Below are 56,206 nucleotides of genomic sequence, written 5' to 3'. Positions count from 1 at the left end.
CACTGGATGTGATGGCAGTCACATTTTTCCCGGTGCAACGAACGGCTTTCACCGGGCGTCAGTGGGGGTACACGGGGAGATCAAGGGGGCAATGAACATGACACACCAACACCGGGGGCCGTGGTTCGGACGCGGCGGGCGCACCGGCGGGCTGCTGGCGCTCGTACTGGCGTTCCTGCTGGCGCTCACCGCATGCTCGGGTGAGGGCAGCGGAGGAGAAAGCCCTCAGCAACAAGGAGAAGCCGACGACCAGTCCGCTCCGGCCAAGGTCGTCGCGCAGCCCGCCGACGGTGCGCAGGGCGTCGGACCACGCGACCCTGTCAAGGTCTCGGTCACCGACGGCACCATCGAGACGGTGGCACTGAAGAACCCGGAGGGCAAAGAGGTCGCGGGCGAGCTCGCCGGCGACAAGCGGAGCTGGTCGGTCACCGAGCCGCTCGGGTACGACAAGACGTACACGTGGTCGGGCACCGCTGTGAACTCCGAGGGCGAGACGACGCCGATCGCCGGCTCGTTCACCACGGTGTCTCCCTCGGCGACCATGGGCGGGCGGCTGAACGTCGGCGACGGCAAGACGTACGGCATCGCCATGCCGATCACGCTGACCTTCGACAGCCCGGTCACCGACAAGGCCGCCGTCGAGCGGGCGCTGTCGGTGGAGACCACCCCGAAGACCGAGGGCTCGTGGGCCTGGCTGGAGAGCGACACGTCGGTGCACTGGCGGCCGAAGGAGTACTGGCAGCCGGGCACACAGGTCGCGGTCAAGGCGCTGATCTACGGGGTGTCGATGGGTGACGGCGCCTACGGGGAGGCCGACCTGACCTCCAACTTCACCATCGGCCGCTCTCAGGTCGTGAAGGCCAACACCCAGACCCACCGGATGCAGGTGTACCGGGACGGTCAGCTGGTCTCCGACTACCCGGCGAGCTTCGGGCTCGACTCCGATCCGGGTCGCGTCACGCACAGCGGCACGCACGTGGTGATGAGCAAGCACTCGACGTACTTCATGAACAACCCCGGCTACGGGTACGAGGACTTCGAGGTGAGCTGGGCCGTGCGGATCTCGAACAACGGCGAGTTCACGCACGCGGCGCCGTGGTCGGTCGGCGATCAGGGGTCCAACAACGTCTCCCACGGCTGCATCAACCTGTCCGACGCCAACGCCAAGGAGTATTTCGACAGCGCGCTCATCGGCGACCCGGTGGAGATCGAGGGCAGCACTCAGCAACTCGGCCCCGAGGACGGCGACTACCACGACTGGACCTACTCCTGGGAGGAGTGGACCTCCATGTCGGCGTTGAACGGGTGACGAGCGATCGAAGGGGCGCCGGGAGATCCATGTCTCCCGGCGCCTCGTCATCTTCCGGACAAAAGCCGTTGCCCAAGTGGCACCAAGGTTGAAATTTTCCGACACTGACTGAACAACGCAAGCCAGTGCCGGGAGGTCCCCAATGCCGGAGGACGCAGCACCCCGCCCACAGGGTGCGACCTATGAACCAGATCCGAAAGACGTCCGCAAGGCCGTCGCCGGTTCGGCGATGGGCAACTGCATCGAGTGGTACGACTTCGGCGTCTTCGGCTTCATGCCTGCCATCCTCGGCCAGGTCTTCTTCAACGCGAGCAGCACGACGGAGGGGGCCCTCGCGACCTTCGCGGTGCTCGCGGTGACGTTCGTCATCCGGCCGTTCGGCAGCTTCGTGCTCGGCCCGCTCGGCGACAAACTCGGCAGGCAGCGGGTGCTGGCGCTGACGGTCATCCTCATGTCGGGTTCCACGTTCGCGATCGGCCTGCTGCCGTCGTGGGAGCAGATCGGGCCGGCCGCGGCGGTGCTCGTGATCCTGCTGCGCGCCCTGCAGGGCTTCTCCGCCGGCGGCGAGTACGGCGGCGCGGCCACGTTCATCGCCGAGTACGCTCCAAACAAGAAGCGCGGCTTCCTCGGCAGCTGGCTGGAGTTCGGCACGCTCGTCGGCTTCTTCCTCGGCGCGGGCGTGGTGACGCTCTCGACGGTGCTCCTCGGCGAGGAGGCCATGCAGCAGTGGGGCTGGCGCATCCCGTTCCTGATCGCCGGCCCGCTCGGGCTCGTCGGTCTCTACCTGCGGAACAAGCTCGAGGACACCCCGGTGTTCCGCGAGATCGAGAACCAGAAGAAGGTCGCCAAGTCGCCGCTGAAGGAGCTGCTCACCCGGCACTGGAAGTCGATCCTGCACCTCATCGGCCTGGTGATCCTGCTCAACGTCGGTGACTGGATCATGCTCGCGTACGTCGAGACGTACCTCAAGGACGTGCTCGGCATGGAGGGCGACGCGCCGCTGCTGATCGTGATGGGCGTGATCCTCGCCATGCTCGTGGTGATCGTGCCGATCGGCAGCCTGTCGGACCGAATCGGCCGCAAGCCGATCCTCATCGCCTGCTGCGCGGGCTTCCTGGTGCTCCCGATTCCCGCGTTCACGCTCATGGAGAACAGCGTGGGCGAGAACGGCGGCGTCAACGCGGGCATGCTCGTCGGCGGCCTGGCGATGATCGGCGCCTGCCTGGTGCTGTTCCTCGCCGTCGTCGCGTCCACCCTGCCTGCGATGTTCCCCACACAGGTCCGTTACGGCGCCTTCTCCATCGGCTACAACGTGTCGACCGCGCTGTTCGCCGGCACCGCACCCTACGTCGTCGGCTCGCTCGTCGACGCCACCGGCAACACCCTGTGGCCGGCGTTCTACCTGATGGGAGCCGCCGCGATCGCCACCGTCCCGGTGCTGCTCCTGCCGGAGACCAAGGGCGTCTCGATGCGCGGGATCGTCAGTTCGCGCCAGTGCCAGAGCGGCACCACAACGCCGTCCGCACCGGCAACCGGCTAACTTGACCGGGTGAGCAACGCTGGACAGAGCTGGCCGCCGGTCGAGACCGAGCCGGCCGTTCCCCATCCCAAGGCCCCGCAGCCGGGCAGCAAGCTGGGGGTGCACTACTCGCACTGCTTCGGCTGCGGGGACGAGGTCGAGGTGGGCCTCCACCTCCAGTCGTCGGTCACCGACGGCGCCGAGGTGGTGTCGGAGTTCGCCGTCACCGAGGCCCACCAGGGCGCACCAGGGCTGGCGCACGGCGGGCTGCTGGCCTGCGCGTTCGACGAGGCCCTCGGCGCGGCGGTCGGCAACCTGCTGCGCAAGCCCGCGGTGACCGCCAAGCTGGAGACCGACTTCGTGCGGCCGGTGCCGGTCGGCTCCACGCTGTTCATCTCGGCGAAGCTGGACGGCGTCGCGGGCCGCAAGACCTACGCGAGCGCCGAGGGCAGGCTCGACGCCGCGGACGGCCCCGTCGCGGTTCGCGCGCGCGGCCTGTTCGTCACTGTGGGGGTCGAGCACTTCACGACACACGGCGACAAGGACGCGCTGGACAAGCTCGCCGCGTCGGCCCGCCGCAGACGCGAGGACTGGGACATCAACCCCTGATGTTCATCCTCGTGGCGAGCGCCCTGCTCGCTGTCGTACACGTCTATCTGTGGAAGCGTCTGGTGGCCGACACCACCCGACGCGGCACGCGCGCCCGCCGGGTCGGCACTGCGGCGCTCGTGGTGCTGATGCTGCTGATGGTCGCCGCGCTCACGCTGGGCACGAGCACCGACCCGGCGATCGCGCAGTGGTTCGCCTGGCCCGGCTACCTGTGGCTGGCGACGTTCTTCTACCTGTTGCTGGCACTGCTGGTGCTGGAGATCCCGCGGCTCTTCCTGCGTCGCTGGGTGCGTGGGAAGCCGGAGCCCGCGAGCGAGGACGCCGAGCAGAGGGGCGTCAGCAGGCGCGTGGTGCTGGCCAGGGGCAGCGCGGCGGTGGCGGGCGTGGTGGCCACGGGCTTCGTCGGCTACGGCGTCACAGTTGCCACGGGAGCGCCGACGGTGACGCGGGTACCGATCTCCCTGCGCAGGCTCGACCCGCGCGCGGCGGGCTGCCGCATCGCGCTGATCAGCGACGTGCATCTCGGGCCGATCGTCGGCCGCTCGTTCACCGAGCGGATCGTGGAGCTGATCAACGCCGAGCGGCCCGATGTCGTCGCCATCGCGGGTGACCTCGTGGACGGCGACGTCAAGCACCTCGCGGAGGCAGCCGCGCCGCTGGGCGACCTGCGCAGCACACACGGCACGTTCTACGTCACCGGCAACCACGAGTACTACTCGGACTATCGCCAGTGGCTCGACCACCTGCCGTCACTGGGCGTGCGGCCGTTGCGCAACGAGCACGTCGACATCGAGCACAACGGCGGGACGTTCCACCTGGCCGGCATCAACGACCACACCGGCTACCAGTGGCAGGACCCCGGCGACGTGGCCAGGGCCGTCGAGGGCAGGGACGCCGACCGCGCCGTGGTCATGCTCGCGCACCAGCCGCGCGACGTGCCCGGCGCCGTCGAACACGACGTGGACCTGATGCTCGCCGGGCACACGCACGGCGGGCAACTCTCGCCGTTCGAGCTCGCCGTGAGCCTCCAGCAGGGCGCCGTCGCCGGGTCCTACACGTTCGGCGACACGAAGATGTACGTCACGCGCGGCGCGGGGTTCTGGGGCCCGCCCGTGCGGGTCGGCGCCCCGCCCGACATCACGATCGTGGAGCTCACTAAGTGAGGGTGCGGGGGCGGATGGCGTTGGCCTTGTCGACCAGCTCGATCCGCTGCTCCGCGCTGCCCGCCAGCCTCGCCAGCGAGCGGTAGCAGCGCTCGAGGCCGAACCGCAGCTCCCGCTCGGAGAGGTCGCACCCGAGCACCTTCGCGCCCTGCACCCGCCCGTTGCCGGAGCCTCCGGAGGTGACCCAGTGGAAGGCGGCCTCCAGCACCTCGGCCGACAGCCGCGTGCGGCGCTCGGCGTCGAGCGCGAGGCGCTCCAGCCTGGCGCCCGCGTCAACGATGTCGCGCTCCCTCGTGTCCTCTGCCCCGCCGCCCGTGATCCTCGTCTTGATCTTGATGGCGGCGACCTGCGCGGCGACATGGTGCGTCGACGACGACGGCACCGACTCCAGCACCTCGATCGCGCTCGCGCGCGCACCCTGCGCGAGGTAGACCCTCGCGAGCCCGAACGCGGCGCTCACGTAGGAGCGGTCGGTACGCCACACCAGCTCGTACAGCCTGGAGGCGTTGAAGTAGTCGCCCACGCTCTCCGCGCTGAAGGCCATCGCGAGCTTCGGTGCGATCTCGCCGGGCAACTCGTCGTACACCGAGTCGAAGGCCACGTGCGCGACCCTCGGCCTGCCGCCCGCGAGCTCGATGAGCCCCCGGTACCAGTCGATGCGCCAGTCGTGCGGGTACCCGGCCTTGATCGCGAGATACTGCGCGGCCTGCAACTGCCGGTTCGCTTCGGCCAGCTCGCCGAGCTCGATGCGGGCACGCACGATGCGCAGCCGCACCTCGATCGACTCGCGCGGGGCGTTCGCGAGCGCCTCGATGGCCGTCCTCGGGTCGGCCGACGCCGTCGTGGCGAGCACACCCGCACCGGCGTCGTCGGTGTGCACCTGCGGGATCGGCAGCCCGGCGACCACCTCGGCGGGGTCGGGCAGCGGCACGCTCTGCCCCGGCTCCGGCACCACCATGTCGACGCCGAACGTGTTGGTCTCCGGACCGTACACATTGGACGGCGCTGGCCGCTGCTTCCTGGTGCCCAGCGACATGATCTCACGCAGCACGCCGGTGAGCTGGTCGGCCATGTCCTCGGCCGAGACGAACCGGCGGTCCGGGTCCGCGTGCGTCGCGCGGCGCAGGAACCGGTAGTACGAGCCGAAGAGCTTGAACAGCGGGACGTCGTCCTGGCTCGGCAGGGTCGTCTTGTACTTCGTGGTGTAGCCGGTGAACTCGAAGCTCAGCACCGCGAGTGTCCGGCCGACCGTGAACAGGTCGGAGGCCACGGAGGCGCCGCGCGTCGGCAGCTCGGGGGCGCTGTAGCCGGTGGTGAAGAACAGCGGGCTGGAGTAGTCGTCCATGCGGCGCACGGCGCCGAGGTCGATGAGCTTCAGCTGCTCGTGCGTCTGGATCACGTTGTCGGGCTTGAGATCGCAGTAGAGCAAACCCTGTGAGTGCAGGTAGCCCAGCGCGGGCAGGATCTCCAGCCCGTAGGCGATCACCTGGCCGATCGGCAGCGGCTCGGCGCGCCCGGTCTCCCTGTGGTGGGCGAGCGCGAGCTGCCGCAGCGACTGCCCGCCGACGTACTCCATCACGATGTAGCCGACGGACGTGCCCGTGTCGGGATCGGGGTGCTGCACGAAGTTGTAGATGCGGACGATGTTCGCGTGCTCGACCTCGGCGAGGAACCGCGTCTCGTTGACGGCGGCCGCCATCGCGGTGGCGTCGCCGGTGTCGATCAGTCCTTTGAGGACGACCCAGCGGTCGTTGACGTTGTGGTCCTGCGCGAGGTAGATCCAGCCGAGCCCACCGTAGGCCAGCGCGCCGAGCACCTCGTACTGGCCGCCGACCAGCTCGTGGGGCTGGAGCTTGGGCACGAACGAGAACCGCGTGCCGCACTTCTCGCACACTCCCTGCGGGTTGCCGGGCGCACCGTCGCGGCCGCGACCGACCTTGGCGCCGCAGTTGCCGCAGAACCGCTTCTCCTCGGAGACCATCGGGTTCGTCAGCACCGCCGACGCCGGGTCGCGGTAGGGCACCTGCGGCACCTCGACCAGGCCCGCGCCGAGCCTGCCGCGGCGCGATGTGCGCGAGCCCGTGCGGCGGGACGTGCCGGGGAACGCGCCGGAACCCGTGCCGGGCCCGGTGCCGGGACCCGTGCCCGCACCGGTTCCGGGCACGATGCCGCCGCTGGTGCTCGGCGGCAGGACGCTCTCGGTGCCGGGGTCTGGCAACGTGCCCGGTCCGGACGGCTCCGGCGGCGGCGCGGGTGGCGTGATGCTCTCCGTCGCGGGAGCGGGCGCCGCGAGCACACTGGTGGGCTGCGGCTCGTTGTTCCGCTGCCAGTGCGGGGTCATGACCTGGGTGTTCGGCGCCACCGGCGCGGGCGGCGGGGCCGCGGGCCGCGCGGGCGGCTCGGCCGGGGCCGGCTGTGAGCCGGTGAGGACCTCCGGTGGCTGCGTCCAGCCGCTGCCCTCCGGCTCGTCGTCCGGCGCGGCGTGCCGAGGACGGCGTGGCTCATCCGACACTGCTGCTACCTCCGGGAGGTGTCACTGGTAGTTGGGGGCAGGCGGGCTCGCGGGGCCGAGGCGATCCAGCAGCCACCTGTTGTAGCTCTGCTGCCACGCGCCACCGCGCACCCGCTCCAGCACCGCGTTGACGAAGCGGACCATGTCCTCGTTCTCCTTCGGCACGCCGATGCCGTAGAGCTCGTCGGTGAAGCGCTCGCCGACGATCTTGACCGTGGGATCCTGCTCGGCCATCCCGGCGAGGATGGTGTCGTCCGTGGACACCGCCTCGACCTGGCCCTGCTGCAGCATCACCAGGCAGTCGGACCAGTCGTCCACCGAAACCGGAACCGGCTTCGGGTCGGCGGCGGCGATGTTCTTCAGCGACGTGGACTCCTTGGCGGCGCACACGCGCTTGCCGCCGAGGTCCTGGATGCCCTTCACCGTGGAGTGCTTGTCGACGAGCACCTTCTGCCCCGCGACGTAGTACACGGTGGAGAAGGCGATGTCCTCGAGGCGCTCGCACGTGATCGAGAACGTGCGCACCACGATGTCGACGTCACCGTTCTGCAGCGCGGGAATGCGCTGCGCCGAGGTGATCGCCCGGAACTGCACGGCGTTGGGGTCGCCGAAGATCTCGCGTGCGACCTCCCTGGCGATGTCGATGTCGAAGCCCTCGAGCGCGCCTGTGGTGGGATTGCGGAAGCCGAACAGGAAGGTGTTCTGGTCGACGCCGACGCTGAGGTAGCCGCGCTTCTGGATCTCGTCCATCGTGGACCCGGACTGGATGGACCCGTTCGGCGAAAGGCTCGCCGTCGGGTCGCAGCTGGTGTCGATGGAACCGCCGCCCTCGACGTCGTTCTCCACGGCGGCGTTGGCGGGCTGGGGCCGCTCGACGGAGCCGACGGGAGCGGGGTCGACGGGCGCACCCGGCGACCCGCAGCCCGCGATCAGCAGGGCGAACGCCGACAGCGCGGCGCCAAGTCGTTTCGTAGGTGTCATCAGCGGTACTCCCGCAGCCTTTCCCGGATGCCCAGCGTGGTGCCCAGCGCGGCGATCACGGCAAGAACCGCGAAGCCCGGCGCGAGCAGCACCAGCGCGCGCGAGGCGTTGGTCGTGTCGTCGAGGAAGGACTGCCGCCCCGACTCGATCGCGGCGGCCAGTTCCCGGTCGAGCCGGTTGAACGCGGCGGCAGCGGTGCGGTCCTGTGAGCCGTCGATCGCCATCTGCACCGCACCGTCGTAGTTGCCCGAGCCGTCGAGTTCGCGCAGCTGGCCATGAGCCTCGCGCCACGCGGTCGCGTGGGTGACCGCCGAGTCGACGTGCCCGGCCGATGGCAGGCCAGCCGAGCGATCCGCCGCCTCGCCGAGCAGGCCGCCGTTGCCGTCCTCACCCACGAGCTGACCCATCAGCTGCGCGTACTCCTCCTGGTACGACTCGCCACCGCCCCGCGCGACGAGCGTGAGCGTCTCGTCCGCGCGGGCCTGCAGCGCGGCGATCCTGGCGCGCACGAGCAGGTCGGACTGCTCGGTGCCGTCGCTGCTCCCGCTGCTGACGAGCACGCTCTGCACGGTGAGCGCCGCGGCGCTCCACAGGATCGCGATGCCCACGGCGATCGTGGCCACCACGAGGCCGACGTTGAAGACGCGGTTGGTCTTGCGCTTGAGGTAGATCTGCGTGGCGATGAGCGCGCCGAGCAGGCCGAGCACGAGCAGCGCGGTGAGCCACGGGACACCGGTGGCGTCGTCCTGCTCCTCCACGAGCCGGTCCGTGTCGATCTCGTACAGCTCCTGCGCGGCAGGCAGGATCTTCGCCCGCATCAGCTCGGACGCCTCCCGCAGGTAGGCCGCGCCGGCGGGGAAGCCCTGCCGGTTGTTGGCCCGCGCGGTTTCGATCAGCCCGGTGTAGACCGGCAGCTGCTGGCTGAGGATCTCGACCTGCCTCGCCGCCTCGGCGACCCCGCCCGAGTCGGACGCCGCCCTCGCAAGCGCCGCGCCGGCCGTGGCGATGTCCAGCTCGTAGCGCTCCCGCAACTCGGGCGGCTCGGCGCCGGTGGAGAGGAACGCGCTCGCCGCCGTCGCGTCGGCATCGGACAGCGACCGGTAGACCTCCTGCGCGGAGGCCGCGAGCGGTTCCCTGTGGTCGATCAGGTCGTCGATCGTGTTCGCGCGGTTCTGCACGGAGACCGTACCGATCACGCCCGTGAGCAGGGCCAGCACGATGAGTCCGGTCGCGATGAGCGAGAGCCTGCCGGGACTGGTCGCGGCCGACCGGGCGATGCCGCGGACGGCGTTGCCCGGCAGTTCGAGCAGCCAGGCGAGCCCCGAACGCTGACCGCGCGGCTCCTCCGGGGGCACCGGCTGCCCAGGGGGTGCGGGCACACCCGGACCACGAGGGGTCACGGTGCTCGTCATCGCGTTCCTCCACCCAGTTCCAGCACCCGCATGACCGTAGCCGAGTCCCGGCAACGACAACCACGGACTCCACGAACGGACCAAGATCGTGGCGGGGCTGTGATGCGCCCAGGGTGCGTACTGGGAGGCGCACCTACGGGTTACGCAACGCCGGGGCCGTCGAGTGGGGCAGCACCAGCTCGGGAGCCTCCGGCCGTTCGAGCACCACCTCGAGATCGTCGGCGAACCGGTAGGGCCTGCGCGCGAGGATCGTGCCGAGCCGCCTGCGCAGCCGGGACATCTCGGCACGCACGGTGACCGTGCGTTCGGCGTCGCCGAAGAGGTCCAGCGCCAGTTCCGCGGCCGAGCGGCCATCGCGGTGGCACGCGAGGACGTACAGCATCTCCGCGTGGCGCGGGCTCAGCGGGTAGGACCAGGTGCCGCTCGGTCCGGCGACGGTGAGCGTGCAGTCCCTCGGCGAGCGAACGTCCAGCACGGCCCTGGTGGTCCCGCGCTCGGTGTCGTGCTCGGTGACCCGCACGAGCCAGCCACCGGGAACCGGCTCGACCAGGCAGGTTCCGAGCGAGGGCAGCCATGCCTCGCCCGGTGCGCAGCCGCGGGGCAGCGGCACGCGATCCAGTGGCGCGAGCCCGGACACGGCGGCGACCCAGCCGTGCTCGTCGGTGACCATCGCGCGGCCCGGCACCTTCGACAGCACGGGCAGGGCCGCGGCGCGCAGGCGTTCCAGCTCGGCGAGGTGGGCGTTGCGCAGCTGCGACTCGGCGAGCTTCGCCACCGCGTCGACCAGCGCGAGCGTGGTGGCGTGCACGGTCGCGGCCGGGCCGGAGAGGTCGACGACTCCGAGCAGCCTGCCGTCGCGGGGGTCGTGCAGCGGCGCCGCCGCGCACGTCCACGCGTGATGGGAGCGGACGTAGTGCTCGGCCGAGTAGACCTGCATGGGCCTGCGGGCGACGAGCGCGGTGCCGATGGCGTTGGTGCCGACGTGGTTCTCGTCCCACGACACGCCCTCGGTGAACCCGAGCCGGTCGGCGCGGTGCCGCACGGCGTTGCTGCCCTCGCGCCAGAGCACACACGCGTCGCCATCGACGACCACCATGATGTGCGCGGCCTCCTCGGCCACGCTGATCAGACCGCTGCGCAGGATCGGCAGTGCGTCGGCGAGCCCGCTGGCGCGGCGCCTGGCCTCGACGTCCTCGGTGGACAGCGGCCTGCCGTCCCGGCCGTGGTCGGGGTCCAGGCCGAGCCGCCGCATGCACTGCCAGGACGCGCCGATGACCGCGCGCGGCTCGGCGGGTGGGCTCGCGCCCGAGAGCGCGGCCTCGTGCACCCGCGCGAGCACGCGCGCGTACCGCCGGGGGTCCGCCCCGACGGGCACCGCTGCCTCGAGGTGCTCCTGGCGCACGGAGACGAGTGTCGCAAGCCGGACCCTCCGCACGGAACCCTTACCGACGGTTCGTCACCGCATTGACCGCCACGACCACGGCGTTCGGCTGCTCAAGGTGCACCATGTGCCCCGCGCGTTCCACGTACTCGACGTCGTCGAGGCCCTCGCCGTTGGTGGCGGGCAGCACCGCGTCCTGCCTGCCCCACACCACCGCCACCGGGACGTCCACTTCGGACAGCAGCGGGGCGACGTCGAGCGCGGGCTCGTCGCCGTCGAGCAGGGTGCCGAGCAGCGCGCCCAGTGCCTTGTCGACGCCGTCGAGCCGCTTGTACCTCATCAGGTCGTCGGCGAGCTGCCTGGTGACCTGACCGGGGTCCGCGAACAGCGCGGCGAGGTGCGGCTTGAGCTCCCGGCGCGACCTCGCCTCGGCGAATCCGCGCAGGTAGCCGGCGTTGATGCGGCTGCCGAACCCCGCGGGGGCGATGAGCGTCAGCGAGGCCACCCGCGCGGGTTCCCTGGCGGCCGCGGCCACCACCACGGCACCGCCGAGCGAGTGCCCGACGAGGTGCGCCCGCTCGATCCCGCGCTCGGCGAGCAGGCCGAGCACGGCACCCGCGAGCACGTCGAGTGAGCCGTCGCCGACATCCTTGGTGGACTCGCCGTGGCCAGGGAGGTCGAGCGCGTACACGGTGTGTGACTGCGACAGCGGCTCCTGCACGAAGAGCCAGGAGTTCTTGTCGCCGCCGTAGCCGTGCACGAGCACCACGGTTTCCTCGCCCTCGCCGAGCGCGGCGAAGCAGACCGTGCGCCCGTCCACCTCGACACTGCCCGTGACGGGGCCCGCGACCTCGGCCACCGCGCCCGAGTCCAGCTCCTCCCTGGCCAGCAGCGCCGCCTCGTCCAGCTCGGCGTCCGGCACGTCGGCGGGAGCGATCAGCGCGATCGTCGCGCCCACCGGCACGTCCTCGCCGACCTGGGCGATGATCCGGCGCAGCACACCTTCGTCGGCCGACTCCAGCGCGCCGGCGATCTTGTCGGTGTCGATCTCGGCGAGGTCGTCGCCGTCGGCGATCTCGTCACCCTCCGAGGCGATCCACTCGGTGACCTTGCCGCTGGTCATCGAAAGACCCCACTTCGGCATGACGACCTTGCGAATGGCGTCGTTCATCCTCACCGCTTCCATTCGACGACGGTCTTCACGGCGTTGGCCACGCGCTGGGCGTCCGGGATGTAGAGGTCCTCCAGCGCGTCGGAGAACGGCACCGGTGTGTGCGGAGCGGTCACCATCTCGATCGGGGCGCGCAGCGAGCCGAACGCCTCCTTGGCGACGAGCGCGGAGATGTCGGTGGCGAGGTTGCAGCGCGGGGTCGCCTCGTCCACCACCACGAGCCGTCCGGTGTTCTCGACGCTTTCCAGGATGGTCTCCGTGTCGAGCGGGCTCGTGGTGCGCGGGTCGATGATCTCGGCCTCGACCCCGGATTCGGCGAGCTGCTTCGCCGCCTCCTCCGCCACCGACACCATGCGCCCGATGGCCACGATCGTCACGTCGTCGCCATCGCGGACGACGCCCGCCTCGCCGAACGGGATCGTGTAGCTGTCCTCCGGCACGTCGCCGGTGACGTCGTACATCGCCTTGTGTTCGCAGAAGATCACCGGGTCGTCGTCGCGAATGGACTGGATCAGCAGGCCCTTCGCCTCGTACGGGCTCGAGGGCACCACGACCTTCAGCCCGGGGATGTGGGTGAAGATCGGGTACAGCGCCTGCGAGTGCTGCGCCGCCGCGCGCAGACCCGCGCCGTACATCGTGCGGATCACCACCGGCGTCTTCGCCTTGCCGCCGAACATGTACCGGAACTTGGCCGCCTGGTTGAAGATCTGGTCGAAGCAGACGCCCATGAAGTCGATGAACATCAGCTCGGCGACGGGGCGAAGGCCGCTCGTCGCCGCGCCGATCGCCGCGCCGACGAACGCCGACTCGGAGATCGGGGTGTCGAGCACCCGGCCGGGGAAGCGGTGGTAGAGCCCTTTGGTGACACCGAGAACGCCGCCCCACGCGTCGTCCTCGCCGGGGCTGCCTGCGCCGCCCGCGTTGTCCTCGCCGAGTACGATCACCGACTCGTCGCGCTCCATCTCCTGCGCGAGGGCCTCGCCAAGCGCCTCGCGGTAGCTGATCGTGCGTGCCATCTGGGGAACCCTCCTCAGTACTCGATGTAGACGTCGGTCTCCAGGTCGGCCGCAGTGGGCTTCGGCGCGGCCTTGGCCTCCTCGACGGCGGCGTCGATCAGGTCGGCCACCTGCGCGTCGACGGCGTCGAGCCGGGCGGCCTCGACCTGCCCGGTCTCGGTGACCCTCGCGCGGAACCGCTTGAGGCAGTCGAGGTTCTCGCGGGCGTAGGCGACCTCGCCTGCGCGGTAGGTCTGCTGGTCGCCCTCGAAGTGCCCGAAGTAGCGGGTGAACTTCACCTCGATGAGCGTGGGCCCTCCGCCCTCGCGGGCCCGCTGGATGGCCTCCGCCGCGGCCTCGTGAACGGCGAAGAAGTCGAACCCGTCCACGATCACACCGGGCATGCCGAACCCAGCCGCGCGGTCGGCGATGTTGTCGGCCGCGACCGACCACGTGCTGGAGGTGGCCTCGGCGTAGCCGTTGTTCTCCGCCACGAAGATGGCGGGCAGCTGCCAGACCGACGCGAGGTTCATCGCCTCGAGCGTGGTGCCCTGGTTGCTCGCGCCGTCGCCGAAGAACGCGACGCCGACGCCGCCGGTGCCCTTCTGCTTCGCGGCGAGCGCGGTGCCGCAGATCAGCGGCGGGCCGCCGCCGACGATGCCGTTCGCGCCGAGCATTCCCTTGGAGAGGTCGGCGATGTGCATCGAGCCGCCCTTGCCGTGGCACGAGCCGGTCCTGCGGCCGTAGATCTCGGCCATCATCGCCTTGACGTCCACGCCCTTGGCGATGCAGTGGCCGTGGCCGCGGTGGGTGCTGGCGATGGCGTCGCGGTCGTCGAGGTGCAGGCACACGCCGGTGGCCGAGGCCTCCTCGCCTGCGTAGAGGTGGACGAAGCCGGGGATCTCACCGGTGGCGAACTCGTCGTGCAGCCGCTCCTCGAAGGCGCGGATGGTGCGCATCGTGCGGTAGGCGTCGAGCAGGGCGTTGCCATCGAGCTCGTGCGATACCGCCGTGGACAGGGTATCCGTCATCGTTGACGCTCCTTTCGTTGTGCCACTTGGTTTTCCGTTCGCAGCAGTCCGTTCGCCGAGGCTTCGGCGAGCACGGCGGAGACATCGACGCAGCGCGGGCCCTCTGCACACAGGCGCACGGTCGCGGTCTCGGTGCCGGTGAGTTCCAGCTCCCGCTCGCCGTCGACGGCGATCACCCCGCCGCGCAGGCCGATCTCGACGGGCTCGCCGACCGGGAGCGGTCGCCAGGCGTCGACGCCTACGGGCACGACGAGCCCTGGGGCGATCGGCGCGTGCACGACCCAGCGGGCGTGTTCGGGCGGGGCGAGGGTGAGCGCGACGCCTTCCGGCTCGTCGCGCGGGCTCGGGCAGAGCTGACCGGCGACGCTGGAGAGGCCGATGCCGTCTGGCTCGGCGAAGGTGCAGAACAACTCGGTGATCGTCTCGGGGTGCCACAGTGCCCGGGAGCCGATGTGCCGGGAGCGGGACGCGCACACGTCCACGAGCGCCGTCTCGCCACGGTCGGCGACGCCGGCGTGCAGCACGGTGGCTCGGCGGGTGCCGGTCTCCGCGGCGACGGCTCCGGTCGCGACGAGCCCGCCGGCCAGCCCGGCGACGGTCGCCTCGCGCATCCGGGGGAAGGCGTTGTTGGTGCCGGTCGACAGCGCGAGCAGCGGCACGTCCCCGCACGCGGCGGCGGCCACGCGCGCGGTGCCGTCGCCGCCGAGGCACACGATCAGCCGGGCTCCGTCGGCCACCATGCGGCGCACGGCGTTGGTGGTGTCGCGGGCGGTCCCGGTGATCGCGTCGTCGTCGCAGAACACGACGTCGGGCCACCCGCCGTCGCGCCCCGGCCTGCGGCCGCGCAGGGCCCGCAGCACGGCGGCGGAGATACCGCCGAGGTCGGTGGACAGCAGCGCGCGGGTGACGCCCACCGAGGCGAACGCGGTGAGCAGCCGCTGCACCATGTTGGCCTTCTCGGCGGTCGGGAACACCGACGCCTGCGCCACGAGCCGCCGGATGTCCCGCCCCGACGCGGGGTTGGCCACCACTCCGACGGTCACTGTGTCCGACGTCACATGTCTATGTGACTACGGCGTGCCCCTGAGCGGAAGGGTTGCAGCAGGTTGCAAATCTCGGCACGGGTCGCCAAACGCAGTGAAGGCCACCTTCACTGCGTTGAACCAACACAGCGGCGCGTCAGCGTCTCCGTTTGGGTGGTGGCGGGAGACGGGTGGGCGCAGGGAAGGTGGCCTTCACTGCAGCTGGGTCAGGAGTTGGCGGCGGCGAGCCGGTCGAGGCGCGCGGTGGTCGGCCAGCGCACGTCGCGCGCCCAGCCGAACTTCTCGAACAGCCAGATCAGCCGGGCCGAGATGTCGATCTGGCCACGCAGCACGCCGTGCCGGGCGCACGTCGGGTCGGCGTGGTGCAGGTTGTGCCACGCCTCGCCGAAGGAGAAGATCGCCAGCGGCCAGAAGTTGGCCGCTTTGTCGCGACTGGTGAACGGACGCTCGCCGATCATGTGACAGATCGAGTTCACCGACCACGTCACGTGGTGCAGCACGCCGACCCGCACGAACCCGGCCCAGAAGAACGCCGTCACGCCGCCCCAGACCGACCACGTGATGAGGCCGCCGAGCACGCCGGGCAGCAGCAGGCTCAGGCCCACCCACAGCGGGAACAGCTTGTCGACGCGCTGGATGTCGCGGTCGGCGAGCAGGTCGGGCGCGAACCGCTCCGCGTTCGTGACGTCGCGCTCGAACAGCCAGCCCATGTGCGCGTGCCAGAAGCCCTTGGCCAGCGCCTTCGGCCCGGTGCCGAACAGCCACGGCGAGTGCGGGTCGCCTGCCCGGTCGGAGAACGCGTGGTGCCTGCGATGATCGGCGACCCACGTCGTGACCTGCCCCTGCGCCGAAAGGCTCCCGGCGATCGCGAGTGCGATCCGCAGTGGCCTGTTCGCCTTGAACGAGCCGTGGGTGAAAAGGCGGTGGTAGCCGACGGTGACCCCGAGCCCGCTGAGCACGAAGAAGAGCGCGCCCAGACCGATGTCGACCCAGCTCAGCCCCCATCCCCACGCGAAGGGAACGGCGAGGGCCAGCGCCACGATGGGCGCCAGCACGAAGATCTTGACGGTGATGTGCTCGGGCAGCGACGTACGCCCGGAGATGATCGGTTTGGGCCTTCGTTCCTTGGGTCGTGTGGGAGAACTGGTGGACGCGGTCATATACACCTCGTGATGGTCGGATCGGGGTCTCGGGAGTGCGGCAAAAGAAATAGCCGAAATTCATTGCAGCAAACGCCGAATTCACACTGACCCGAACGCTCGCGATGTCTGGCTCGAACGCTACCGTATACCCGGCTCCGGCGCCATGTAATCCAGTCGCCGACTAGATTGCCGGGGTGACTTATGCGCATTGGGAGCTCGTGCCGACCAGATGGCGGGACAACGACGTATATGGCCACGTCAACAACGTGGTCTACTACGAGTTCATGGACACGGTGATCAACCGCCGGCTCATCACGGAGGGTGGTCTCGACATTCAAAAAGGCCAGGTCATAGGGGTTTGTGTCGAATCACACTGCAATTACCACGCTTCCTCAGGATTTCCTGAGAAACTCGCGATCGGGTTGCGGGTGGGCCACCTCGGCACCTCGAGCGTGCGCTACGAGATCGGCATCCACCGCGAGGACCGGTCCGAACTGCTCGCCGAAGGCCACTTCGTGCACGTGTTCGTCGACCGGGACACGAGGCGTCCGGAACCGGTCACCGGAGCACTGCGGGAGGCGCTGCGGCGACTGACCGTGGAGTCCACAGAGGACTGACCGACCGCCGCGCACCGGCCACCCGCCCGACCCGTACGCTACGACTAGTAGTACTTGGCTTGCTGGAGGACCGGTGATCACTGGGTATGCGATCGCGGTGGCGCTGTGCTCGCTGGCCGTCGCGGCCTGGGCCTTCGTGCTCGCGGCGAGGAACAAGGCTCCCGCACGGCCCCTGCTGACCGGGCTGGCCGTGCTGGAGGTCCTGCTGCTGGTGCAGGTGGTGATCTCGGTCGTGCTGCTCATCGGCGGCGACCGGCCGGGCAGCATGGTCACCTTCATCGCCTACCTGGTGGGCTCGTTGCTGGTGCTGCCGGTCGGCGCGGTGTGGGCGCTGGCCGAGCGCACCAGGTCGAGCACGGTGATCCTCGGCGTCGCGTGTGTGACCGTGCCGGTGCTGATCCTGCGGATGTCGGAGGTCTGGGGTGGCGCGAGTGCCTGAGCAAGCTTCCGAACGCCCCGCCACGGCGAGCGGGCCGGGCCGCGTGCTGGTGGCGGTGTACGCGATCTTCGCGGTAGCCGCCACGTCGCGAGCGGCCGTGCAGATCGCGACCCGCTTCGACGAGGCGCCCGTGCCGTACGTGCTCTCGGCGTTCGCGGCCGTGGTGTACCTGCTCGCGACGTTCGCGCTCGCGCGCACCGGCATCCTGTGGTGGCGGATCGCGCTCGTGGCGTGCTCGGTGGAGCTGGCCGGCGTGCTCGTGGTGGGAACACTGAGTGTGTTCGACCAGGCGGCGTTCCCCGACGCCGCTGTCTGGTCGAACTACGGGATGGGTTACCTGTTCATTCCGCTCGTGCTGCCCGTCATCGGGCTCCTCTGGCTGCGGCGGACCGCGCCTACCAGAACACCGCGATGACCACGTTGGCCAGCGTGAAGCCGGCCAGCCCGTAGAACACGCCCTTGCCGGACTCGGGGCGGCGCCACAGGATGTGGGCCAGCACGAGCACGATCACGGCGATGCCGAGCTTGACGGCGACCTTGGTGTTGTCCGGTTCCGCGGCGACGAGGCCGGCCGAGGCGATACCGACGAGCGCGACACCGGTGAGGACCTGTGCGCCCGCGCTGTACATCGTGATCGCGGGAGCGGGTCCGGCCGGTGCGACGCTGCGCGCGACCACGCCACTGACGATGCCGGCCATCCCGAGCAGGTGCAGCACGACCAATGCGTCGTAGACGATTTCCATGCCGAGAACTTACTACATGCAGTAGTAGAGGCGCGCAGGGAAGGTGGCCTTCACTGCGGTTGGTCAGAGGGGGATGGCGAAAAGGGTCGACGACGTGGCGAGGGCCGTCAGCACCAGCAGGCAGGCCAGCGGCAGCGCGGGCGGAAAGCCGAACCGGTCCGGTTCGCGCAGCCGGCGGATCCGCGCCTGCACCGGGGTGTCGGCGACGGCCAGCGCACCCGCCGGGGTGCCCGCCGTTCCGTTGGCGTGGAAGCGCTCCAGCGCGCTCGCCAGCGGCTCCCTGCCGTGCTGGCGGGCCGCCTTGTCGTCGGCGCACATCTCCACGAGCAGCTCGATCGTCGCGCACACCCGCGTGAGCAGCGCGCTGCCCGGCAGCAGCCTGCGCAGCGCCTGGAACGGCGCCACCACGAGGTGGTGCCGCTCCCGCGCGTGCGCCCGCTCGTGGGCGAGAACGGCGTCCAGCTCCGCTTCGGTCAGCAGCCGCCGCGCACCGGCGCTGACGACGATCCGGGGGTTGCGGCCGGGCAGGCAGTAGGCGACGGCGATGGGATGGTCCACCACGAGCGCGCCGGTGTCCTGCCGCGCGACCAGCTGCAGCAACAGCCGGTGCCGCGCCCGCGCGCGAGCCGTACTGCGCAGGCACAGCAGCTGGTTGACGACCAGCCAGCCCGCGAGCGCGAGCCCGGCCACGACGGCCGCGGAGTGCCACAGATCCAACTCGTGGATCACCGGGGGGAGGTCGAACAGCGCGGGCACCAGGCCCCGCTGGTAGGGCGCGAGCCCGAAGCCGAGCAGCGCGCCGATCGTGGACACCACCAGCGTGAGGACCGTGATCTGCCAGAGGATCAGAGCCGCCCTGGGGTGGGCGTGCGTCCAGCGGCTGCGCAGCAGCCAGAGCGCCACGGCCACGGCCGCCGCGCCCGCCGCGAGCTGGTGCCCCACGAGGATCACGTCTTCTCTCCCCGTTCCAGCGCCTGCCGGAGCGCGTCGGCCTCGTCGCTGGTCACCGACTGCGCGAAGCGCACCAGCGCTGAGCCACGGTCGCCGGTCAGCTCAAGTGCCTCGAGCATCAGCTCGGCGACGTACTCCTCGCGCGTCGCCGCGGGCGCGTACAGCCAGGCGCGGCCTGCCCGTTCGCGGCGCACGACGTTCTTCGCCGCCAGCCGGGTCAACACGGTCATCACGGTCGTGTAGGCGAGCCCGCGGTCAGCGAGCGCCGCGTGTACCGCACGCACGCTGGCCGGCTCGGGTCGCGCCCAGAGCACATCCATCACCGCGCGCTCCAGTTCTCCGAGCCTCGCCACGTCCACCCCTTCTGCAATCCGCCTTCGGAAATTCAACCACGAACCGTCGTGGTGGTGACCCCGGTTGTGACGGCCAGCAACAGCTGTAGGTGGCAGGACAGCCGCTCGCGCGGGTCGCCGAGGTCGATGCCGCTCACGGTGCCCACCCTGCGCAACCGGTGCCGCACGGTGTTGGGGTGGACGTGCAGCGCGGCGGCCACCGAGCGCACGTCGCCCATCGCGTCGAGCCAGGTGAGCAGCGTGGGCACCAGCTCGGAGCCGTGCTCGGCGTCGTGGGCCAGCAGTGCGGCGACCGCGGGATCGTGCAGGTCGGGGTTGGCCTCCAGCAGCGCGAGCGTCTCGCCGAGCAGCACCTCGGCCCGCAGGTCGGCGATGCTCGCGACCGACCGGGCGGCGCCCATCGCGTCGAGCACGCGGTCGGCCTCGGCCCTCGACGCGCGGACGTCGCGCAGCGCCGCGACGGCGGAGCCGAGGCCCGCCTGCACGCGCACGCCGGTGCGCCGCGTGAGCACCTCGGCCACGTCGGTGACCTCGGCGACGAGCCCGCTGAGCTGCCGCGCGTCCGGCAGCACCGCGTACACGCGCGCGCCGTCGGCGCCGACCAGCGCACCCTTGCGGTACGAGGCCATGTGCACCGAGACCATCGTGAGCATCTCGGCGAGGTGCAACTCCCGCACCGGCTCATCGGCCGTGGGCTCGCGGGCGGTGAACGCCACGACGACGGCCGGCGTCGCCGGGTCGAGCCCGAGCTGCCCGGCCACCAGGTCGGGGCTGGCGTGCCCGGTGAGCAGGCCGTTCACCAGCTCCTCGCGCGAGCGGCCGTGCTCGCTGCGCTGCCGCAGCAGGTGCACGGCGGCGAGCCGCGCTCCGCCGAGCAACGCGCTCTCGGCCCGCTCGGCGAAGCTCTCCCTGCCCTCCTGCACCCACACCGTGCCGAGGTGGTGGGTGCCGGCGCGGATGCCGACGGCAAGCCTGCGGCGGATGCCGAGCTCTGGGTGCGGCTCGACGCGCACCACCTCCTCGCCCGACCGCAGCCGTTCGAACACGCCCCACTCGCGCAGCAGCGCGAGGTAGCTTTCAGGTCCTTGCCAGCCGAGGATCGACAGCCTGCGCAGCTCGTCGACCTCGTCGTCCGACCTCGAGTAGGCGAGCACCCGGTTGCCGGCGTCCTCGATGCTGACGCTGCCACCCGTCAGCAGGGCAAGCGTTTGCGCAAGCGAGAACAGGTCGCCGGGCTCGTCGCTGAAGCCCTCGGCGAGCGTGGCGCTGTCGAGCACCTGCCGCACCACGATCTCCAGCTGGTCCCAGCGCACCGGCGCAGCCACGCTGAGCAGGGCGACGCCCGACTCGTCCGCGATTCCGGCCAGCTCGTCGGTCGCCTCCTTCACCGCGACGGCGGCCGCGCCCCGGCGGGCCGCCGCCCGCACCGGCCGGGCCGCCTCGCGCCCGCGCGCGCCGATGATCAGCACCAGCTCGCCCGCGTAGCCGCCGGGCTCGTCGTCGGGGTCGAGGATCGCCACGCCGCGCACCAGCGGATCGGCGTGTTCCGTGCGCAGCTCCACCAGTGGAAGGCCGATCGCCACCAGCAGCTGACGCAACCCCAAGCCGTTGTTCGATCGGCCAACACCCATGGTTCAACGTTAGCCGGACACACAGCCCGCGAGCCCGGTCGCGGTCCCACACTTCCAGACATGGACGCCATCACGAGCCCGCCAGCGCCGCGCAACGAACCGGTCCGGGACTACGCACCCGGCTCGCCCGAGCGCGAGAGCCTCACCCGCAAGCTCGCCGAGCTCGCAAGCACGCGGTTCGAGCTCACCGCCGCCATCGGCGGCGAGCAGCGGATGCCGGACGGCGAGCGCATCGACGTCGTCCAGCCGCACAACCACGCCCACGTGCTGGGCACCACGGCCAACTCGACGCACGCCGACGCGAAGGACGCCATCGACGCCGCGTTGCGGGCGGGCGAGTCGTGGCGGCGCCTGCCCTTCGACGAGCGCGCCGCCGTGCTGCTGCGCGCCGCCGACCTGCTGTCGGGGCCGTGGCGCGACACCCTCAACGCCGCGACGATGCTCGGCCAGTCCAAGACCGCCGTGCAGGCCGAGATCGACTCCGCGTGCGAGCTCGCCGACTTCTGGCGGTTCAACGTCCACTTCGCCCGCGAGCTGCTTGAAGGTCAGCCGCAGAGCTCGCCCGGCGTGTGGAACCGGCTCGACTACCGCCCGCTCGAGGGCTTCGTCTACGCGATCACGCCGTTCAACTTCACCGCCATCGCCGGCAACCTGCCCACCGCGCCCGCGCTGATGGGCAACACCGTGCTGTGGAAGCCGTCGCCGACGCAGGGCCTCGCCGCGCACCTGACGCTGCGCCTGCTGGAGGAGGCCGGCCTGCCGCCGGGCGTGATCAACCTGCTGCCCGGCGACGGCCTCGCCGTCTCGGACGTCGCGCTCGCCGACCCCGCGCTCGCCGGCATCCACTTCACCGGCTCCACGAGGACGTTCCAGCACCTGTGGTCGGCCGTCGGCGCCAACATCGGCGGCTACCGCACGTATCCGAGGCTGGTCGGCGAGACCGGCGGCAAGGACTTCGTGGTGGCGCACCCCAGTGCCGACGTCGACGTCCTGCGCACGGCACTCGTCCGCGGCGCGTTCGAGTTCCAGGGCCAGAAGTGCTCCGCGGCCTCACGCGCGTTCGTACCGCGCTCGGTGTGGGCACGGCTCAAGGACGACCTGGTGTCCGAGGTCGAGGCGCTGACGGTCGGCGACGTGACCGACCTGCGCAACTTCATGGGCGCCGTCATCGACCGCAGGGCCTACGACCGGCTGGCCGGGGTGCTGGAGATGGCGCACGCGGCACCCTCGCTGGAGGTGCTCGCGGGCGGCACGGCCGACGATTCGACCGGCTACTTCGTGCGGCCGACCGTGCTCGAGGGCTCCGACCCCACGCACGAGGTGTTCCGCACCGAGTACTTCGGGCCCGTGCTGGCCGTGCACGTCTACGAGGACGGCGAGTACGACCGCGTGCTGCACGAGGTGGACCGCGGCGCGGCCTACGGGCTCACCGGCTCGATCATCGCGACCGACCGGGCCGCCATCGAGCGCGCGAAGGAGGTGCTGCGCTTCGCGGCGGGCAACTTCTACGTCAACGACAAGCCGACCGGCGCGGTCGTCGGCCAGCAGCCCTTCGGCGGCGCCCGCGGGTCGGGCACCAACGACAAGGCGGGCTCGGTCTACAACCTCCTGCGCTGGGTCAGCCCGCGCACGGTCAAGGAGACGTTCGTGCCCCCGGTCCGCTCGTCGTACCCGCACCAGCTCTAGGAGTTCGCCATGCTGCGCTCGGCCATCATCGCCGCGTCCCGCTCGCGGAAGTGCCGCTCGCTCGTCGAGAACCTGCCGCTCGCCAGGCCGATCGTCGACCGGTTCGTCGCGGGCGAGGGGGTCACCGACGCGCTGGCCGCGACGCGGGAGCTGACCCGCGACCGACTCGTCACGCTCGACCACCTCGGCGAGGACACTGGGGAACGGGCTCAGGCCGACGCGGCCGTCGAGGCGTACCAGAGCCTGCTCGGCACCCTCGCCGACGAGGGGCTGGCCGCGAAGGCGGAGGTGTCGGTGAAGCTGTCGGCGCTGGGCCGGACCCTGCCCCGCGACGGCGACAAGATCGCCCTCGAAGGGGCGCGGGCGATCTGCGAGGCCGCGGCGAGCGCGGGCACCACGGTGACCGTGGACATGGAGGACCACACGACGGTCGACGCCACGCTCTCGATCGTGCGTGAGCTGCGGGTGGACTTCCCGTGGGTGGGCGCCGTGGTGCAGGCGTACCTGCGGCGCACCGAGGGCGACTGCGCCGACCTCGCCGGACCCGGCTCGCGGGTGCGCCTGTGCAAGGGCGCCTACGACGAGCCGGCCTCGGTGGCCTACCGGGACAGGGCCGACGTGGACGCGTCGTACGTGCGCTGTCTCAAGACGCTCATGCACGGCGACGGCTACCCGATGGTCGCCACCCACGACCCCAGGCTGATCGAGATCGCACAGGACCTCGCGCTGCGGGCAGGGCGGGGCACCACGGAGTACGAGCACCAGATGCTGTTCGGCATCCGTGTGGACGAGCAGCGGCGACTCGCCGCCCGCGGGCTGGGCATGAGGGTCTACGTGCCCTACGGCGGCGAGTGGTACCCGTACTTCGTGCGGCGCCTCGGCGAGCGGCCGGCCAACCTGGCCTTCTTCGCCAGGGCGCTGGTCGGCCGCTAGTGTCCTGCGTCAGGACACCAGCGGCGTGTCGGACCTAGGCGGTCACGGCGTCGCGGGCCTTGGCGCCCAGCTCGGTGGACTCGCGTGCGCAGTGCGCACAGCAGAAGAAGTGCCCATCGACGTCGACGCCGTGCCCGGCCACCTTGCAGCCGCAGTGTTCACACACGGGCGCGAGCTTGTGGATGGCGCACTCGAAAGAGTCGAACGTGTGCTTGCCGCCGCCCTTGGTGTGGATCTCGAAGGAGAGGTCGTACTCGTTCCCACAGACTTCGCAAGTAGCCATACGTACGCATTCCCGCATGGGTCGACGGCAAACCTCACCGGGACAGCGCCGAGGGCCACCACACCTTCTTGCCGATGTCGATGGTCAGCGCGGGCACCAGCAGCGACCGGACGATCAGGGTGTCGAGCAGCACGCCGAACGCGACGATGAACGCGATCTGCGCGAGGAACAGGATCGGCAGCACCGCGAGCGCCGCGAACGTCGCCGCGAGCACCACGCCCGCCGACGTGATCACCCCACCGGTGACGGTGAGCCCGTAGCGCGTGCCCTCGCGCGTGCCCCTCGTCCGCGCCTCCTCCCGGACCCTGGTCATGAGGAAGATGTTGTAGTCGATGCCAAGCGCCACCAGGAAGACGAAGCCGAACAGCGGCACGGCCGGGTCGGCGCCGGGGAAGCCGAGCACGTGGTTGAACACCAGCGCCGACACCCCCATCGTGGCCGCGAACGACAGCACCACGGTGGCCACGAGCAGCAGCGGGGCGAGCAGCGAGCGCAGCAGCAGCGCCAGCACGGCGAGCACCACCACGAGCACGATCGGGATGATCACCATGCGATCGCGTTTGGACGTTTCCTGCGTGTCGAGCTGAACGGCGGTGCGCCCGCCCACCTTCGCGTCCGCGTCCTCCACGGCGCGCACCGAGTCGCGAAGGCTCTGCACGATCCCCACCGCCCGCTCGGAGTCGGCCGGAGCGTCGAGCACGGCCTCGATGAGCACGAGCCCGTCGCGGGTGCCCGCGGGCTCGGCGCTGGAGACGCCGTCGACACGCGTCGCCTCGAGCACGGCGTCGGTCTGCTGCGCGTTGGCGATCACGATCGCGGGCGAGCCGACGCCGCCGGGAAAGTGCCGCGAAAGCACCTCCTGCCCGGCGACCGAGTCGACCTCGGTGAGAAAGACGTCGGTCTGGGACGTGCCGTCGGCTTTGAGTTGCGGCACGAACGCCGCGCCCGCGAGCAGCACCAGCGCGGTGACCGCCCAGATCGCCCTCGGCTTCCGGTCGACGAGGCCGGCGATCCGGCCCCATACGCCCTTCCCCTCCGGGTGCGGGGAGCCGTGCAGCGGGCGGAACGGCCAGAACGCGGCGCGGCCGAAGATCGCCAGCACCGCGGGCAGGAAGGTGACCGAGGCCAGCAGCGAGGCACCGATGCCGATCGCGGCGACCGGGCCGAGCCCCCGGTTGGAGTTGAGGTCGCTGAACAGCAGGCACAGCACGCCGAGGATCACGGTGCCCGCCGAGGCGGCGATGGGTTCGATGGTGCCGCGCAGTGCCTTGCGGATCGCGACGTACCGGTCCTCGGTGTCACGCAGCTCCTCGCGGAATCGGGAGACGAGCAGCAGCGCGTAGTCGGTCGCGGCCCCGAAGACGAGGATGAACAGGATGCCCTGGCTCTGGCCGTTGAGCGCGAGCGTTCCAGAGTCGGCGAGCAGGTAGACGGTGAGGCTCGCGAGGCCGAGCGCGAAGATCCCGGAGAGCAGCACGAGGAACGGCAGCAGCGGGCTTCGGTAGACGATGATCAGGATCACGGCCACGACCGAGCCCGCGACGAGCAGGAGCATCCCGTCGATGCCGCCGAACGCTTCGGAAAGGTCGGCGATCTGCCCAGCCGGACCGGCGGCGTAGACGTCGAGCCCGTCCGGCCGGTCGCGGTCGAGCAGGCCGCGCAGCTCCTCGACGGCCTCGTTCGGCTCGCCCGTCATGGGCACGACGAGCTGCAGCGCCTTGCCGTCCCGCGACGGGATCACCGGTGAAAGCGGCTGGACGACTCCCTCGATCGAGGCCGCATCGGCAGCGCGTTCCTGGAGGAACGCGCGGTCGGCCGGGGTGACGCCGCCCGCGCGCTCGGCGACGACGATCGTGGGCACGGCCTCGTTCCGGGTGAACCTCTCCTGCAGCCGCTGGACCTCCGTGGCTTCGGCGGACGCGGGCAGGAAAGCCGAGTTGTCGTTCTCGGAGACGTCACTCAGCTTGCCCGCGAACGGGCCGCCGAACCCACCGATCGCCAGCCAGCCGATCATGATCAGCGCGGGAACGAGCCAGCGGAGCCTGCGCACGGTTCTCCCAGTTAGTTCGACCATCGAATGTTCGGTGATCGAAATACTAAGCTGGGTAGGTTGAAGCGGCGAACGGGGAGGAGTGAGACAAACGTGACAGCGGCTCACAGCCCCGGCGACGACGTCCTCGTCCGCCTGTTGCGGCAGCTGACCGTGGAGAACGGCGAGTTCGTCGAGATCCTGCGCCAGGCGCACCGCATGCACCGCACGGATCTCAACGCACTGGCCGTGATCATGGATGCCACCAGGTCGGGAGGGCCGCCGAGCCCCAGGGAGCTCGCCGAGGCACTGCACCTGTCGGCCTCGGCGACGACGGCCCTGATCGACCGGCTCGAGTCGGCGGGCCACGTGCACCGCACCCGCAGCGAGACCGATCGCCGACGCGTCGAGCTGCGGGTGGAGGAGACGGCGCTGGAGCTCGCCAGGAGTCTCTTCACGCCGCTCGGCGAGGAGCTCTCTCGCACCTGGACCGAGTTCGGCCCCGAGGAGCGGCGCACCATCGAGCGCTTCCTGACCGTGAGCATCGACGCCACGATCCGCACGAAGAAGGCGGTGCTCCCACCGGGCCGGCCCAGGTCAGGCGGACCGCAGTGAAGGCCACCTTCACTGCGGTCAACGCAGTGAAGGTGGCCTTCACTGCATGCGTCGTGGTCACTGGGGCGGCTTGGGCTGCGTGAGCCGCCAGTGGTTGCCGCTCGGGTCGCGGAACGCGGCGTCGATGCCGTAGAACCGCTCCTCCGGCTCCTCGATGAACTCGACCCCCTTGGCCTTCAGCTCGGCGTAGGTGGCGCGGCAGTCGTCGGTGCGAAAGGCGCCGGGACCGAGCGCACCCGTCGCCAGCAGCGTGCGGATCTGCCGTGCCGCCTCGTCGTCGATCATCGGCGCCTCCGGCTCCACCAGCATGATTGGCAGCTCCGGCTGTTCCGGCGCCGACACGATCAGGTACCGGAACCCGTCGATCGTCTCGTCCATCGTGGGCTTGAGGCCGAGCTTGCCGACGTAGAACTCGTACGCCTCCTGTTGGTCGCGAACCCGGACGCAGACCAGAGCCATTCCTGTGATCATCGGTAACCACCTCCGAAAAGGACGCTAACGAGCCGGGAGGTCGGCGTGCTTCTCGAAAACGCTCATTCGCGCGGGCGCGTCCAGATCCGGAGGTAGCAGGCCGGGATCGGCACCGGCGGCAGGCTCGCCGCGCGCCGCCGGTACGCCGTCGGACTCTCGCCGACGAACCGGCGGAACTGCGTGCTGAACGAGCCGAGGCTCGTGAAGCCGACCGCGAGGCACACCTCGGTGACCGACAGCTCGCCCGCGCGAAGCAGCGCCTTGGCGCGTTCGAGCCTGCGCGTCATCAGGTACCGGTGCGGTGTCTCCCCGAACGCCTGCTTGAACGTGCGCCGGAAATGCGCCTGCGAGACACACGCCGTCCGAGCCAGCGCCGGGATGTCCAGGTCCTGGGCGTAGGACCGGTCGATCAGGTCACGCACCCGCAGCAGCTCGCGCGCGAGCTCGGCGCCCGGCGCGCTCATCCCAGCTCCCCGCGCCGGGCGCGCAGCCTGCGGATCAGCAACCCCCACCCTTGACAGGTTAACAGTGTTAGAGAGACCCCGGCCGCCTTTGGGCAGGGTACGGAAGGCGATGAACCAAGCCGGGCACGTCCGGGGGCTGGAGAAGCCCTACGGCGACGGCAAGCGCGCGAGTTCCCCACTCCCGACCGCGAGTTCCCCACTCCCGACCGCGAGTTCCCCACTCCCGACCGCGAGTTCCCCACTCCCGCCGTCACGGACGACGCTCCGAACGGCCAACTCGCGAGCCGGAGCGGACATCTCCCGAACCGGAACGGGCAACTCGGCGTCCGGACCGGGCAACTCGCGAACCAGAGCGGGCAACTCGGCGTCCCGAACGGGCAACTCGCGCGTCCAGGTCTGGTGAGTGGACTCTCGGCCTTGCCCGTTCCGGGGGTTGGGGGTCTACTGCGGTCGGAAGGGTCCCGGAGGCTGGAGGTACGCGCGTGATCGTCACGGTTCTTGGCGGCGGGAACGGGTCGCACGCGGCGGTGGTGGACCTCTCCCTCGGCGGTCACGACGTGCGCTGGTGGAGGCGCTCCGCGCCGTTCCCAGACGGCGGGCGACTGCGGTACCGCACCCACGACGACGCAGGCGAGGTCACCCCCACACTGGCCACCCACGACCTCGGCGCCGCGATCAAGGGCAGCGACCTGATCGTCGCGCCGGTACCCGCCACCGCCCAACCGGAACTGCTCGACGCGCTCACGCCCCTGCTCGCACCCGGTCAGGCCGTCGCGTTCACCCCCGGCACCTTCGGCACGTGGCTCGGAGCGAAACGCAGGCCCGACGTCGCCTTCCTCGAAACCGGCACGCTGCCCTACCTCACGAGGGTCACCGCACCCGGCGAGGTCAGCATCCCCGTGATCTCCGGCAACCTCCCCGTCGGCTCGATTCCCGGCACCGGCGCCCTGGCCGACGACGCGCACGCCCGCTTCGCCGCCGCGTACCCGATGGCCGTACGGCTGACCGACGGCCTCGACGCGGCGCTCAGCAACTGGGGCCCCGTGATCCACCCGCCGCTGATCGCCCACAACCTCGGCGCCATCGAGACCATCGCCGAGCGGTTCGACATCCACGCCGACGGCGCGTCGCCCTCGGTGCTGGCCACCACCCGCGCGCTCGACGCGGAGCGCGTCGCGCTGCGCCGCGCGCTCGGCTTCGGCGAGCCGCACTGGCCGCTCGCGGACTACTACGCGGGCCGCGACACCTCGATGTACCCGCCGGATGCCAAGGCGCGGCTGCTCGCGTCGGGCCTGTGGCGCGAGTCGGTGACCCTCCAGCACCGCTACGTCGGCGAGGACATCCGCTGCGGTCTGGTGCTGAACGTCGCGCTCGCGCGCCTGGCCGGGGTCGAGGCGCCCGTCGGCTCCGCCATCCTGACGCTGATGGGCACCGCGCTCGGCGAGGACCTGCTGGCCGAGGGCCGCAACCCGCGCTCGCTGGGCACGGAGGACCTCGACGAACTCCGCCGGAACGCCCGCGAGGGCATGACTATGCTCGCGGCGTGACGACCAACATGCGCTATCTCTTGCAGCTCCACGGAAATCTGCCGATCGAGACCTACCCGGCGGTCGCGGCGCGGGCCGAGGAGCTCGGCTTCGAGGACGTCACAGTGCACGACGTGCTGCTGCGCAGGCCGGTGTGGCCGGTGCTGTGCGACATCGCGCGCGCCACGTCCCGCATCCAGGTCGGCCCGAACGTCACCCACCCCTACCTGAGCCACCCGGTGCAGATCGCGGCGAACATCGCGCACCTCGACGAGCTCTCCGGCGGCCGCGCGGTGCTCGGCATCGGCCGCGGCTCCATGTACGAGTTGGTGGGCCAGACCAATCCGTCGACGCTCAAGGGCGTGCGCGAGGCCGTCGACGTCATCCGCGCCGTGATCACCGGAGACGGCTCCGAGTACCACGGCGACGTGTTCCAGCTGGGCAAGTCAGCGAAGCTGCACTTCGGCACCGGCCGCCGCGTGCCGGTGTACCTCGGCGCGCACGGCCCGAAGGGCGCGCGCCTCGCGGGTGCGCACTGCGAGGGCCTTCGCCTTGCGGCGCAGTGGGACCCGGCCTACTCGACGATGCTGCGCGAGGAGTTCCACGCGGGCGCCGAGGAGGCCGGTCGCTCGCGTTCGGACGTGGACTTCGTGGTGGAGAACTGGACCTACGTGCACCCCGACCGCGAGCTGGCCCGGCAGGGCGCGCGGCGCATCATGGCGACGTTCCTCCCGCACCTTGGTCCGCTGCTGAAGTTCCACGACGTGCCGCAGGCCGAGGTCGACGCCGCCCGCGCCGCGACGCGCGACGGGCAGACCGAGCGGCTCGCCGAGATCAGCGACCGCACGCTGGACCTCTTCATGGCGGCGGGCGACCTCAACGACCTCGTGGCCGGGCTGAAGCGCTGGCGCGAGGCCGGGTTCGACGCGGTGTCGTTCAGCGGCGAGCTGGGCCCCGAGCCGGAGTTGGCCCTCGAGCTGCTGGGCGAGGCCATCAAGTCCGCCTGACCGCACATGCACTGCTGCAGTACTGCAGTGAAGGCCACCTTGACTGCGTTGAACGCAGTGAAGGTGGCCTTCACTGCAGTCGGGCCCGCCTACAGGGTGCGGTGGTCGAAGACCCGCTTCGTCTTGCCCGCGTTGCGGGGAAGGGTGCCCATCGCGACCAGGTCCACATCGACACGGATGCCGATCTTCGCCTGGAACCGTTCGGCCAGCTCACCGGCGAGGCCGGGCCGGTCGCTGCCCTCCACGCGGATGGTGAGCGAGTCGCGGCCCGACTCGTCGCGGTCGACGTGCGCCTGGAACTCCGAGCCCGCGCCCGCGACCTCGGCCAGCACCGTGTCGACCTGTGCGGGCAGGAAGATCACGCCGCGCACCTTCACCTGGTCGTCGGAGCGGCCCTCGATGCGCCCGATGCGCGGATACGGGCTCCCGCACTGACACGGCTCGCCGTAGCGAAAGGACAGGTCACGCGTGCGGTAGCGCACGAGCGGGGTGGCCTCCTTGGTCAGCGTCGTCACCACCACCTCGCCCGGTGTTCCGTGCGGCACCGGCTCCAGCGTCTCCGGGTCGACGATCTCGACGTGGTAATGGTCCGACCACACGTGCATGCCGTCGTGCTGGGAGCACTCGATGCCGGTGCCCGGCCCCCACAGCTCGGTCATGCCGTAGATGTCGAACGTCTCGATGCCGAGCCCCGACTCGATGCGCCTGCGCGTGGCGTCGCCCCAGCGTTCCGAGCCGATCACGCCGACGCGCAGCGACAGCTCGTCGCGCAGGCCCTCGCGCTCCACCAGCTCCGCGATGAGCAGCGCGAACGACGACGTCGCGCCGAACACCGTCGTCCCGGCCTCGCGCATCAGCTCGAGCTGCAGGTCGGTATTTCCCGGCCCGCTCGGCACGGTCATGGCTCCGAGCCGCTCGGCACCGGCCTGGAAACCGACACCGGCGGTCCACATCCCGTAGCCGACCATGAGCTGCACCCGGTCGGCCTCGGTCACACCCGCGAACGAGTAGCAGCGGGCGAACATCTCGGCCCAGTCGTCGAGGTCCTTGGCCGAGTAGGCGCAGATCGTGCGCCTGCCCGTGGTGCCGGACGACGAGTGGATGCGCACGATCCGCTCAGCGGGCACGGCCGCGTAGTCGAGGAACGGCGTCTCGCGCAGCTCCTGCTTGGTGGTGAACGGCAACCGCGCGAAGTCCTCGGCCCCGCGGACCGGGAGGTCACCGAGCTTCTCGCGCAGGAACGCCGAGCCCGCACGAGCACGATCGACCGCGTCGGCCAGCTCGGCCACCGGCGCGTCGACAACGTCCACCCCAGTCATGCGCTCACCTCACCAGCAGGCGGTTCGGACCACGGAAGTCGAGCGTCGGCTGCCATTCGATGTGCTCCTCGGCGAGCCGCAGCCGGGGGAACCGCTCGAACACCAGCGGCAGCACCACTTCCATCTCGGCCCGCGCGAGTGCGGCACCGAGGCAGAAGTGCATGCCGTGCGAGAACGCGAGGTGCCCCTTCGGCGCGCGGGTGATGTCGAACCGGTCCGGCTCCGGGAACACCTCGGGGTCGCGGTTGGCGGCGCCGAGCAGCAGGATCACGGCCTGCCCTCGCTTGAGGTCAAGTCCGCACAGCTCGCGGTCGCGGTCGGCGATCCTGGCCGCGATCTGCACCGGCCCCTCGAAGCGCAGCATCTCCTCGGTCGCGGAGCCCAGCAGCGAGAGGTCACTCCGCAGCAGTTCCAGCTGGTCGGGGTGACGCAGGAGTGCGAGCAGACCGTTGCTCAGCATGTTGGTCGCCGTCTCGTGGCCCGCGGTCATGAGGAACAGCGCGTTTGCGTACAGCTCGTTCTCGGTGAGCCGCTCACCCTCGTCGACGGCCTCGATCATGGCGCTGAGCAGGTCCGGACCAGGCGCCTTGCGCCGCTGCTCCACCAGCCGTGACAACAGCTCCCGCATGCGCAGCGCGCTGTCGGAGGCCCGCCGCGCCAGCTCGGGCGTGATCCGGCCGGAGCCGACCACGAGCACCAGGTCGAGCGCCCAGCCCTGGAACGCCTCGTGCTCCTCCTCGGGGATGCCGAGCAGCGCGGACACCACGAGCGCCGGCATCGGATACATGAGCCCCCGGTGCAGGTCGAACGCGTCGCCGTCGGCGGGCAGCGAGTCGAGCAGCGAACGCGTCAGCTTCTCGATCTCGGGCTTGGCCTGTGCCACCATGCGCGGTGTGAACGCCTTGAGCAGCAGCCTGCGCAGGCGCCGGTGGTCGGGCTGGTCGGAGAACACGACGATGTCGCGCATCGTCTCCTCCAGCGGCGCGGCCTCGCGCCTCGCCTCCTCGGGCAGCGGCCGCAGGATCGCGGAGACGCGGTCGGAGCTGAGGTCACGGTCGTAGAGCGCCTCGCGCACGTCGGCGTAGCGGAACAGGAACCGCCCCGTCGGCAGCCCCGCGTCGGCGGCGGCCCGGATCTCGGAGTAGATCGCGTACGGGTCGGCGAGCCCCTCCGGACTGAGCAGCCTGCGGATCACCGAGGTGACGGACCAATCGTCGCTCATTCGCAAACCCTTCAACTACTGGTGCGGCGGCGTCAACCACGCGGGTCCGCGCACCGGACCTGCTCAGCGCGTCGCGCGCAGCGTGCGGGCGATGCCGTTCGCGGCGGTGCGCAGGGCCCCGGCCACCTGGGCGGCGTTCATCCGTGTGGTCGGCGCGGTCACCGACAGCGCGCCGATGGGGCTGCCGTCGACGTCCGGGACGGGTACCGCGGTGCTGGCGTAGCCGAGCCGGGTCTCCTCCCACTCGGTGGCGATGCCGCGCTCGCGGATCTTGTCGAGCTGCCCGCGCAGCACGGCGGGCGAGGTGATGGTGTGCCTGGTCAGCGGGCGCAGGCCCTTGCCGACGACCTCGGCGAACAGCTCGTCGGGGGCGTGGGCCAGCAGCATCTTGCCGGTCGCCGTGCAGTACATCGGCAGCCTGCCGGCCACCCGCGACTGCTCGCTCAGGCCCCGGTGCACCACGATCTTCTCCAGGTACAGCACCTCGGTGCCGTGGCGGATCGCGAAGTGCACGGTCTCCTGCGTCGCGAGCAGCAGGTCCTCCATGTACGGCAGCGCGGCGTCGCGCACGATCCGCTGCCTCGGCACGCGGTGGCCGATCTCGAACAGCTTGAGCCCGAGCCGGTAGCCGGTGCCCGCGCGTTCGAGCAGGCCCCACGCCAGCAGCTCCTGCGCCAGCCGGTGCACGCTGGCCTTGGCGACGCCGGTGCGGCGCACCAGGTCGGTCAGCGACAGGGACACGTCGTCGACCGTGAACGCCTCGATGATCAGCTGTGCCTTGCCGAGCACCGAGTTCATCGTGGTGGTGGGGCCCGGCGGCGAAACGACAGTCATGTCAGGAACCTCGCGATCACTCGCACGACCTCTTCGGCATGCTCCTCCATCAACGGAACCATGCCGCCCTCGACAATCACCACCTTCGCGTTGTTCAGGCGCGATGACAATGCGTCGAGCTGAGGAAACACGTGCGGATCGGCCGAGGCGCCGATACAGAGCGCGGGTGCGGAGACCTTGCCGATGCGCTCCTCCATGCGGTAGCGGCCCACCGCGTGGTGCCCGGCCTCGACGTCGTCGCCGAGCACGAGCGCGTCGCGCACGAACCGCGTGAGCAGGTCGGGCCTGCCCTTCGGGTAGAAGCCCTGCCTGCGCTGCCAGAGCGTCGTGAGGTGCTCGCCGTCCTCGCTCACCGGCACGTGGTCGATCGGGGGCCGCTTGGCGCGGGCCTCTCGCGAGGCCGCGTCGACCCACGGCGTGGACGAGAGCACGAGCCGGTCGACCCGTTCCGGCGCCGACGCCGCGACCTCGATCGCCACGACCCCGCCCGTGTGGTGGCCGACGAGCGAGACGCGGTTCAGACCGAGCGCGTCGAGGAACTCCAGCACCGCGGCGGCATAGTGCTCGATGCCGTGCTCGGCGGGCGGGGCCGATCGCCCGAACCCCGCGGTGTCCATGGCGATCGCGCGGTGCGTGACGCCGAGCAGCGGCAGCACCTCGCGGTACTCGTCCCACGAGCGGGGCGTCTGGTGCAGCAGCACCACGGGCGCGCCCGTGCCGCACTCGGCGTAGTGCAGCTGCCCGAGCGAGGAGTCGGCGTAACCGAACCGGATTCCGGTCACGACGCCTCGGCGAGGAACTCGAGGCTAAGCGGGTTGTAGCGGTCGGCCTGCTCGTGCTGGGGCCAGTGCCCGCACTCGGGGAAGATCTCCAGCCGGGCGCCGGGGATCGCGTCGGCGATGGCGTGCGCCTCGGGCACGTCGCCGAACGGGTTCTTGTTGCCCCACACCACGAGCGTCGGCGCGCTGATCCTCGCCATGCGCTCAGGACGCAGCAGGTTGCGCTCGCGCGTCTCGCTTTCCTGCAGTGCCAGCAGGTTGTGCAGGTTCTTCTGGAACTCCGGCCGGTGGTAGATGTCGTAGCGCACCTCGGTGAGCTCGTCGCCGAGGTCGTCGTCCCAGTCGGCCCACAGCAGCCGCAGCCGTTTGCGGGTGAGCTCGATGTCGTCCTCCAGCGACGCCGCGGTGGTGGACGTCTTGAGCCGCTGCATCACCTCGGGGTTCACCTTCGTGCCGCCCATGCACAGCAGCTGCAGCGTCGCGACGCGCTCCGGGTGCTCGCTCGCCGTCCACGCCGCGACCCAGCCGCCGAGCGACTCGCCGACGAGGTGGGCCTTCTCGGCGCCCACGGCGTCGAGGTAGGCGAGCAGGTGCTCGACGTAGGCCGGGATCTCACCGGGCTTGTCGGGCTTGTCGGTGTAGCCGTGGCCGAGCATGTCGATGGCGTGGCAGCGGTAGCGCCGCGCGTGCGGCCCGATGTTGCGGACGAACGCCTCGAGGTGGCCGGTGGTGCCGTGCAGGAACACCAAATGCTCACCGTTCTCGGGCCCGGCCTGCAGCGCGCGCGTGCGGATGCCGCCCGCGTCCACATAGGCCTGCCGGAAGTCCACATCGGCCAGTTCGGTCCAGATACTCACGCGTCACTCCTCGTTGCCGGGTCCAGAACGGCGACCCCCATGCCCGTCAGCCACTCCGGGATCACCTCGTACGCCAAGCGCCGTGCCGGCACGTGGTCGAGCGCGGCGGCCATGGCGAGCCAGGTGCGGATCTCCTGAGCGCCGTTGCCCGCGACCTCCTCGAGCCGCTCGGTGCTCCAGTGGGTGAGGCGGTGTGCCTCGCCCTTCTCCAGCAGGCTCAGGAACTCGTCGTCGAACTCGGGGTTGACCGCAGCGCTGGCGGCGCGGATGATCTCGCGCCTGCGTGCGTCGTAGTCCTGCCAGTTGTCACGCCCGTCGAGCCACGCGCGGACCATGAACTCCTCGTCGTCGCCCTGCGGAGCACGCCAGTCCGGCCACGGCAGACGGTGCGACAGCCCACCGGAGGCGATCACCGCGACGCGGCGGTCGCCCGCGAAGCCGAGCACGGCCTCGCGCACGGCGGAACCGAGGTCGGCGCACCGGGCGAGCGTGGGCAGCGGGTGCGCGAAGACGTTCACCACCACGGGCACGATCTCCACGTCGAGCCCGGCGAGCAGGTACTGGATGGCGTGGGACTGGCCGTGGTCGATCTGCAGCCGCGCCGAGAACGCGGCGTCGAACCGGCCGCTCTCCACCAGCGAGTTGGCGACGTGCCGGGCCAGCGGCACGTCAACGGGCTGCGGTCCCTTGGGCGTGCCGGACTCACCGCTGGCGACGCACTCACCGACGCCGATCGTGAAGCTCGGGATCAGATCGAGCCAGAAGCCGCGGAAGTGGTTGGAGCCGATGATCACGGCCGTGTCGGGCGCTGCGGCGGCCAGCTCGTCCCGCGCCGTGCCGAGCGCGTCGCGGAACCGCTCGGCCTCTGCCTTGTGGACCGTCTGCTCCCAATGGGTGTTCATGAGCGTGCTGTGTGACGCGCCCACGCCGAGCACGATCTCCGTCATAGCCCCACCTCGCTTCGCGTCCTCGTCGTCGTGTCCACGGCCGTCCGCACCAGCAGGCGAGTCAGCCGCACCATCTCGTTGACGTCCACGGTGTTCATGCCGAGGGAGAAGTCCTCGGCGGCGTGGGCGACCTTGGGCATGCCGACGCGCACGGTCGGGATGCCCCGGTTGCGCAGGATGTTGGCGTCGGTGGCGCCGCTGTTGCCCCGGATCACCTCGTGCGGGCGACCGGCGATCTCCTCCCACGCCGCGATCGCGCTGCGTGCGACCCACGAGTCCGGCGGCGTGTGCGTGCCGGGGATGGCGAGCACCAGCTCAGCACGGATGTCCGGAACGGACAGTTCCTTGCCGATCTCCTCGAGTGCGGCGAGGAGTTCCCGTTTGGCCGCCATGGGCGAGAATCCGGGCGGTAAGCGCAGGTCGGCCCGCATCCGGCATGCGGAGGGCGTCGTGGCCGCCATGCGCCGCCAGCCGCCCTCGATCGACGAGACCACCCCCTGAGGGCTGACCGTGCCGCCCGTGTGCCGCTCCGCGAACTCGGCGAACCACCGCTCCAGCCGCACCGCGACCTCACCGGCACGGGCGATCGCGTTGGCGTAGGGCAGGCGGTGGCGGGAGCCGACGTAGGTGTGGGTGCCGCCGACCTCGATGTCGAACCAGGCGAGGCCCACCTCCTCCCACGACACGGTCCAGCCCGGCTTTGCGATGACGGCGAAGTCGGTCCAGCCGCCCTGCTCCAGCAGGAACGAGCAGCCGACGCCCTGCCCGGTGTTGCGGCGGGCGCTCGCGGGCAGCGCGTTGGTGGGCATGCCCCCGGCACCGAAAGCGACCACGAGGTCGCCCGTGAGCGGCACGCCCGCACGCGCGATCGCCTCGGCCGCCATGGCCACGCACGCGGCGTGGCCCTTGGGGTTGGATGCGCCGAGGCCGGTGACGAAGTCGCCGTCGTGCCGGGCCTCGGGTCGCATGTCGGGGCGCAGCTCGGGGCCGATCCACGGCACGTCCTGCTCGGGGTCGCCGGTGGTGAGCGTGTCGATGGGCGCGTAGAGCATGAGGTCGGGCCCGGTGCCGTCGCCGCGAAGGCGGCCGAGCGCGTTGGCCTGGTGCTCGTCGATCGGCTGGGCCGCGGCGGGCACTCCGGCCGCGGTGAGCGTGCGCGCGAGGTGCTCGGCCAGCGGCGCCTCGAACCCGGTGGGGCTGGGCACGTCGACGATCCCCGCGATCAGCTCGCGCAGGCGCTCCGGGGTGATGTGCCGGGACGCCTCGGCGACCCAGCCGTCCCGCTCGCTCACTGGTTGATCCGCCTGACCTGGGTGTTGGAACGGCGGGCCAGTGCGCGCCACGCGAACGGAGCCGCCACGGCTGTGCCGCCCAAGACCAGCACCAACAGGATCCTCACGACGGCTCTCCCTTCAGCGCGGCCAGCTTCTGCCTGGTGGTGGACTCGGCGAGGTTGCGCCACGACGTGAGCGACACGTCGGGGCGGTACAGCTTCTCGGGCGGCGCGTCGGTGACGTCGACCATCCACGCGTCCTGACCGGAGAACTGCCCGTGGAAGAGCCACCGGATCGCACCCAGGTACTTCGCGTAGAAGCGGGCGGTCGCCACGCCCTTCAGGAAGTTGACCATCACGCCCACGTACCGGTGGTTGTCGGCGTCCACGGGCACGTAGAACTCGTAGTGGATGAACTTCGGGTACACGATCCGCAGCACACCCGGCATGGACAGCGACGCGAACCCGGGGAAGCCCTGCTTCTCGATCACCGGGTCCACCTTCTTCGGCGTGCCGGTGTTGCCGACGTTGAACGTGCCCTTCGGCGGGCGCAGCTTCCACCACCGCTTGCCGGTCCAGTGCCCGACGCCGGGGAAGTCGGCCTCCCAGTGCACCTCGTCCTGCACGCGGTAGATCCAGCGGCCCTCCGGGACCACGCGCGTGATGTTCCAGACCGGCATGGGCTTGAACAGCCGCCACAGCGACGTGCGGTGCAGGTACTTCGCGTGGCCCTCGTCGAAGCCGTTCTCGCAGGCGAAGCGCCAGTTGCCCGCGCGAGGGTCGATGCGCCCGCCCATGACGAACGCGTTGTCGACCAGCTCCTCGGGCAGCTGCTCGTCGATCGGCGGCGCGGCCTCGCCCGCCAGCGGCACGTACACCCACACCATGCCGAGCCGCTCCGCCACGGCGTAGGTAGGCACCCCGGCCTTGCCGCGGATGGGCGAGTCGGGGCCGTCGGTGATGACCGCGCAGAGCTTGCCGTTGGTGAGGTCGAACGTCCAGCCGTGGTACGGGCAGCTCACGGTGCCGGGGAACTGCTGGTTGCCCAGCGAGAGCGGCACGCCGCGGTGCGGGCAGCGGTCGTGCAGCGCGTACGCGGTGCCGTTGTCGCGGATCAGGGTGATCTTCTCACCGCAGATCGTGAACGCCTTCGGCTTGCCGGTGACGTGGCTCGACCACGTCACGGGGTACCAGTAGCCCCGGAAACCCTCGGCCGCGGCGTCGTAGTTCGGCCATGACGACCAGTCCTGGCGGCCCGGCAGCTTCGGCCGCGTGCGGGTGGCGCCCTCCTCCAGACGTCGTGCCATCGCGTCGTCCTCCAGAACTCTCCACGCCGGTGTCCGGGCATGATGGGCTCGCCGGTGCCGCCGTGACTACGCCTTCGGTTCGCTGAGCAGACCGCGGCCGTTGGAGCTGGGGCGAGTGCGACGGCACGATCGGCCACCATGACGTCCACGGAGCCGTTCCAGAGTCGTTACGCCGAGGCCGACGGGGTGAAGTACCACTACCTGGAGGCCGGAGAGGGCAGCAGGCCCGCGGTGTTCCTGCACGGCGGCGGTCCCGGCTGCACGGGCTGGTCCGACTTCGGCCCGGTGGCGCCGCTGTTCGCCGAGGACCGCAAGTGCTACCTCGTGGACATCCTGCAGTACGGCCGTTCCGAGAAGTGCGTGATCACCGGGCCGATGTGGGACTTCCACGCGGCCAAGACCGTGGCGCTGCTGGACACGCTCGGGATCGAACGCGCCGACCTCGTCTGCAACTCGTGGGGCGGCACCATCGCGCTGAACCTGGCGGCGAAGTACCCGTCGCGGGTACGTTCGCTCGTGGTCACCGGGAGCATGCCGGTGTTCCACGGCCCGCTCGCGCCGCTGCCCGAGGGCGGACGGCGCGGCCGCAACGCGCGCGACGCCTACTACGGCGGCACGGGCCCGTCGTGGGAGAAGATGCGGGAGCTGATGGCGCGGCTGGAGTGGTACGACGCCGAGGCCATCCCTTCGTCGACCGTGACGATGCGCTACGAGCAGAGCCTCGACCCGGAGGAGATGGCGCTCGCCGCGGCGTCGGACAACCCGCGTGGCGAATGGCAGGACCTCTCGGCCGAGCTGGGCCGCATCGAGGCGCCGGTGCTGTTCGCGTGGGGCATGCACGACGCGTTCCTCACGCCCGACTACCCGCTCATGCTGGCACGCATGGTGCCGCGCGGGCAGCTCTACGTCATGGACCACGCGGGCCATCACCTCCAGGAGGAGCGGCCGCACGAGTACTACTCGGTGGTGACGGGCTTCCTCGACGCGCAGTACTAGGCACCCGCAGTACCAGGCACCCCTTCTGCAGTGAAGGCCACCTTCACTGCGTGGAATCAAACGCAGCGGCGCGGAGCGCCTCCGGTTGGGTGGTGGTGGGAGACGGGCGGGCGCAGGCAAGGTGGCCTTCACTGCGGTTGGAGGGCACCTTGTGGTTCGCTGGCGTCCGGAGCTTCCTACTGGACCCGAGGAGACCCGGATGGCCGCATCGGTGGACCCCGATCGCACGGAGTGGGACGTCATCGTTCTCGGCGGCGCGGCCGCCGGGGAGAACGCCGCCCAGTACGCGACGCAGTTCTCCGGCCTGAGCGCCGTGCTGGTGGAGGCCGCCCTGCTCGGCGGCGAGTGCTCATACTGGGCGTGCATGCCGAGCAAGGGTCTGCTGCGGCCCGTCGAACTGCGTGACGCGGCCCTGCATCTGCCCGGCACCGCAAAGCTCGCCGAGGCACCTCTCGACATCAGCGAGGTGCTGGCCAGGCGCGACGCGATCGTGCACGACCTCGACGACACCTCCCAGATCGACTGGGCCCTCGGCGCCGGGATCGACGTCGTGCGCGGCTACGGGCGGCTCACCGGCGAACGGACGATCACCGTCACCGGCGAGGACGGAACCACCAAGGACCTCACCGCCCGGCACGCCGTGGTGATCGACACCGGTTCCTCCGCGGCGATCCCGGACACCCCCGGCCTGCGGGACGCGCTGCCATGGACGTCCCGCGATGTCACGAACCTGCACGAGGTGCCCCGTCGCGTCGTGATCGTCGGCGGCGGGGTGGTGGCGTGCGAGGCGGCCACGTGGCTGCGCGGGCTTGGCGTCGCCGAGCTGAGCGTCGTCTACCGGGGCGAGCGGCTGCTGCCGCGACAGGAGCCGTTCGCCGGTGAGCTGGTGGCCGACAAGCTTCGGGCCGACGGGGTGCGCCTCCACCCGAACGGGCAGGTCACCTCAGTCGAGCGCCCGGACGCCCGCGACACGGGCGTCGGCCTCACGCACGGCGGCGAGGTGCGGGTGACCCTCGACGACGGCACCGTGCTCGTCGCCGACGAGATCGTGGTGGCTGCGGGCCGCGCCCCGAACACCAGCGACATCGGCCTCGACGCCGTGGGTCTGAGCGCGGGCGGCTACCTGGCCGTGGACGACCGGCAGCAGGTGACCGGAGTCGACGGGCAGTGGCTCTACGCGATCGGCGACGTCTGCGGCAAGGCGTTGCTCACCCACATGGGCAAATATCAGGCGCGCATCGCAGGCGAGGTGATCGCCGCCCGCGCGGACGGCAAGGAGCCCGACGACGACCTGAGCACCGCGACGGGCCACGCCGCGACACCACAGGTCACCTTCACCAACCCGGAGGTTGGCTCGGCCGGGCTCACCGAACGGCAGGCCCACGAAGCCGGCGTCGACGTGGAGACGGTGGAGTACGACATGGCCGCTCTCGCGGGCACATACGTGCAGCGCGAGGACTATGCGGGCCGCGCCAAGCTGGTACTCGACCGCGCCACGGACACGATCGTCGGAGCCACGTTCGTGGGGCCGGGCATCGCGGAGCTGGTGCACTCGGCGACGGTCGCGATCGTCGGCAAGGTGCCCCTGTCGGCGCTCTGGCATGCCGTGCCCAGCTACCCGACCGTGAGCGAGACCTGGCTGCGCCTGCACGAAACGCTCAACGCCGCTCGGCGTTCGCCCGGAGCGTGATGCTGGTACAACCGTCCGAATGAGACGAAGACCCCTCCGTTCGCTCCTCTGTGCATCGCTCGTGGCGCTGCTGCTCGGCGGCGCCACGCCAGGGTTCGCCGCCGACGGGCTGGTAACCCACCACGACCTCACCGCCCGCGCGTTCGCCAACTGGACCCACCGGCACCAGGACGAGGGCTATCGCCTGGTGCGCGTCGAGAGCCGCGAGACGCCGCGGGGCACGCGCTACACCGCCACCTGGCAGGTGCGGGGCGAGCGCAGGGACTGGCCGCTGCGCGAGCAGGTCGACGCGCGCATCTCCCACGAGCTCGCCACCACCGGCGTGCCCGGCATCGCCGTCGCCGTGATCGAGGACGGCCGGCTGCGGTACCTGCGCGGGTTCGGACACGCGGACGTGAACGACGACGTGTGGATGGACGGCACGATCGTCGGCCCGTACAACTCCGTGAGCAAGGCGATCGCGGGTGCGCTGACCTTCGACGTCGCCGAGGCGAGCCGGGGCGCGCTCGGCCTGACCGACAGGACGCGCGAACACCTGCCCGGGCTGCCCGCCCACCACACGCACACCGTCGGCCAACTGCTGAACCTGCGCGGCTGCGTGGGCCACTACGCGCACATCCCCGCGGCCACGTTCGACGAGCCGCCGTACGAGACGGCCGGCGCGGCCGTCGCCGAGTTCGCCGACAGCCCGCTGGTGTGCGAGCCCGGTGAGCGCTGGCACTACAGCACACACAGCTACGCCGTGCTCGGCGCCGTGCTGGAGGCCCACCTCGGCGAACCGATCGGGGCCATTGTGGACAGGTGGGTCACGCGCGGGTACCGGCTGCCGAGCGTCCGGCCCATCGACCTCTCCGACACCTCTGTCCGTCGGATGACCCTGTACACGGGCGACAACCGGGAGCTGCGGCCCGCCGACTCGACGTACAAGGTGCTCGGCGGCGGACTGGAGGGATCGGTGCTCGACATGGCCCGGTTCGGACAGCGCATCGTGGACGGTGACGTCGTCGGCGCGGCGGCACTCGATCGGATGCTCTCCCCGCCGGATCGGCTGAGCACCTACGCCTACGGCTGGACCACCGGAACCGAGGGAGGCCACCGGTTCGCCGACAAGGACGGCGCGTGGCCCGGAAGCCGCACCTACCTGCGGATCTATCCGGACGACGACGTCGTGGTGGCGGTTCTGTCCAATCGCGAGAGCGGCGGGCACAGCCCCGTGCGGCTCGGCCGGGACATCGGCGCCCTGGTGCTCGGCCAGTTGGACTGAAACCCCGCGGGTGCTCAACATGTAGCGATGGGCGTCCTCGAAGGCAAGGCGGTGGTGATCACCGGCGCCGGGCGCGGGCTGGGCCGGGCCTACGCGATGCACGCGGCAGGCCACGGCGCGGCCGTCGTGGTGAACGATGTGGACGGTGAGCTGGCCGAGAAGGTCGCGGCCGCCATCGTCGCATCGGGCGGGCTGGCACTGTCCAACGGCGACTCGGTCGCCCACTACGCCGGGGCGCGCGCGATCGTCGAGGCATGCGTGGAACGGTTCGGCGCACTCGACGGCCTGGTGAACAACGCGGGCCTGAACTACCAGGTGCCACCGTGGGCCGACGACCCTGACCGGGTGCGGGCGCTGGTCGAGGTGAACGTGCTCGGCCCGCTGTACTGCGGCATGGCCGCGATCCCGGTGATGCGGCGGCAGGGTCACGGCGTGATCGTCAACATCGTGTCGGGCTCGATGCTTGGCAAGAGCAACGGGGCGGCCTACTCGGCGTCGAAGGGCGCCACGGCCGCGGCCACCTACTCATGGGCGACCGACCTCTCCGCCGAGGGCATCCGGGTCAACGCGGTGAGCCCGCTGGCGTGGACGCGGATGGTGGAGGCCGACGCCGTGGAGCGCGAACGGCTCAGCCGCGACCACACCCCGGAGCGGGTCGCGCCGCTCGTGACGTACCTGCTGAGCGACCTGTCCGCTGGCATCACGGGCCAGGTCGTGCGCTCCACGGGCGACGCGCTGCACCTCGTGCGCCAGCCCGCAGTGAAGGAACCGGTGCTGCGCCGCGAGACGTGGGAGGTGGAGGACATCGCGAGGGCGTTCCAGACCGAGCTCGCGGACGTGCTCGAACCGCCGCCCGCGCAGCGCTGGCGGCTGCCCCGCTGAGGGGCTGATGCTCAGGCCGGCGTGTGGCCGCTCTCCTCGTCGTCGGAGGGCACGATGTCCCTGGCGGCCTGCCGCTCGATCAGCTTCTCGTCGTCCCTCGCGGCGGCCTTGGCCTCGTCGATCAGCCGCTGCGACTCCGCGAGCTTGCTCTCGTCCGGTCCCCTCTTCTCCTCCGGCACGTCGCGCTCCCTTCCGAACCGGCGTCTGCCGTTCCGGGGCTTACCAGCGCGCGGCGTGGGCAAACCTTCAGCGCACGAGGCGGCTGGTGAAGCCGGCGTCCACCAGCCGGGCGCACGCGCGCGACACGGTCGGGGGCACGTCCTGGGCGATGGCGAAGCCGCGCCGGGCGTACTCGGTGATGCGCTGGGTGTCGCCGACCAGCATGTCGATCACGCGGTCGGCGTCGCCGATGCTCTCGATGTACTCGTCGAGTGACAGCGGCCGGGACGCGCACCGCACCTCCACTCCGGGCCAGCGCTTCCTCGCCGTCGCGTACGCGCGGCGCTGCTGGTAGGGCTTGCACACGAGCAGCACGGAGGAGACCTCGATGCCCTCGTCGGCGAGCAGGCGCCTGCTGAGGTCGATGTTGTCGCCGGTGTTGCGGGCGGCGGGCTCCACGAGGATCACGTCGTCGGGCACGCCGAGCTCGAGCGCGTGCTCGCGGTAGTGCACGGCCTCGCCGCGCGGGAACCGGTCGATCGTGGTCGGCGCGTTGGCCCCGGTGAACACCAGCAGCGGGAACATGCCCTGGTGGAACAGCCGCGCGGTGTGGGTGGCGACGCCGAGGTCGTGGCTGCCCAGCCCGATGCCCACGTCCGAGGGGCGCAGCTCGTGGCCCAGGTCGTGATAGTCCCACAACGTCCGCACATCGGCCCGGAGCGAGTCCGGGAGCATCGGCGTCGACATCGGGGTCCTCTTGGTCGGTGGCCGGGGTCCGGCCCAGTGTGGCAGGGCCGGACGGTCGCCGAACGCTCAGGCGGCATCGCCAGGAAGGTTGCCAGGAGCACGGCAAGAGATTGCGGCCGAGAGTACCCCCGTCGACGATTCGCCCAATTCGCCATCAATACGCGTTCGGCGCAGCGCACGACAGAAAGTCGTTCCCGGGTAACCAACGCGAAACCCCTGGTCACTCGGGGTGGTGACGCGGGGCGAGCAACCGCGCGGTTCGCTGCTCCGTTGGTGTTCACGGGCACCCGAGACCACAGCGGTTCGCAACATCGAGCCTCTAAGCTGTTGCAGTCCGCGTTCGGAAGCTACGCGATTTTGGGGAGAACATGGCATCGGTCCCGGTTTTCGGACATCGCGAGCCATTGACGCGTAGGGATCTGGAGTCGATCGCGGATGAAGGACACCGCTACGAGTTGGTGGACGGGGTGCTCTTGATGAGCCCATCGCCTCGCCCTCTCCATCAGCGCGTCGTGGCTCGCGTGCTCGCCGCAGTGAGCGTGAACTGCCCCCGGGACTGCGAGGCGCTGCCGGCACCGGTGGACGTGGTGCTGGCCGACGACACGGTGCTCATTCCGGACGTCGTGGTGGGTCGCCGCCGCGACTACACCGAACGCGCGCTGGTGGGGGTTCCGGTGCTGGCGGTCGAGGTGATCTCGCCGTCGAGCAGGCTGATCGACACCGAACTCAAGCGCGCCCGCCTCGCGGGTTCCGGCTGCCCGAACTACTGGCTCGTCGACCCGTACGTGCCGAGCGTGCTGTGCCTCGCCCTGCGCGACGGCGCCTACGTCACGCTGGAGAAGGCCGAGCGCGACCAGGCCGTCGCCGTGACCGAACCCTTTCCCGTCACCCTCAGCCCGGCCGACCTCGTCTCCGAGTACTAGCTCCGCAGGGCCTCGAACGCCGACCGCGCCGCGGCTCCGATCGCGAGGTCGATGTCGTGGGCGATGCTGGCCCGGCGCGCGGAGCGGGTGAGCGCGGCGATCGCCACGCGGTCGCCCGATTCGGCGGTCACCACGCCGATCTCGTGACGAAGGTGCAGGAAGGTGCCGGTCTTGCCGCTCACTCGCACCGTGTCGGCCCGCAGGTCGCTGGAGAGCCGCTGGTTGAAGACCTGCAACGCCATCAACCTGCGCAGCTCGGCAGTGGCGTCGGGGCGGGAGACCTCGTCGAGCCAGCAGCGTTGCAGCAGCTCGACGAGTGCCGTCGCGCTGCCGACATTGGCGTGGGCGGGATCGAGCGTCTCGATCGAGTGCTGCCCGGCGGCGTCGTCGCGGATCGCCAGTTCGAGTGCGAGACCGAAGTCGTCGCCCGCGACGCCCGCGGCGCACTCGTACATGCGGTGCATGCGGTGCCGGATGCGGATCCCCGTGCAGCCCCAGTCGCGCAGCCGCCGGTCGACGTGCTCCACGCCGACGAGATCGAACAGCGCGTCGGCGCTGGCGTTGTCGCTGACGGTGAGCGTCAGGTGCAGCAGGTCCCCGACGGCCAGCGTCGCGGGGTAGCGGAACGCGGCGACGCCGCTCGGGCCGAGGCTCTTGGTAGCCGGGTCGATGGTGATGGCCAGCGCCGGGTCGAGGTCTCCCTCCGCGATCCCGTCGAGCACCACCAGTGCCAGCGGAACCTTGGCAACGGAGGCGAGCGGCACGGGGGTGTCCACGTCGAAGCCGAGGTGCTCACCGGTGTCGAGGTTGCGGGCGAGCAGGTGACCGGTCGCGCCGACCTCCCGCCAGTGCTCGGCGATCGACTCGGCGACGGGGAGCAGGTCGGCGGTGCTGGCGACGAAGGCGGGCCTGCGGGAGCTCATCCGCGGGCCGCCAGCCGCGCGCGGGCGTCCGGAATCTCGACGTCTCGGTCCACGGCCTTCCCCGCAGGCTCGGCCCCGGCTCCCACCGCGGCGACGAGCAACGGTTCGAGCCACGCGGGCACGTCGCGGTTTCCCGTGCTGGCGAGCTCGTATCCACGATGGAGAGTCGCGTCCGCCAGTGGCGACCACGCCAGCCCGTGGCGCCGCGCGAACGGTTCGGCGCACAGCAGCATGGCGTGTCCCGCAAGGGTTTCCGCCACGGCGGTGGCGGTGGAGGCGGCCCGGCGGACGCGTCCTTCCGCGAGCCCGGCACGGGCGGCGGCCTTGTCGAACCGCTCCGCAGCGAACCCCAGCCCGTCCTCGGCGGTGAGCAGGATCGGCGGTGCCTGCTCGGCGACCGCGCCGCGCCGGGGCCGCAGGCTCTCCAGGTGAACCGCACGCCTCGACGTGGGAGCGGCGGTGGCCAGCCCGAGCGGAACACGGTGGGACGCGGACTCCGGCGGCACCCGCAGCAACGCGAAGGCCAGGGAACCGGCGGCAATCCCGTCCGCCCGCTCCTCGGCGGACAGCTCCCGCACACTGATCGTCACCCCACGCCCGGCCCCGGCCCTGATGACGCGGGCGAGTCCGGCCGGATCGCAGTCCGGCGGCACGCCCACCGGCTGCGACGCCGAGGCCAGCGCGGCGCTGGCCACCTGGCGCAGGTGCTCGACACGGCTGAGCACGTCCTTCGCGTGCGGAAGGAGCTGGATTCCGAGGTCGGTGCTGGTGATCTGGCGCCGGGACCGGTCGAACAGCTCGCCGCCGAGGTGCTGCTCCAGCGTCTTGATCCGCCTGCTGAGCACGGGTTGTGCGACGTAGAGCAGGTCCGCGGCCCTGGAGAAGCTGCGCTCCTCCGTCACGGCGACGTACGCCTCGAGGTGCGCGAGCAGGTCCACCAGCAACGAATATCAAAAAGCTATAGCTCGTTCAAATCTAACTCTTGGACATACGAGCTCTTCCGCTGCTTGGCTCGAAGCAGATCCTGGCGAACGGAGTGCCGATGACCCCTGCCATCCGAACCCACCGCGCGGTGCTCGGCGCGTACCTGGCGCTGGCGCTCGCGGCAGCCGTGGTCCTGACGGGCGGGCCCGCCTTCGCGAAGGAGCGCGTTCCGGGGCGGGCATCGGTGATCCTCGACGAGGTCGTGGGACCGGAGACCGGGCCGGTGTGCGCACTCGACGAGCGATACGTGAACGAGGAACCACGCGGCCTGCGCCCTGACGTTCTCGCCGCGTGGCATCGGCTGCGCACCGAGGCGGGGAAGCACGGCGTGCGGCTGTGCCTGAACGACGGCAAGCGCAGTGCGGGCCAGCAGCGGCGGGAGTTCACCGACGCGGTGCAGCGGTTCGGCACCGAGGAACTGGCGGCCCGGTACGTCCTGCCGCCGGAGAAGTCCATGCACGTCAAGGGAATCGCGGTGGACGTGCAGCCGCACGCCTCCGCGGGCTGGGTGGAGCGCAACGGGCACGCCCTGGGCTGGTGCCGCCGCTACGAGAACGAGTACTGGCACTTCGAGTACAGCCCGGACCACCGGACGTCGGGCTGCCCCGCGATGCTGCCCAGCGCGACGGGACTGTGAAGTCTGGACAAACCGGACCGACCCGGTCGGAAGTCGCGCGACGCTTGGTCGCGCGAGCTAAGTTGTCGGGCATGACTTACGGGGGTCCCGGACAGGGCTATCCACAGCAGCAGCCCGGCTGGCAGCCGCAAGGCCCGCAGCAGAGTCCGCAGCCGCAGCACGGCTGGCAGCCGCAGGGTCAGCCACCGCAGCAGCTGTACCCGCAGCAGCTGCCACCACAGCTGCCCCAGCAGGAGCCGCCGCTGACGCTGCCGGGCTGGGGCGCCGTTCCGGCCGTGCTGGGCATTGTGCTGGCCGCACTCGGCATGTTCGCGCTGAACTGGATCGACGAGGCGAGCTTCGCGGAGGTCACCAAGTCGATCGACCAGGCCGCCAGCAGCGCGACCAACCTCGACGGCAACGGCAAGCTGGTGGACATCTACTTCCCCATGGGCGCCATCATCGCCCTGATGCTGGCCGCCGTTCCTCCGGCGATGTGGTCGCTCGGCGTGCTTCGTTCCCGGGAGAGCATCCGGAAACGCGGCGGCATCATGAAGAAGAGCCTCAGCGAGGGCAACACCACGCCCACCCGGATCATGATCACCGTCATCGCGGGCCTCTGCCTGCTCTACCACGTGATCAGCCTGCTGATGCTGACCGACAGCGGCGAGCACCTCGACCAGCTCGGCCCCGGTCCATGGCTCCTCGCGGCCGGCGCCGCACTGTCGACGCTGGGCGCCGCGATCGGCCCGCGCGTCCCGCGCCGCCCCGGCTACCAGCCGCACTGATCCGGTCCACCGGTGAGCGACGTCGCGCTCTGCTGCCCGTACGTCAACCTGCCCGATGACGCGTGGGGCAAGGCCGCTGCGACCCACTGGCCCGCTACGGCTCGGCGAGCACGCCGACGAGCTGTTCTACGGCCCTCTCGACCGGCCGTTCGCCGGATGACACGGCGACGGCGACAGTGATATCCACTGTGGACGATCAGGGGCAGCTGCGTTCGAATGTGAGCCGGCCAGTGCACAGGTAGAACGGCGAGGGCGGTGGCAGTGGCTTGCGGTGTCGTAGCCGGGTCAGAACCAAGCGCCACCAGGAGGTTTTCGCGTACGTGCCCGTGGCGAAGATGTGCATGAGGTCTTCGTCGTCGACGATGGCGGGACCGCACAGTCCTGCGGCGTACCACGGCTGCGCGGCGTTGTCCGTGTTGAGCAGGCGGGCCATGGGGCGCCATGAGTCGCGGCCCGCTGGCGGCGTAGGTGTTTCGGTGATCCAGAGTCCCTGGGAGGGGAAGGGGTGGGTGCCGTGCAGGTTGGTGCCGCGGGCGAGGATCATCCGCCATCCGCTGCCGGTGGGGGCGACGCAGTTGTCGAAGAAACCCTCCTCGGTGGAGGCGAAGGCCTCTGGTGCTGCCCAGGAAACGCCGTCGGTGCTTTCGGTGTAGCGCAGCTGGTAGTCGGGTTGCTCGCCACGGCCGACCTCTCCGGGTGAGGAGAGGAACCACATTCGCCATCGGCCGTCGGTGTGGAGGACGAACGGTTCGAACACGCTCGGCCGCTGCTCGTCTCCCTCGACCACGGGTTCCTCGTGACGCTGCCAAGTCCCGTCTTGTCCGCGTTCGAGGAAGCCGATCGCGTAGCGGCTCCGCCGTCCGCTCGAAGCCCGCGTGCGCTGCCCCGCGTAATAGACGCGCTCGACTTGCTCGCCGTCGACCGTGCCGACGACTCGGCTGGGGGTGTGCATTCCACCGCGGTCCCAGGCGCCGCGCCCGCTCGGTGCTCCCAGTAATGCGGCGCGACCCCGTCGGTCGGTGACGAACTCCCAGCGGTCGTCGTCGATGTTCGCGCCGACGGGGAGGCGCGCGTGCACGATGCTGACCTTGAAACGTGTGGTGACGGCGCCGAGGAGCATGTTCCAGCGCCCGTCGGCGTAGAACACGTCGGGATCGCTGACGCCGAGCACGCCGTGCCCGATCCGTTTCTCACCCAGCATGTCCAGCAGTGGCCGCTGCTCACGCAACCGCCAGCCCGGCCCCAGTGCCTCCTGATCGTGATCAGTCCGCATGCGTCTCCTCCCGTCGATCGGATGTGACCGGATTTCCGGATTCCGGACTGGACCGGTCGCCGCCCAGCCTTCACGCCGTCTCTGCTTCGGTCGGCAGAGATTCAGGTTCTGTTCCCGGAACGTCGCGCACGCCGACGGCGATGAGCAGGAGCACGCCGAGGCAGATGACACCGGCGATGCCCAGTCCGGCTTGAAGGCTCAGCCCCATGGACTCGGTCACTGACGCGAGGAACGTCTCGCGCGTTCCTCCGTCCAGCTGTGCCATCACGTCGACCGCGGCACCGGGACTGTCGACCGCTGCTTCGGCCTCAGCGTTGCCGAGCGTTGTGGGCGTGGTGAGCGTGTTCCGGTAAGCCAGTGCTCCGACAGTGCCGACCAGGGCGATACCGGTCGCGGAGCCGAGGGTGCTGCCAAGATCGCGCAGGGCGCCCATGCTCCCGGACCGTTGCAGCGGCGCGCTGGCGACGAGAAGCTCGCTGAGCAGAGTGATGACCGGTGCTCCGGCCCCGACGAGCACCAACCCGACGATGAGGACCACCAGGACGGTCGTCTTCCCTGCGGCGAGCAAAGACAGTGCCGCTGTGATCAGCCCGACGATGGCGATGGCCAGCGAGAGGATCATCGCAGCGCGCGAGCCGAGACGGCGCTTGAGCCGCGGGGTGACCAACGTGACGGGAACGGTGACCGCGGCGGGAACGAACAGCACGAGACCGGCTTGTACGGCGGTGAGTTCAAGACCAATCTGCAGGAACGGGGCGATGAGCACGTCTGGGCCCGCGAAAGCGACCAGGACCAGAAACACCGCGGGGAGAGCGATGCGCACCTCCCGGGAGCCGAGCAGCGAGAGGTCCAGCAGCGGATGCGCCAGAATGCGCTGGCGGCGGATGAAGGCGTATCCGGCGGCAACACCGGTCAGGGCGATCGCCACGTGGTGGGCTTCAACGGTTCCACCGGAGGCTTGCTGGACCCCGTAGATCAGTCCCATCACCGCGATCACGGACAGGGCGATGCTCAGCGGGTCGAGGCGAACCCGCCGGTCGTCGCGGAACTCGGGCAGCGTCCAAGGTGCGACCGCCAGCAGGATGACGGCAGCGGGGACACAGGCGAGGAAAACGGCTCCCCACCAGAAACGGTCGACCAGGAAACCACCCAGAGGCGGGCCGAACGCCATCCCCGCGGTGAAGGCAGCCATGAGGATGGAGAAGGCTCGGGTGAACTGGCCGGCGTCGGGAAACATCGAACGCAGGAGAGCGATCGCCGACGGCGTGATGGCCGCGGTGGAGAGCCCGATCAGCGCACGAGCGCCGATCAACGTCTCGACGTTCGGGGCGTAGGCAGCGATGAGGGATGCCGCGCCGTAGCCGGTCATCCCGTACACGAGCAGGCGCTTGCGCCCCAGTCGGTCGCCGAGTCTTCCCATAGTGATGGCCAGGCTCGCGGCGAGGAACTCACCGACGTGCACGATCCACAGCGCCTCGGTGACGCCGGGCCGCAGGTCGGCTCCGATAGCGGGTTGGGCGATGAACAACATGGTCAGGTCCGTGGAGACCGTGAACAGCGCGAGGGTCATCGCTGCGAGCCCGCACCAAGCTCTCCACGACGCCATGCCAGTGGTGTGGTCCGAAGAAGGCATAGCATTTCAGAATCAGGTGATCGAAGTGCCGATGTCAATTCTATTGTGGAGCTGATCACGCTGGTCCTCGCCGGTCGGTGACCGCCTCTCTGCCGTGAACGGCGACGGCGGCTCGTTCGTCCGGTGTGTCGATGCGCGGCGGCGCGCACGCGCAGGATCGGTTGTCGACTGGCACATCCGTCGCGATATGTTGAAGGGCTTGTCTGCAAGACGGTGATTGAGGTGGTTAGTGGTGACGGCTGGGAACTCGGCCCCGGTTGACGATTCCCGTGGCAAGCCTGATGTCGGCGGTGCGATGGTCCGTGTGCTCGACTACGACCCGGGATGGCCGCAGGCGTTCGAACGCGAAGCCGAGCGCATCCGCTCCGCCCTGGGGCGTCATGCGCTGAGTGTCGAGCACGTCGGGTCCACCGCCGTGCCTGGATTGGCTGCCAAACCAGTGATCGACATACTCCTCGTCGTTGCGAACTCCGCCGCAGAATCCGACTACCGGGCCGCTGTGGAATCGGCAGGTTTCGTTCTCAGGGCACGCGAACCGGAATGGTTCGAACACCGCTTCTTCGACAAGACGCCCGCAGGCTCCAACGTCGGCATAAACCTGCACGTCTTCAGCGCCGGATGCCCCGAGATTCAGCGAATGCTCGCATTCCGCGACCACCTCCGCGCCCATGCCGAGGACAGGGAACTGTACACACGGGTCAAACGTGAACTCGCGCAACGACCCTGGCGAGACATCGAGGAATACGCTCAAGCCAAGAACACGGTCGTCGACACGATCCACTCCCGGATCGACACCGGCGCCTGACCGCGGTGAGCGAGAGGACCTCGGCGAGGCTGCCGCTACCGTACCGGAACGGCGGCCGCGTGGCCCCGTGGTCGTCGTAGCCGGTCGCCTCGCCGAACTGTCCGTAATAGACGGTGCCCGTCAGCGGCGACCCCCACTCACGGCCGCGCGAGTCTGATTGAGTGCGCCCTCGGGCCGCTCACCGCACTCATGACCGCACACTCACGCGGCCGACGCCCGTCGTCGGCTCCACGCCCGCGACGCCGCTGCCGTCAACGCAGCCGTGCGCTGAACCGGTACCGGCCCGGGCCCGCGGCGAAGACCGCGTAGCCTTCCCGGAACGCCGTGAACCGCACGGACCGCGACGTCTGCGCGGACCGGCCGTCGAGCCGGACGCTGCTCGGCCGGACCGTCGGGACGTGGATCACCGCGTCCGTGTTGGCCGGGATGGTGACGTCGAGGTCGACGTCCCGGCCATCGGGCCCGGAGATCCGCCAGGCGCTGCTGATCCGCCCACGTGGGCCGTCGTAGTAGCCCTCGACGCTCGTCAGCGGATGCTCCGGGGTGCCTACCAGCTTCGGCTTGACGACCACGCGCTCGTAGGCCAGCGAATCGGGCTCCTGCTGGATCCCCGCGAGCCCCATGCTGAACCATTCGTCGATCTGGAGCAGGATCATGTGGTTCAGCGACGAGTTGTTCTCCGGCGCGTACCAGTGCTCGGGCACCGTGGTCATGCCGTGCGGGTTGAAGACCGTGGGGAGCAGGAAGGATCCGTAGCCCGGCCGCGTGTCCTCGTGCAGGACCTCCCAGATGACGTCGTCCCGGCCGGCGTTGCTCAGCGCCCGGAAGGTGGGGCCGAGCGAGATCGTGCCGCCGCTGAGGTGCGGTCCCCCGCCGTTCGGGTGATAGTCACGGATCCGCCGGACCAGGTCGTCCAGGACGTGCCGTTCGCTGCCCGCCGGGACCAGGCCGGCCTCCAGGGCGAGGGCGTTCGCCGCCTGCGTGCCGACCGTGCCGGCGTCACCGTCGTTGGTGTATGTGCGGAGGCGGCGGTTGAAGAAGCGGTTGTTGAACGCGGTCCCGATCTCCCGCGCGAGCGCCCGGTACCGTTCGGCATCGGAGCGCTTGCCGAGGGCAGCCGCCAGCTGCGACATCCGTTCGGTCATCACGTAGTAGCCATACGTTCCGACCAGCAGTCCCGGGGTGCTGTCGTCGTGCGCGACCCAGTCCTTGAGCGGCCCGTCGACCAGATGCTCGTCGGCGCCGGAGCCGGCCTGCACGGTCCGCACGAAGTCGTGATAGTCGGTCATGGCCGGGTAGTAGGCGGCCATGGTTTCGGTGTCCCCGTGGTGCCGCCACAGCCACCACGGCGTGATGACCAGCGCGCTGCCCCAGTTGATGTCGTCGCGGTACATCGCCCACTGGCCGTCGAAGATCGGGAACTCCGGCGCGTGTGCGGGAACGAGTCCGGCGTTGGGTCCGTCGACGAGCTGGGCCTCCTTCATCACCCGCTGCATGTGAGCCAGGTAGGCGGTCATCTCGAAGTTGCGGTCGATGGCGTGGATCGAATGGAGCATGTCGGCGAGCCAGCCGAGCTTCTCCCGGTTGGGACAGTCCGTGAAGATCGACAGCATGTTGCTGGAGATCGAGAAGCGACTCATCCGGTGAAGCCGGTTGACGCGGTCGCTGGAGGTGGACACGTCGCCGGAGATCGGCATCGACGCACGGATCTGGTGCATGGTCACGGAGCGCGCGTCCGCCCGGTAGCCGGCGGGCAGGCCGGTGACCTGGACGTACTGGAAGCCGTGGTAGACGAACTCCGTCCGCCACGTCTCGCCGTCGCGGTCGCCCGCGGTGGTGTAGGTGTCGAAGATGTCGTCGTCCGAACCCATGCTCCCCGCGTCGACGGTGCCGTCGGCACGCAGCGACTCCGCCGGCTGCATCCTGATCACGGTGCCGGCCGGGAGCGTCCCGTCGATGTGCAGCTCGGGCAGCGCGGCGGCGTTCTGCCCGAAGTCGAACACCCAGGTGCCGGGGACCGGCTCGGTGACCGAGACGGGCGAGACGGTGTCGACGATCTCGATCGGCTGCCCTCGGCGCCAGGTGATCTCGGTGGCGAGGCTCGGCGGCGGGGCGATCCCGGGCCGAACCCAGCCGGCCGGCGTGCCGTCGCGCCGGGTCGCCGCAGGGGACAGGTCCGCCCCCGGGCGATCCCAGCCCGGCTGCTCGCGCTGGGCGTCGTAGTCGCTGCCGGCGTACCAGTTGTCGGTGACCGTCGGGCCGAGCGTCGTCCACCAGTCCTGGTCGGTCACGATCGTCTCGGTTCGGCCGTCCTGGTAACCGATCTCCAGCCTCGCGATCAGGCGCGGGCTGATCGCCGTGGTCGTCTCGTTGGCCGTGCCGGACCGCGTGACCACCGCGTCGGCCGCGTGCGCGTTGGCCAGCGGTTCGGAGAAGCTGATCACCCCGTCGGCTCCGATGGCGGTGATGAGCCGGCTTTCGAGGTCGGTGCCGTTGTTCCCCGTGTCGATGTTCACGGTGCCGCCGACGCCGAAACCACTCGCGTCGGCGACCATGACGCTCGTGTCACCGGGCGCGGCCGGTACCGCCAACTTCGTGGGGGCGGGAACCTCGCTGGTGAACTTGCGGTACACGCCCGTCCGGCCCACGGCGGCGTTCTTGACGGAACGGACGTTGGAGATGCCGTTGCCGAGCCGGACGCCGAGCGTGTTCGTCCCACGCTCGAGAAGCGCCGTGACGTCGTAGGCGCCGACCTCCACGGACTGCTGCGGGTTGGAGTTGCCCGGCACGAGCACCGCGTCGGTCACCGGGCGGCCGTTCACGGTGGTGACGTAGATCCCGAGGCCGACGATGTAGAGGCGCGCGCGCTCGACGTTCCCGCCGATCGTGAACGTTCGGGCGAAGATCGGCAGTGGGTCGGCGTCGGTCCGGGTGGGATGCTGGATCCACCGTGCCGGTGACCAGTCCTTCCGGTCGAGCAGGCCGGCCTCCCAGAACGACGGAGCGCTCCAGTCCGAAACCCTGCCGTCGGCGTCGCGGACCCGCACCTGCCACACGGCCCGCTGACGCGAGCGCAGGGCCTTCCCGGTGTACGCGACTCCCGTCGAGGTGCTGGACCTGACCCAGCCGGTGTCCCACAGATCCGGTGAAGACAGCCGGTGCGGCGCGCTGGCGACGCGGATCTGATAGGCACTCTGCCGCCCGCGTTCCAGCCGCCAGGCAAGGAGCGGTGAACGGTCGTCCACGCCCAGCGGCCGGTCGAACCTGCCCGCCATCGACAGGCCGTCGATCGTGGTCGAACCTCCCGGTGACGCCAGCGCCTCGGCACCGAGACCGACCCGCGACCCCACGACCGCCAGGCCGGTGACCCCGATGGCCGTCGACTTGAGGAACCGGCGACGGGGCATGCCCGTCGGTTCGGACCGCATCTCAACCATGAAGCAAGCTCCTCACCTCGAGCGCACGACCACCGCGGGCGATCATTGAATCGTTTCATCCCGCCGGGGTGACAATAGGTGTTCCAATGCCGTCAGCCAATGCCTGTGCCGAGACTTGGCCGATTGCGGAAAGGCACTGGATCTCCGAACCGGCCCACACTAAGCTGCCGCCTTCGCCGCGCCAGCCACATCGCGTTGCCCGACGCCTACGAGGGAAATCTGTCGACGAAGCTGGTACCGGACACCCCGCGCCGACCACGGCGGCAGCGTCGCGCTGCGGGCCGTGGCCGGGCGCAAATGGCTTGCTGTGCCCGAATCCGCACACATGTCGCCGGCCTGCGGGGCTCAACAAGCCGGGAAAGACGGCAGCAAAGCGGCACCATGATCAACATGGGGATCTGGCGCACCTGCCCTGAGCTGGGACTTTGGTGGGCCGCCAGGGACTCGAACCCTGAACCCGAAGATTAAAAGCCCGCGGGTTCGATCGCGGTGATCTTGAAACGGCCTTCGATTGCAGGGCTTCTACCTGCGG

The 56,206-nt window shown here is 70.5% G+C and carries 53 protein-coding genes; 20 read left to right on the top strand and 33 right to left on the bottom strand.

Features of this window, described 5'->3' with window-relative positions; all coding sequences use genetic code 11:
- The first annotated feature begins 91 nt into the window (after positions 1-91).
- From FCN18_RS31235 to FCN18_RS31220, 4 genes are all read left to right on the top strand, one after another.
- Positions 92-1,309, top strand: coding sequence for a L,D-transpeptidase (locus FCN18_RS31235; protein ID WP_407675802.1), 1,218 nt, complete (start codon positions 92-94; stop codon positions 1,307-1,309).
- Positions 1,310-1,451: 142 nt separating this feature from the next.
- Entirely contained in the window at positions 1,452-2,849 is a 1,398-nt protein-coding gene (locus tag FCN18_RS31230) for an MFS transporter (protein ID WP_112265203.1), read from the top strand.
- A gap of 9 nt (positions 2,850-2,858) precedes the next feature.
- A complete protein-coding gene (locus tag FCN18_RS31225; RefSeq protein WP_112265205.1) occupies positions 2,859-3,437 on the top strand; it encodes a PaaI family thioesterase in 579 nt (192 codons plus the stop codon).
- On the top strand, positions 3,437-4,600 hold the full coding sequence (locus FCN18_RS31220; RefSeq protein ID WP_137096762.1) for a metallophosphoesterase: 1,164 nt from the start codon (positions 3,437-3,439) through the stop codon (positions 4,598-4,600). The genes FCN18_RS31225 and FCN18_RS31220 overlap by 1 nt, the downstream gene beginning before the upstream one ends.
- On the opposite strand, the gene FCN18_RS31215 is transcribed toward FCN18_RS31220, so the two are convergent.
- The 9 genes from FCN18_RS31215 to FCN18_RS31175 form a co-directional block, all read right to left on the bottom strand.
- The gene (locus tag FCN18_RS31215; RefSeq protein WP_137096761.1) at positions 4,593-7,112 is read right to left on the bottom strand and encodes a serine/threonine-protein kinase; all 2,520 of its coding nucleotides are present in this window, start codon (positions 7,110-7,112) and stop codon (positions 4,593-4,595) included. The two genes, FCN18_RS31220 and FCN18_RS31215, sit on opposite strands and share 8 nt — an antisense overlap.
- 21 nt (positions 7,113-7,133) lie before the next feature.
- Complete coding sequence (locus FCN18_RS31210) at positions 7,134-8,093, bottom strand: glutamate ABC transporter substrate-binding protein (RefSeq protein WP_137096760.1); 960 nt, start codon at positions 8,091-8,093, stop codon at positions 7,134-7,136.
- Positions 8,093-9,505 (bottom strand): hypothetical protein, encoded by a 1,413-nt coding sequence (locus tag FCN18_RS31205; protein WP_113644590.1) that lies wholly within the window; start codon positions 9,503-9,505, stop codon positions 8,093-8,095. The genes FCN18_RS31210 and FCN18_RS31205 overlap by 1 nt, the downstream gene beginning before the upstream one ends.
- Before the next feature lie 133 nt (positions 9,506-9,638).
- The gene (locus FCN18_RS31200; RefSeq protein ID WP_137096759.1) at positions 9,639-10,907 is read right to left on the bottom strand and encodes a helix-turn-helix domain-containing protein; all 1,269 of its coding nucleotides are present in this window, start codon (positions 10,905-10,907) and stop codon (positions 9,639-9,641) included.
- Positions 10,908-10,947: 40 nt separating this feature from the next.
- Complete coding sequence (locus FCN18_RS31195; protein WP_206078019.1) at positions 10,948-12,057, bottom strand: acetoin dehydrogenase dihydrolipoyllysine-residue acetyltransferase subunit; 1,110 nt, start codon at positions 12,055-12,057, stop codon at positions 10,948-10,950.
- A 2-nt stretch (positions 12,058-12,059) separates the two neighbouring features.
- Positions 12,060-13,073 carry an alpha-ketoacid dehydrogenase subunit beta gene (locus FCN18_RS31190; protein ID WP_112265218.1) on the bottom strand — a complete coding sequence of 338 codons (1,014 nt, stop codon included), beginning with the start codon at positions 13,071-13,073 and terminating at the stop codon, positions 12,060-12,062.
- A 14-nt stretch (positions 13,074-13,087) separates the two neighbouring features.
- The gene (locus tag FCN18_RS31185) at positions 13,088-14,083 is read right to left on the bottom strand and encodes a thiamine pyrophosphate-dependent dehydrogenase E1 component subunit alpha (protein ID WP_112265220.1); all 996 of its coding nucleotides are present in this window, start codon (positions 14,081-14,083) and stop codon (positions 13,088-13,090) included.
- A complete protein-coding gene (locus FCN18_RS31180) occupies positions 14,080-15,141 on the bottom strand; it encodes an ATP-NAD kinase family protein (protein ID WP_112265222.1) in 1,062 nt (353 codons plus the stop codon). Before FCN18_RS31180 ends, FCN18_RS31185 begins: the two co-directional genes overlap by 4 nt.
- Positions 15,142-15,332: 191 nt before the next feature.
- Positions 15,333-16,286: an acyl-CoA desaturase gene (locus FCN18_RS31175; protein ID WP_137096758.1), complete on the bottom strand. Its 954-nt coding sequence runs from the start codon at positions 16,284-16,286 to the stop codon at positions 15,333-15,335.
- A 176-nt stretch (positions 16,287-16,462) separates the two neighbouring features.
- Here FCN18_RS31175 and FCN18_RS31170 point away from each other — a divergent pair, with 176 nt between their 5' ends.
- The 3 genes from FCN18_RS31170 (at position 16,463) to FCN18_RS31160 (ending at position 17,739) form a co-directional block, all read left to right on the top strand.
- A complete protein-coding gene (locus tag FCN18_RS31170; RefSeq protein WP_112265226.1) occupies positions 16,463-16,885 on the top strand; it encodes an acyl-CoA thioesterase in 423 nt (140 codons plus the stop codon).
- 73 nt (positions 16,886-16,958) lie between these two features.
- Positions 16,959-17,324 carry a hypothetical protein gene (locus FCN18_RS31165; protein ID WP_137096757.1) on the top strand — a complete coding sequence of 122 codons (366 nt, stop codon included), beginning with the start codon at positions 16,959-16,961 and terminating at the stop codon, positions 17,322-17,324.
- The gene (locus tag FCN18_RS31160) at positions 17,317-17,739 is read left to right on the top strand and encodes a hypothetical protein (protein ID WP_228714224.1); all 423 of its coding nucleotides are present in this window, start codon (positions 17,317-17,319) and stop codon (positions 17,737-17,739) included. The genes FCN18_RS31165 and FCN18_RS31160 overlap by 8 nt, the downstream gene beginning before the upstream one ends.
- On the opposite strand, the gene FCN18_RS31155 is transcribed toward FCN18_RS31160, so the two are convergent.
- The 4 genes from FCN18_RS31155 to FCN18_RS31140 all read right to left on the bottom strand — a co-directional run bounded on the left by FCN18_RS31155 (position 17,720) and on the right by FCN18_RS31140 (position 21,002).
- Positions 17,720-18,067 (bottom strand): hypothetical protein, encoded by a 348-nt coding sequence (locus FCN18_RS31155; protein ID WP_110333939.1) that lies wholly within the window; start codon positions 18,065-18,067, stop codon positions 17,720-17,722. The two genes, FCN18_RS31160 and FCN18_RS31155, sit on opposite strands and share 20 nt — an antisense overlap.
- A 63-nt stretch (positions 18,068-18,130) precedes the next feature.
- A complete protein-coding gene (locus FCN18_RS31150) occupies positions 18,131-19,018 on the bottom strand; it encodes a M56 family metallopeptidase (protein WP_112265232.1) in 888 nt (295 codons plus the stop codon).
- Entirely contained in the window at positions 19,015-19,377 is a 363-nt protein-coding gene (locus FCN18_RS31145) for a BlaI/MecI/CopY family transcriptional regulator (protein ID WP_112265234.1), read from the bottom strand. Before FCN18_RS31145 ends, FCN18_RS31150 begins: the two co-directional genes overlap by 4 nt.
- Positions 19,378-19,403: 26 nt before the next feature.
- Positions 19,404-21,002 carry a PucR family transcriptional regulator gene (locus FCN18_RS31140; RefSeq protein ID WP_137096756.1) on the bottom strand — a complete coding sequence of 533 codons (1,599 nt, stop codon included), beginning with the start codon at positions 21,000-21,002 and terminating at the stop codon, positions 19,404-19,406.
- Between the two features lie 60 nt (positions 21,003-21,062).
- Here FCN18_RS31140 and pruA point away from each other — a divergent pair, with 60 nt between their 5' ends.
- The gene (gene pruA, locus FCN18_RS31135; protein ID WP_137096755.1) at positions 21,063-22,688 is read left to right on the top strand and encodes an L-glutamate gamma-semialdehyde dehydrogenase; all 1,626 of its coding nucleotides are present in this window, start codon (positions 21,063-21,065) and stop codon (positions 22,686-22,688) included.
- Between the two features lie 9 nt (positions 22,689-22,697).
- Complete coding sequence (locus tag FCN18_RS31130; RefSeq protein ID WP_112265240.1) at positions 22,698-23,621, top strand: proline dehydrogenase family protein; 924 nt, start codon at positions 22,698-22,700, stop codon at positions 23,619-23,621.
- A gap of 34 nt (positions 23,622-23,655) precedes the next feature.
- Here the strand turns inward: FCN18_RS31130 and FCN18_RS31125 are convergent, their stop codons facing one another.
- A complete protein-coding gene (locus FCN18_RS31125; protein ID WP_112265242.1) occupies positions 23,656-23,904 on the bottom strand; it encodes a Prokaryotic metallothionein in 249 nt (82 codons plus the stop codon).
- Positions 23,905-23,938: 34 nt separating this feature from the next.
- Entirely contained in the window at positions 23,939-25,978 is a 2,040-nt protein-coding gene (locus FCN18_RS31120) for an MMPL family transporter (RefSeq protein ID WP_137096754.1), read from the bottom strand.
- A gap of 69 nt (positions 25,979-26,047) precedes the next feature.
- Between FCN18_RS31120 and FCN18_RS31115 the strand changes: the two genes are divergently transcribed.
- Positions 26,048-26,548, top strand: coding sequence for a MarR family winged helix-turn-helix transcriptional regulator (locus FCN18_RS31115; RefSeq protein WP_228714223.1), 501 nt, complete (start codon positions 26,048-26,050; stop codon positions 26,546-26,548).
- A 57-nt stretch (positions 26,549-26,605) separates the two neighbouring features.
- Here FCN18_RS31115 and FCN18_RS31110 read toward each other — a convergent pair whose 3' ends face one another.
- The 3 genes from FCN18_RS31110 to FCN18_RS40905 all read right to left on the bottom strand — a co-directional run bounded on the left by FCN18_RS31110 (position 26,606) and on the right by FCN18_RS40905 (position 27,780).
- On the bottom strand, positions 26,606-27,019 hold the full coding sequence (locus tag FCN18_RS31110) for a VOC family protein (RefSeq protein ID WP_112265246.1): 414 nt from the start codon (positions 27,017-27,019) through the stop codon (positions 26,606-26,608).
- A 62-nt stretch (positions 27,020-27,081) separates the two neighbouring features.
- The gene (locus tag FCN18_RS31105) at positions 27,082-27,483 is read right to left on the bottom strand and encodes a helix-turn-helix domain-containing protein (protein ID WP_112265248.1); all 402 of its coding nucleotides are present in this window, start codon (positions 27,481-27,483) and stop codon (positions 27,082-27,084) included.
- A gap of 147 nt (positions 27,484-27,630) precedes the next feature.
- Positions 27,631-27,780: a hypothetical protein gene (locus tag FCN18_RS40905; RefSeq protein WP_407675803.1), complete on the bottom strand. Its 150-nt coding sequence runs from the start codon at positions 27,778-27,780 to the stop codon at positions 27,631-27,633.
- A 185-nt stretch (positions 27,781-27,965) separates the two neighbouring features.
- Here FCN18_RS40905 and FCN18_RS31095 point away from each other — a divergent pair, with 185 nt between their 5' ends.
- Positions 27,966-29,030 carry an NAD/NADP-dependent octopine/nopaline dehydrogenase family protein gene (locus FCN18_RS31095; protein WP_137096751.1) on the top strand — a complete coding sequence of 355 codons (1,065 nt, stop codon included), beginning with the start codon at positions 27,966-27,968 and terminating at the stop codon, positions 29,028-29,030.
- The gene (locus FCN18_RS31090) at positions 29,027-30,016 is read left to right on the top strand and encodes an LLM class flavin-dependent oxidoreductase (RefSeq protein ID WP_112265252.1); all 990 of its coding nucleotides are present in this window, start codon (positions 29,027-29,029) and stop codon (positions 30,014-30,016) included. Before FCN18_RS31095 ends, FCN18_RS31090 begins: the two co-directional genes overlap by 4 nt.
- 89 nt (positions 30,017-30,105) lie before the next feature.
- Here FCN18_RS31090 and FCN18_RS31085 read toward each other — a convergent pair whose 3' ends face one another.
- From FCN18_RS31085 to FCN18_RS31050, 8 genes are all read right to left on the bottom strand, one after another.
- Positions 30,106-31,335, bottom strand: a complete 1,230-nt coding sequence (locus FCN18_RS31085; RefSeq protein WP_137096750.1) for a phenylacetate--CoA ligase family protein — start codon at positions 31,333-31,335, stop codon at positions 30,106-30,108.
- A 4-nt stretch (positions 31,336-31,339) separates the two neighbouring features.
- Positions 31,340-32,557: a cytochrome P450 gene (locus tag FCN18_RS31080; protein ID WP_112265256.1), complete on the bottom strand. Its 1,218-nt coding sequence runs from the start codon at positions 32,555-32,557 to the stop codon at positions 31,340-31,342.
- Positions 32,558-32,620: 63 nt separating this feature from the next.
- Positions 32,621-33,391: an IclR family transcriptional regulator gene (locus FCN18_RS31075; RefSeq protein ID WP_199543385.1), complete on the bottom strand. Its 771-nt coding sequence runs from the start codon at positions 33,389-33,391 to the stop codon at positions 32,621-32,623.
- On the bottom strand, positions 33,388-34,173 hold the full coding sequence (locus FCN18_RS31070) for an alpha/beta fold hydrolase (protein ID WP_206078018.1): 786 nt from the start codon (positions 34,171-34,173) through the stop codon (positions 33,388-33,390). The genes FCN18_RS31075 and FCN18_RS31070 overlap by 4 nt, the downstream gene beginning before the upstream one ends.
- Positions 34,170-35,027, bottom strand: a complete 858-nt coding sequence (locus tag FCN18_RS31065; protein WP_137096749.1) for an alpha/beta fold hydrolase — start codon at positions 35,025-35,027, stop codon at positions 34,170-34,172. The genes FCN18_RS31070 and FCN18_RS31065 overlap by 4 nt, the downstream gene beginning before the upstream one ends.
- On the bottom strand, positions 35,024-35,974 hold the full coding sequence (locus FCN18_RS31060) for a DODA-type extradiol aromatic ring-opening family dioxygenase (RefSeq protein ID WP_112265260.1): 951 nt from the start codon (positions 35,972-35,974) through the stop codon (positions 35,024-35,026). The genes FCN18_RS31065 and FCN18_RS31060 overlap by 4 nt, the downstream gene beginning before the upstream one ends.
- A complete protein-coding gene (locus FCN18_RS31055) occupies positions 35,971-37,266 on the bottom strand; it encodes a M20 family metallopeptidase (protein ID WP_112265261.1) in 1,296 nt (431 codons plus the stop codon). Before FCN18_RS31055 ends, FCN18_RS31060 begins: the two co-directional genes overlap by 4 nt.
- Before the next feature lie 103 nt (positions 37,267-37,369).
- Complete coding sequence (locus FCN18_RS31050) at positions 37,370-38,554, bottom strand: aromatic ring-hydroxylating oxygenase subunit alpha (protein ID WP_137096748.1); 1,185 nt, start codon at positions 38,552-38,554, stop codon at positions 37,370-37,372.
- Positions 38,555-38,692: 138 nt separating this feature from the next.
- Between FCN18_RS31050 and FCN18_RS31045 the strand changes: the two genes are divergently transcribed.
- From FCN18_RS31045 to FCN18_RS31030, 4 genes are all read left to right on the top strand, one after another.
- Positions 38,693-39,550 (top strand): alpha/beta fold hydrolase, encoded by an 858-nt coding sequence (locus FCN18_RS31045; protein ID WP_112265265.1) that lies wholly within the window; start codon positions 38,693-38,695, stop codon positions 39,548-39,550.
- A 199-nt stretch (positions 39,551-39,749) separates the two neighbouring features.
- Entirely contained in the window at positions 39,750-41,240 is a 1,491-nt protein-coding gene (locus FCN18_RS31040) for a dihydrolipoyl dehydrogenase family protein (protein ID WP_206078017.1), read from the top strand.
- A 19-nt stretch (positions 41,241-41,259) separates the two neighbouring features.
- Positions 41,260-42,504 (top strand): serine hydrolase, encoded by a 1,245-nt coding sequence (locus tag FCN18_RS31035; RefSeq protein ID WP_112265269.1) that lies wholly within the window; start codon positions 41,260-41,262, stop codon positions 42,502-42,504.
- Positions 42,505-42,531: 27 nt separating this feature from the next.
- The gene (locus tag FCN18_RS31030) at positions 42,532-43,386 is read left to right on the top strand and encodes an SDR family NAD(P)-dependent oxidoreductase (protein ID WP_112265271.1); all 855 of its coding nucleotides are present in this window, start codon (positions 42,532-42,534) and stop codon (positions 43,384-43,386) included.
- Positions 43,387-43,397: 11 nt separating this feature from the next.
- Here FCN18_RS31030 and FCN18_RS39275 read toward each other — a convergent pair whose 3' ends face one another.
- Together FCN18_RS39275 and FCN18_RS31025 are read right to left on the bottom strand one after the other, a co-directional pair.
- Entirely contained in the window at positions 43,398-43,565 is a 168-nt protein-coding gene (locus FCN18_RS39275; protein ID WP_158303200.1) for a hypothetical protein, read from the bottom strand.
- A gap of 67 nt (positions 43,566-43,632) precedes the next feature.
- Positions 43,633-44,292, bottom strand: coding sequence for a YdcF family protein (locus FCN18_RS31025; RefSeq protein WP_112265273.1), 660 nt, complete (start codon positions 44,290-44,292; stop codon positions 43,633-43,635).
- A gap of 368 nt (positions 44,293-44,660) precedes the next feature.
- On the opposite strand from FCN18_RS31025, the gene FCN18_RS31020 reads away from it, so the two are divergent.
- Entirely contained in the window at positions 44,661-45,215 is a 555-nt protein-coding gene (locus FCN18_RS31020) for a Uma2 family endonuclease (RefSeq protein WP_137096747.1), read from the top strand.
- Here the strand turns inward: FCN18_RS31020 and FCN18_RS31015 are convergent.
- On the bottom strand, positions 45,212-46,138 hold the full coding sequence (locus tag FCN18_RS31015) for a serine hydrolase (protein WP_137096746.1): 927 nt from the start codon (positions 46,136-46,138) through the stop codon (positions 45,212-45,214). The two genes, FCN18_RS31020 and FCN18_RS31015, sit on opposite strands and share 4 nt — an antisense overlap.
- Positions 46,135-47,076, bottom strand: coding sequence for a LysR family transcriptional regulator (locus tag FCN18_RS31010; RefSeq protein WP_112265279.1), 942 nt, complete (start codon positions 47,074-47,076; stop codon positions 46,135-46,137). The genes FCN18_RS31015 and FCN18_RS31010 overlap by 4 nt, the downstream gene beginning before the upstream one ends.
- Before the next feature lie 104 nt (positions 47,077-47,180).
- Here FCN18_RS31010 and FCN18_RS31005 point away from each other — a divergent pair, with 104 nt between their 5' ends.
- Positions 47,181-47,759, top strand: coding sequence for a D-alanyl-D-alanine carboxypeptidase family protein (locus FCN18_RS31005; protein WP_113644572.1), 579 nt, complete (start codon positions 47,181-47,183; stop codon positions 47,757-47,759).
- 71 nt (positions 47,760-47,830) lie between these two features.
- Positions 47,831-48,526 carry a hypothetical protein gene (locus tag FCN18_RS31000; RefSeq protein ID WP_137096745.1) on the top strand — a complete coding sequence of 232 codons (696 nt, stop codon included), beginning with the start codon at positions 47,831-47,833 and terminating at the stop codon, positions 48,524-48,526.
- A 196-nt stretch (positions 48,527-48,722) separates the two neighbouring features.
- On the opposite strand, the gene FCN18_RS30995 is transcribed toward FCN18_RS31000, so the two are convergent.
- Together FCN18_RS30995 and FCN18_RS30990 are read right to left on the bottom strand one after the other, a co-directional pair.
- Positions 48,723-49,799, bottom strand: coding sequence for a hypothetical protein (locus tag FCN18_RS30995; protein WP_137096744.1), 1,077 nt, complete (start codon positions 49,797-49,799; stop codon positions 48,723-48,725).
- 70 nt (positions 49,800-49,869) lie between these two features.
- Entirely contained in the window at positions 49,870-51,369 is a 1,500-nt protein-coding gene (locus FCN18_RS30990) for an MFS transporter (RefSeq protein ID WP_158303199.1), read from the bottom strand.
- A 295-nt stretch (positions 51,370-51,664) separates the two neighbouring features.
- Between FCN18_RS30990 and FCN18_RS30985 the strand changes: the two genes are divergently transcribed.
- Positions 51,665-52,237: a GrpB family protein gene (locus FCN18_RS30985; protein ID WP_228714222.1), complete on the top strand. Its 573-nt coding sequence runs from the start codon at positions 51,665-51,667 to the stop codon at positions 52,235-52,237.
- A gap of 251 nt (positions 52,238-52,488) precedes the next feature.
- Here FCN18_RS30985 and FCN18_RS30980 read toward each other — a convergent pair whose 3' ends face one another.
- Entirely contained in the window at positions 52,489-55,674 is a 3,186-nt protein-coding gene (locus FCN18_RS30980) for an alpha-L-rhamnosidase (protein WP_137096742.1), read from the bottom strand.
- Positions 55,675-56,206 lie beyond the last annotated feature (532 nt).

It is taken from the genome of Prauserella endophytica (genome assembly GCF_005146945.1).
GTDB lineage: Bacteria > Actinomycetota > Actinomycetes > Mycobacteriales > Pseudonocardiaceae > Prauserella_A > Prauserella_A endophytica.
This window is presented reverse-complemented; position numbering and strand designations above follow the sequence as displayed.

What these genes read in the sequence shown, in the direction of transcription:
- FCN18_RS31085 (WP_137096750.1), bottom strand. Translation starts at nt 31,335, where the DNA reads ATGACTGGGGTGGACGTTGTCGACGCGCCGGTGGCCGAGCTGGCCGAC.
- FCN18_RS31050 (WP_137096748.1), bottom strand. Translation starts at nt 38,554, where the DNA reads ATGGCACGACGTCTGGAGGAGGGCGCCACCCGCACGCGGCCGAAGCTG.
- pruA (WP_137096755.1), top strand. Translation starts at nt 21,063, where the DNA reads ATGGACGCCATCACGAGCCCGCCAGCGCCGCGCAACGAACCGGTCCGG.
- FCN18_RS30990 (WP_158303199.1), bottom strand. Translation starts at nt 51,369, where the DNA reads ATGACCCTCGCGCTGTTCACGGTCTCCACGGACCTGACCATGTTGTTC.
- FCN18_RS31020 (WP_137096747.1), top strand. Translation starts at nt 44,661, where the DNA reads ATGGCATCGGTCCCGGTTTTCGGACATCGCGAGCCATTGACGCGTAGG.
- FCN18_RS31030 (WP_112265271.1), top strand. Translation starts at nt 42,532, where the DNA reads ATGGGCGTCCTCGAAGGCAAGGCGGTGGTGATCACCGGCGCCGGGCGC.
- FCN18_RS31210 (WP_137096760.1), bottom strand. Translation starts at nt 8,093, where the DNA reads ATGACACCTACGAAACGACTTGGCGCCGCGCTGTCGGCGTTCGCCCTG.
- FCN18_RS31025 (WP_112265273.1), bottom strand. Translation starts at nt 44,292, where the DNA reads ATGTCGACGCCGATGCTCCCGGACTCGCTCCGGGCCGATGTGCGGACG.
- FCN18_RS31130 (WP_112265240.1), top strand. Translation starts at nt 22,698, where the DNA reads ATGCTGCGCTCGGCCATCATCGCCGCGTCCCGCTCGCGGAAGTGCCGC.
- FCN18_RS31005 (WP_113644572.1), top strand. Translation starts at nt 47,181, where the DNA reads ATGACCCCTGCCATCCGAACCCACCGCGCGGTGCTCGGCGCGTACCTG.
- FCN18_RS31120 (WP_137096754.1), bottom strand. Translation starts at nt 25,978, where the DNA reads ATGGTCGAACTAACTGGGAGAACCGTGCGCAGGCTCCGCTGGCTCGTT.
- FCN18_RS31235 (WP_407675802.1), top strand. Translation starts at nt 92, where the DNA reads ATGAACATGACACACCAACACCGGGGGCCGTGGTTCGGACGCGGCGGG.
- FCN18_RS31190 (WP_112265218.1), bottom strand. Translation starts at nt 13,073, where the DNA reads ATGGCACGCACGATCAGCTACCGCGAGGCGCTTGGCGAGGCCCTCGCG.
- FCN18_RS31125 (WP_112265242.1), bottom strand. Translation starts at nt 23,904, where the DNA reads ATGGCTACTTGCGAAGTCTGTGGGAACGAGTACGACCTCTCCTTCGAG.
- FCN18_RS31060 (WP_112265260.1), bottom strand. Translation starts at nt 35,974, where the DNA reads ATGACGGAGATCGTGCTCGGCGTGGGCGCGTCACACAGCACGCTCATG.
- FCN18_RS31155 (WP_110333939.1), bottom strand. Translation starts at nt 18,067, where the DNA reads ATGGAAATCGTCTACGACGCATTGGTCGTGCTGCACCTGCTCGGGATG.
- FCN18_RS31140 (WP_137096756.1), bottom strand. Translation starts at nt 21,002, where the DNA reads ATGGGTGTTGGCCGATCGAACAACGGCTTGGGGTTGCGTCAGCTGCTG.
- FCN18_RS31220 (WP_137096762.1), top strand. Translation starts at nt 3,437, where the DNA reads ATGTTCATCCTCGTGGCGAGCGCCCTGCTCGCTGTCGTACACGTCTAT.
- FCN18_RS31035 (WP_112265269.1), top strand. Translation starts at nt 41,260, where the DNA reads ATGAGACGAAGACCCCTCCGTTCGCTCCTCTGTGCATCGCTCGTGGCG.
- FCN18_RS31040 (WP_206078017.1), top strand. Translation starts at nt 39,750, where the DNA reads ATGGCCGCATCGGTGGACCCCGATCGCACGGAGTGGGACGTCATCGTT.
- FCN18_RS31185 (WP_112265220.1), bottom strand. Translation starts at nt 14,083, where the DNA reads ATGACGGATACCCTGTCCACGGCGGTATCGCACGAGCTCGATGGCAAC.
- FCN18_RS31105 (WP_112265248.1), bottom strand. Translation starts at nt 27,483, where the DNA reads ATGAGCGCGCCGGGCGCCGAGCTCGCGCGCGAGCTGCTGCGGGTGCGT.
- FCN18_RS30995 (WP_137096744.1), bottom strand. Translation starts at nt 49,799, where the DNA reads ATGCGGACTGATCACGATCAGGAGGCACTGGGGCCGGGCTGGCGGTTG.
- FCN18_RS31075 (WP_199543385.1), bottom strand. Translation starts at nt 33,391, where the DNA reads ATGACTGTCGTTTCGCCGCCGGGCCCCACCACCACGATGAACTCGGTG.
- FCN18_RS40905 (WP_407675803.1), bottom strand. Translation starts at nt 27,780, where the DNA reads ATGTCCGCTCCGGCTCGCGAGTTGGCCGTTCGGAGCGTCGTCCGTGAC.
- FCN18_RS31015 (WP_137096746.1), bottom strand. Translation starts at nt 46,138, where the DNA reads ATGAGCTCCCGCAGGCCCGCCTTCGTCGCCAGCACCGCCGACCTGCTC.
- FCN18_RS31175 (WP_137096758.1), bottom strand. Translation starts at nt 16,286, where the DNA reads ATGACCGCGTCCACCAGTTCTCCCACACGACCCAAGGAACGAAGGCCC.
- FCN18_RS31000 (WP_137096745.1), top strand. Translation starts at nt 47,831, where the DNA reads ATGACTTACGGGGGTCCCGGACAGGGCTATCCACAGCAGCAGCCCGGC.
- FCN18_RS31045 (WP_112265265.1), top strand. Translation starts at nt 38,693, where the DNA reads ATGACGTCCACGGAGCCGTTCCAGAGTCGTTACGCCGAGGCCGACGGG.
- FCN18_RS31080 (WP_112265256.1), bottom strand. Translation starts at nt 32,557, where the DNA reads ATGAGCGACGATTGGTCCGTCACCTCGGTGATCCGCAGGCTGCTCAGT.
- FCN18_RS31230 (WP_112265203.1), top strand. Translation starts at nt 1,452, where the DNA reads ATGCCGGAGGACGCAGCACCCCGCCCACAGGGTGCGACCTATGAACCA.
- FCN18_RS30980 (WP_137096742.1), bottom strand. Translation starts at nt 55,674, where the DNA reads ATGGTTGAGATGCGGTCCGAACCGACGGGCATGCCCCGTCGCCGGTTC.
- FCN18_RS31110 (WP_112265246.1), bottom strand. Translation starts at nt 27,019, where the DNA reads ATGATCACAGGAATGGCTCTGGTCTGCGTCCGGGTTCGCGACCAACAG.
- FCN18_RS31195 (WP_206078019.1), bottom strand. Translation starts at nt 12,057, where the DNA reads ATGAACGACGCCATTCGCAAGGTCGTCATGCCGAAGTGGGGTCTTTCG.
- FCN18_RS31205 (WP_113644590.1), bottom strand. Translation starts at nt 9,505, where the DNA reads ATGACGAGCACCGTGACCCCTCGTGGTCCGGGTGTGCCCGCACCCCCT.